Origin of the sequence: Streptomyces poriferorum (assembly GCF_019399235.1) — a bacterium.
Taxonomy (GTDB): domain Bacteria; phylum Actinomycetota; class Actinomycetes; order Streptomycetales; family Streptomycetaceae; genus Streptomyces; species Streptomyces poriferorum.
The window spans coordinates 1-46,134 of the sequence record NZ_JAELVH010000024.1 but is presented as its reverse complement, the minus strand read 5'-3'; the positions used below and the strand labels follow the sequence as shown (position 1 = coordinate 46,134).

45 protein-coding genes and 2 pseudogenes are annotated in these 46,134 nt (G+C 71.1%); 26 read left to right on the top strand and 21 right to left on the bottom strand.

What is annotated here, in order from left to right; all coding sequences use genetic code 11:
• The 3 genes from JGS39_RS07190 to JGS39_RS07180 form a co-directional block, all read left to right on the top strand.
• The coding region (locus tag JGS39_RS07190) for a solute carrier family 23 protein (protein ID WP_308120228.1) at positions 1–654 on the top strand (654 nt) is incomplete at its 5' end.
• Between the two features lie 42 nt (positions 655–696).
• Positions 697–2,091 carry an 8-oxoguanine deaminase gene (locus tag JGS39_RS07185; RefSeq protein WP_219567904.1) on the top strand — a complete coding sequence of 465 codons (1,395 nt, stop codon included), beginning with the start codon at positions 697–699 and terminating at the stop codon, positions 2,089–2,091.
• Between the two features lie 300 nt (positions 2,092–2,391).
• Positions 2,392–3,828, top strand: a complete 1,437-nt coding sequence (locus tag JGS39_RS07180; protein WP_219567903.1) for a nucleobase:cation symporter-2 family protein — start codon at positions 2,392–2,394, stop codon at positions 3,826–3,828.
• 81 nt (positions 3,829–3,909) lie between these two features.
• Here the strand turns inward: JGS39_RS07180 and JGS39_RS07175 are convergent, their stop codons facing one another.
• From JGS39_RS07175 to JGS39_RS07165, 3 genes are all read right to left on the bottom strand, one after another.
• Positions 3,910–4,773 carry a chitosanase gene (locus JGS39_RS07175; RefSeq protein ID WP_308120227.1) on the bottom strand — a complete coding sequence of 288 codons (864 nt, stop codon included), beginning with the start codon at positions 4,771–4,773 and terminating at the stop codon, positions 3,910–3,912.
• A 170-nt stretch (positions 4,774–4,943) separates the two neighbouring features.
• Positions 4,944–5,252 carry an SH3 domain-containing protein gene (locus tag JGS39_RS07170; protein WP_219567902.1) on the bottom strand — a complete coding sequence of 103 codons (309 nt, stop codon included), beginning with the start codon at positions 5,250–5,252 and terminating at the stop codon, positions 4,944–4,946.
• Between the two features lie 188 nt (positions 5,253–5,440).
• Positions 5,441–6,289: a chitosanase gene (locus tag JGS39_RS07165; protein WP_308120226.1), complete on the bottom strand. Its 849-nt coding sequence runs from the start codon at positions 6,287–6,289 to the stop codon at positions 5,441–5,443.
• Between the two features lie 239 nt (positions 6,290–6,528).
• Here JGS39_RS07165 and JGS39_RS07160 point away from each other — a divergent pair.
• Positions 6,529–8,155: pseudogene (locus JGS39_RS07160) on the top strand (IS200/IS605 family accessory protein TnpB-related protein).
• Between the two features lie 7 nt (positions 8,156–8,162).
• Complete coding sequence (locus JGS39_RS07155) at positions 8,163–8,846, top strand: alpha/beta fold hydrolase (protein WP_219567901.1); 684 nt, start codon at positions 8,163–8,165, stop codon at positions 8,844–8,846.
• Between the two features lie 11 nt (positions 8,847–8,857).
• Here the strand turns inward: JGS39_RS07155 and JGS39_RS07150 are convergent, their stop codons facing one another.
• Positions 8,858–9,463: a TIGR03086 family metal-binding protein gene (locus JGS39_RS07150; protein ID WP_219567900.1), complete on the bottom strand. Its 606-nt coding sequence runs from the start codon at positions 9,461–9,463 to the stop codon at positions 8,858–8,860.
• Between the two features lie 167 nt (positions 9,464–9,630).
• Here JGS39_RS07150 and JGS39_RS07145 point away from each other — a divergent pair, with 167 nt between their 5' ends.
• Both JGS39_RS07145 and JGS39_RS07140 read left to right on the top strand, forming a co-directional pair.
• A complete protein-coding gene (locus JGS39_RS07145; RefSeq protein WP_219567899.1) occupies positions 9,631–10,623 on the top strand; it encodes a fibronectin type III domain-containing protein in 993 nt (330 codons plus the stop codon).
• 161 nt (positions 10,624–10,784) lie between these two features.
• Positions 10,785–13,073: a glycosyl hydrolase family 18 protein gene (locus JGS39_RS07140; protein ID WP_219567898.1), complete on the top strand. Its 2,289-nt coding sequence runs from the start codon at positions 10,785–10,787 to the stop codon at positions 13,071–13,073.
• Between the two features lie 54 nt (positions 13,074–13,127).
• Here the strand turns inward: JGS39_RS07140 and JGS39_RS07135 are convergent, their stop codons facing one another.
• The 3 genes from JGS39_RS07135 to JGS39_RS07125 form a co-directional block, all read right to left on the bottom strand.
• Positions 13,128–13,553 carry a hypothetical protein gene (locus JGS39_RS07135; RefSeq protein ID WP_219567897.1) on the bottom strand — a complete coding sequence of 142 codons (426 nt, stop codon included), beginning with the start codon at positions 13,551–13,553 and terminating at the stop codon, positions 13,128–13,130.
• Between the two features lie 93 nt (positions 13,554–13,646).
• Positions 13,647–15,266, bottom strand: coding sequence for a malate synthase A (aceB, locus tag JGS39_RS07130; protein ID WP_219567896.1), 1,620 nt, complete (start codon positions 15,264–15,266; stop codon positions 13,647–13,649).
• Between the two features lie 234 nt (positions 15,267–15,500).
• The gene (locus JGS39_RS07125; RefSeq protein ID WP_219567895.1) at positions 15,501–16,133 is read right to left on the bottom strand and encodes a nucleotidyltransferase family protein; all 633 of its coding nucleotides are present in this window, start codon (positions 16,131–16,133) and stop codon (positions 15,501–15,503) included.
• A gap of 218 nt (positions 16,134–16,351) precedes the next feature.
• Between JGS39_RS07125 and JGS39_RS07120 the strand changes: the two genes are divergently transcribed.
• Entirely contained in the window at positions 16,352–16,654 is a 303-nt protein-coding gene (locus JGS39_RS07120) for a DUF5955 family protein (protein WP_219567907.1), read from the top strand.
• A 26-nt stretch (positions 16,655–16,680) separates the two neighbouring features.
• Here the strand turns inward: JGS39_RS07120 and JGS39_RS07115 are convergent, their stop codons facing one another.
• Positions 16,681–17,319, bottom strand: a complete 639-nt coding sequence (locus tag JGS39_RS07115; protein WP_219567894.1) for a response regulator — start codon at positions 17,317–17,319, stop codon at positions 16,681–16,683.
• Positions 17,316–18,524: a sensor histidine kinase gene (locus JGS39_RS07110; protein ID WP_219567893.1), complete on the bottom strand. Its 1,209-nt coding sequence runs from the start codon at positions 18,522–18,524 to the stop codon at positions 17,316–17,318. Before JGS39_RS07110 ends, JGS39_RS07115 begins: the two co-directional genes overlap by 4 nt.
• A 110-nt stretch (positions 18,525–18,634) precedes the next feature.
• On the opposite strand from JGS39_RS07110, the gene JGS39_RS07105 reads away from it, so the two are divergent.
• Both JGS39_RS07105 and JGS39_RS07100 read left to right on the top strand, forming a co-directional pair.
• Positions 18,635–19,726, top strand: coding sequence for an ABC transporter permease (locus JGS39_RS07105; RefSeq protein ID WP_219567892.1), 1,092 nt, complete (start codon positions 18,635–18,637; stop codon positions 19,724–19,726).
• Between the two features lie 37 nt (positions 19,727–19,763).
• A complete protein-coding gene (locus JGS39_RS07100) occupies positions 19,764–20,444 on the top strand; it encodes an ABC transporter ATP-binding protein (RefSeq protein WP_219567891.1) in 681 nt (226 codons plus the stop codon).
• A gap of 71 nt (positions 20,445–20,515) precedes the next feature.
• Here the strand turns inward: JGS39_RS07100 and JGS39_RS07095 are convergent, their stop codons facing one another.
• A complete protein-coding gene (locus JGS39_RS07095) occupies positions 20,516–21,316 on the bottom strand; it encodes an IclR family transcriptional regulator (protein ID WP_219567889.1) in 801 nt (266 codons plus the stop codon).
• 326 nt (positions 21,317–21,642) lie between these two features.
• Here JGS39_RS07095 and allB point away from each other — a divergent pair, with 326 nt between their 5' ends.
• The 3 genes from allB (at position 21,643) to JGS39_RS07080 (ending at position 24,522) form a co-directional block, all read left to right on the top strand.
• Positions 21,643–22,986: an allantoinase AllB gene (gene allB / locus JGS39_RS07090; RefSeq protein ID WP_219567906.1), complete on the top strand. Its 1,344-nt coding sequence runs from the start codon at positions 21,643–21,645 to the stop codon at positions 22,984–22,986.
• Between the two features lie 2 nt (positions 22,987–22,988).
• Positions 22,989–24,104 carry an allantoicase gene (gene alc / locus JGS39_RS07085; RefSeq protein ID WP_219567887.1) on the top strand — a complete coding sequence of 372 codons (1,116 nt, stop codon included), beginning with the start codon at positions 22,989–22,991 and terminating at the stop codon, positions 24,102–24,104.
• 91 nt (positions 24,105–24,195) lie between these two features.
• Positions 24,196–24,522: a putative quinol monooxygenase gene (locus JGS39_RS07080; protein ID WP_219567885.1), complete on the top strand. Its 327-nt coding sequence runs from the start codon at positions 24,196–24,198 to the stop codon at positions 24,520–24,522.
• Positions 24,523–24,549: 27 nt separating this feature from the next.
• On the opposite strand, the gene JGS39_RS07075 is transcribed toward JGS39_RS07080, so the two are convergent.
• The 3 genes from JGS39_RS07075 to JGS39_RS07065 are packed head-to-tail and all read right to left on the bottom strand — an operon-like array spanning position 24,550 to position 26,448.
• Positions 24,550–25,380 (bottom strand): aldo/keto reductase, encoded by an 831-nt coding sequence (locus tag JGS39_RS07075; protein WP_219567883.1) that lies wholly within the window; start codon positions 25,378–25,380, stop codon positions 24,550–24,552.
• 40 nt (positions 25,381–25,420) lie between these two features.
• Entirely contained in the window at positions 25,421–25,657 is a 237-nt protein-coding gene (locus tag JGS39_RS07070) for a hypothetical protein (RefSeq protein WP_219567881.1), read from the bottom strand.
• Positions 25,658–25,701: 44 nt separating this feature from the next.
• Complete coding sequence (locus tag JGS39_RS07065) at positions 25,702–26,448, bottom strand: SDR family NAD(P)-dependent oxidoreductase (RefSeq protein WP_219567879.1); 747 nt, start codon at positions 26,446–26,448, stop codon at positions 25,702–25,704.
• Between the two features lie 186 nt (positions 26,449–26,634).
• Between JGS39_RS07065 and JGS39_RS07060 the strand changes: the two genes are divergently transcribed.
• Both JGS39_RS07060 and JGS39_RS07055 read left to right on the top strand, forming a co-directional pair.
• The gene (locus tag JGS39_RS07060; RefSeq protein WP_219567878.1) at positions 26,635–27,258 is read left to right on the top strand and encodes a dihydrofolate reductase family protein; all 624 of its coding nucleotides are present in this window, start codon (positions 26,635–26,637) and stop codon (positions 27,256–27,258) included.
• Positions 27,259–27,374: 116 nt separating this feature from the next.
• Complete coding sequence (locus tag JGS39_RS07055) at positions 27,375–28,298, top strand: DMT family transporter (RefSeq protein ID WP_219567876.1); 924 nt, start codon at positions 27,375–27,377, stop codon at positions 28,296–28,298.
• Here JGS39_RS07055 and JGS39_RS07050 read toward each other — a convergent pair.
• Entirely contained in the window at positions 28,288–28,491 is a 204-nt protein-coding gene (locus JGS39_RS07050) for a hypothetical protein (RefSeq protein ID WP_219567874.1), read from the bottom strand. The genes JGS39_RS07055 and JGS39_RS07050 overlap by 11 nt on opposite strands.
• A gap of 146 nt (positions 28,492–28,637) precedes the next feature.
• Between JGS39_RS07050 and JGS39_RS07045 the strand changes: the two genes are divergently transcribed.
• From JGS39_RS07045 to JGS39_RS07030, 4 genes are read left to right on the top strand one after another with little or no spacing between them, the layout of a single operon-like run.
• Positions 28,638–29,855, top strand: coding sequence for a sensor histidine kinase (locus tag JGS39_RS07045; protein WP_219567873.1), 1,218 nt, complete (start codon positions 28,638–28,640; stop codon positions 29,853–29,855).
• Positions 29,852–30,571: a response regulator gene (locus JGS39_RS07040; protein ID WP_219567872.1), complete on the top strand. Its 720-nt coding sequence runs from the start codon at positions 29,852–29,854 to the stop codon at positions 30,569–30,571. Before JGS39_RS07045 ends, JGS39_RS07040 begins: the two co-directional genes overlap by 4 nt.
• 56 nt (positions 30,572–30,627) lie before the next feature.
• Positions 30,628–31,047, top strand: a complete 420-nt coding sequence (locus tag JGS39_RS07035; protein WP_219567905.1) for a PaaI family thioesterase — start codon at positions 30,628–30,630, stop codon at positions 31,045–31,047.
• Between the two features lie 10 nt (positions 31,048–31,057).
• Positions 31,058–32,254, top strand: a complete 1,197-nt coding sequence (locus tag JGS39_RS07030) for a cytochrome P450 family protein (RefSeq protein WP_219567870.1) — start codon at positions 31,058–31,060, stop codon at positions 32,252–32,254.
• A gap of 22 nt (positions 32,255–32,276) precedes the next feature.
• Here JGS39_RS07030 and JGS39_RS07025 read toward each other — a convergent pair whose 3' ends face one another.
• Positions 32,277–33,281, bottom strand: a complete 1,005-nt coding sequence (locus JGS39_RS07025) for a Gfo/Idh/MocA family protein (RefSeq protein ID WP_219567869.1) — start codon at positions 33,279–33,281, stop codon at positions 32,277–32,279.
• Between the two features lie 172 nt (positions 33,282–33,453).
• Here JGS39_RS07025 and JGS39_RS07020 point away from each other — a divergent pair, with 172 nt between their 5' ends.
• The 6 genes from JGS39_RS07020 to JGS39_RS06995 all read left to right on the top strand — a co-directional run bounded on the left by JGS39_RS07020 (position 33,454) and on the right by JGS39_RS06995 (position 39,309).
• The gene (locus tag JGS39_RS07020; protein WP_219567867.1) at positions 33,454–34,212 is read left to right on the top strand and encodes a GntR family transcriptional regulator; all 759 of its coding nucleotides are present in this window, start codon (positions 33,454–33,456) and stop codon (positions 34,210–34,212) included.
• A gap of 230 nt (positions 34,213–34,442) precedes the next feature.
• Complete coding sequence (locus JGS39_RS07015; protein WP_443052885.1) at positions 34,443–35,456, top strand: substrate-binding domain-containing protein; 1,014 nt, start codon at positions 34,443–34,445, stop codon at positions 35,454–35,456.
• Complete coding sequence (locus JGS39_RS07010) at positions 35,453–36,502, top strand: ABC transporter permease (RefSeq protein ID WP_219567864.1); 1,050 nt, start codon at positions 35,453–35,455, stop codon at positions 36,500–36,502. Before JGS39_RS07015 ends, JGS39_RS07010 begins: the two co-directional genes overlap by 4 nt.
• On the top strand, positions 36,499–37,365 hold the full coding sequence (locus JGS39_RS07005) for an ATP-binding cassette domain-containing protein (protein ID WP_219567862.1): 867 nt from the start codon (positions 36,499–36,501) through the stop codon (positions 37,363–37,365). Before JGS39_RS07010 ends, JGS39_RS07005 begins: the two co-directional genes overlap by 4 nt.
• A 175-nt stretch (positions 37,366–37,540) precedes the next feature.
• Complete coding sequence (locus tag JGS39_RS07000) at positions 37,541–38,704, top strand: ROK family glucokinase (RefSeq protein ID WP_123463723.1); 1,164 nt, start codon at positions 37,541–37,543, stop codon at positions 38,702–38,704.
• A gap of 14 nt (positions 38,705–38,718) precedes the next feature.
• Positions 38,719–39,309 (top strand): hypothetical protein, encoded by a 591-nt coding sequence (locus tag JGS39_RS06995; RefSeq protein ID WP_219567860.1) that lies wholly within the window; start codon positions 38,719–38,721, stop codon positions 39,307–39,309.
• Positions 39,310–39,419: 110 nt separating this feature from the next.
• Here JGS39_RS06995 and JGS39_RS06990 read toward each other — a convergent pair whose 3' ends face one another.
• The 3 genes from JGS39_RS06990 to JGS39_RS06980 all read right to left on the bottom strand — a co-directional run bounded on the left by JGS39_RS06990 (position 39,420) and on the right by JGS39_RS06980 (position 42,833).
• A complete protein-coding gene (locus JGS39_RS06990; RefSeq protein ID WP_219567858.1) occupies positions 39,420–40,679 on the bottom strand; it encodes an arginine deiminase in 1,260 nt (419 codons plus the stop codon).
• Between the two features lie 44 nt (positions 40,680–40,723).
• On the bottom strand, positions 40,724–42,184 hold the full coding sequence (locus JGS39_RS06985; protein WP_219567856.1) for a basic amino acid/polyamine antiporter: 1,461 nt from the start codon (positions 42,182–42,184) through the stop codon (positions 40,724–40,726).
• A gap of 250 nt (positions 42,185–42,434) precedes the next feature.
• Positions 42,435–42,833, bottom strand: coding sequence for a hypothetical protein (locus JGS39_RS06980; RefSeq protein WP_219567854.1), 399 nt, complete (start codon positions 42,831–42,833; stop codon positions 42,435–42,437).
• A 362-nt stretch (positions 42,834–43,195) separates the two neighbouring features.
• Between JGS39_RS06980 and JGS39_RS06975 the strand changes: the two genes are divergently transcribed.
• Positions 43,196–44,029, top strand: a complete 834-nt coding sequence (locus tag JGS39_RS06975) for a PIG-L family deacetylase (protein ID WP_219567853.1) — start codon at positions 43,196–43,198, stop codon at positions 44,027–44,029.
• A gap of 299 nt (positions 44,030–44,328) precedes the next feature.
• Here the strand turns inward: JGS39_RS06975 and JGS39_RS41835 are convergent.
• The 3 genes and pseudogenes from JGS39_RS41835 to JGS39_RS06960 all read right to left on the bottom strand — a co-directional run.
• Positions 44,329–44,406, bottom strand: a pseudogene (locus JGS39_RS41835) (flavodoxin); the annotation flags it as partial.
• 130 nt (positions 44,407–44,536) lie between these two features.
• Positions 44,537–45,388 (bottom strand): aldo/keto reductase, encoded by an 852-nt coding sequence (locus tag JGS39_RS06965; protein ID WP_219567851.1) that lies wholly within the window; start codon positions 45,386–45,388, stop codon positions 44,537–44,539.
• A gap of 52 nt (positions 45,389–45,440) precedes the next feature.
• Positions 45,441–46,134: zinc-binding dehydrogenase (locus tag JGS39_RS06960; protein ID WP_219567849.1), on the bottom strand; the 694-nt coding region annotated here is incomplete at its 5' end.

The window sequence follows — 46,134 nt, the reverse complement described above, 5'->3', positions numbered from 1 at the left end:
CTCCCCACCCCCTTCGCCTTCGGCGCCCCCGAGTTCCGGCCCGCCGCGATCCTCTCCCTCTGCATCGTGATGCTCGTCCTGATGACCGAGTCCTGTGCCGGCATGCTCGCGCTCGGCGAGATCTGCGACCGGCGCACCGACGGCAGGACCATCACCCGCGGACTGCGTACCGACGGCATCGCCACCTTCCTCGGACCGGTCTTCGGCGGATTCCCGACCAGTGCCTTCGCGCAGAACGTCGGCGTGGTGTCGCTGACGAAGGTGCGCAGCCGGTACGTGGTCGCCGCCGCGGGCGGCGCCCTGCTGGTCCTCGGCGTCTTCCCGGTCCTCGGCGCGGTCGTCTCGCTCGTCCCGATGCCCGTGCTCGGCGGCGCCGGCATCGTCCTGTTCGGATCGATCGCCGTCAGCGGCATCCGTACGCTCTCCGAGGCCGGACTCGACGACAGCTCCAACATCGTCCTGGTCGCCGTGGCGCTCGGCGCGGGCATCATCCCGCTCGCCGCGCCCGGCTTCTACACGGGATTCCCGTCCTGGGCGCAGACCGTCCTGGGTTCCGGCATCAGTGCCGGGGCGCTGGTCGCGGTCCTGCTCAACCTGTTCTTCCACCATCTCGGCACCCACGGCCGCACGGCTGTGGCACTCAAATCCTCCTAGGGTCCTGCCGTGCCCACATCGCTGATGAGAGAAGGAAGCACCATGGCAGCACCGGGAGCCGACCGAGTGGAACGCATCGTCATCGAGAACTGTTCGATCGCGACCGTCGACGCCGACGACACCGAGTACGCCTCGGGCCATGTCGTCGTCGCGGGCAACCGCATCGAGTCCGTCGGCGCCGGCCGGGCTCCGGAGGGCCTGGACAACGTCGTACGCCGGATCGACGGCACCGGGCACCTCGTCACGCCCGGTCTGATCAACACGCACCACCACTTCTACCAGTGGATCACCCGCGGCCTGGCCACCGACCACAACCTCTTCGAGTGGCTGGTCGCGCTGTACCCGACCTGGGCGCGCATCGACGAGCCGATGGCCGCCGCCGCCGCGCAGGGCTCGCTCGCCATGATGGCCCGCGGCGGTGTCACCACCGCGATGGACCACCACTACGTGCACCCGAAGGGCTCCGGCGACCTGTCCGGCGCGATCATCGGCGCCGCCCGCGACATGGGCGTACGGTTCACCCTCGCCCGCGGGTCCATGGACCGCAGCGAGAAGGACGGCGGGCTGCCGCCGGACTTCGCCGTGGAGACCCTCGAAGGCGCGCTGGCCGCCACCGAGGCGACCATCGACGCGCACCACGACACCTCCTTCGACGCGATGACCCAGATCGCCGTCGCACCCTGCTCCCCGTTCTCCGTGTCCACCGAACTCATGCGTGAGGGCGCCGAGTTGGCGCGTCGGCGCGGGGTCAGGCTGCACACGCACGGTTCGGAGACCGTGGAGGAGGAGAAGTTCTGCCACGAGCTGTTCGGGATGGGCCCGACCGACTACTTCGAGTCGACCGGCTGGCTCGGCGCCGACGTGTGGATGGCGCACTGCGTCCACATGAACGACTCCGACATCGCCGCGTTCGCCCGCACCGGCACCGGTGTCGCCCACTGCCCGTCCTCCAACGCCCGCCTCGCCGCGGGCATCGCCCGGGTCCCGGACATGCTCGCCGCGGGCGTCCCGGTCGGCCTCGGCGTCGACGGCACCGCCTCCAACGAGTCCGGCGAACTCCACACCGAACTGCGCAACGCCCTCCTCATCAACCGCCTCGGCCCGCACCGCGAACGTGCCCTGAACGCCCGTCAGGCCCTGCGCCTGGGTACGTACGGCGGCGCCCAGGTCCTCGGCCGTGCCGACCAGATCGGCTCCCTGGAGCCCGGCAAGCTCGCCGACCTCGTGCTCTGGAAGCTGGACACCCTCGCCCACGCCTCCATCGCGGACCCGGTGACCGCCCTGGTCTTCGGCGCCGCCGCCCCGGTCACGCTGTCGCTCGTCAACGGCAAGCCGGTCGTGGAGTCCAACCGCCTGACCACCGTGGACGAGGACGCCATCGCCCGCGCCACCCGCGACGAGGCCCGCCGCCTCGCGCAGATCGCCGCCGGAGCCTGACGGCTTCCCCGGCGCCCCGATACCGGCCGGCCGAGGGGGACGGCCCTCGGCCGGCCGCCGTGGACCCGAGCGGGGTCCACGGCAACCGGTGGGGGAGGCGCGTACCTCAGACGTACGCGCCTCCCGTACCGGCGATCCAAGCTGCCCGCACCAGCTGCACGACCTGCCCCACCTGCATCAACGCACCACACGGGGCCCGGTCCGGTGGACACTTCTGGCACATGTCCCGGTGACCGGCCCCGGCACCACCTCCCTGACACCCACGTCGCCGCAGATGTGTACCCGACCGGAGGAACCGCCGTGGCAGCTACGCCCAGGTTTCGCAACGACGCAAGTGCAGCACCCGACCCGGAATCGTCCCCGTCCGACCGGAAGCATCCGGTCGACGAGACGCTCCCCCCACTGAAGATGTTCACCAGCGGTCTCCAGCACGTGGCCGCGATGTACGCGGGCGTGGTGGCCCCGCCCATGATCGTGGGGCCCGCCGTGGGCCTCACCGCCAAGGAGACCGCCTTCCTCATGGGGGCGAGCCTGTTCACCGCGGGCATAGCCACCCTGCTCCAGACGCTCGGCTTCTGGCGAATAGGCGCCCGGCTGCCGTTCGTCAACGGCGTCTCGTTCGCCGGAGTGACGCCGATGGTGGCCATCGGCAAGGACCGCGGACACGACGGCATCGCCGTGATCTTCGGTGCGATCATCGTCGCCAGCCTCCTCGGCTTCGTCCTCGCCCCCTACTTCTGCAAACTGGTCCGCTTCTTCCCACCCGTCGTCACCGGCACGGTCATCACCCTGATCGGCGTCTCCCTGCTTCCGGTCGCCTTCAACTGGTCCCAGGGCGGCAACGCCACCGCCGACGACTACGGCTCCACCACCAACATCACGATGGCGGCCGTCACCCTGGTGATCGTCCTGGCCCTGCGGAAACTGCTGCGCGGCTTCCTCCAGCAGATCGCGATCCTGCTCGGACTCGTCATCGGCACACTCGTCGCGATCCCCGTCGGTATCACCGACTTCGGTGCCATCAAGGACGCCGACGTCATCGGTTTCCCCACCCCGTTCCACTTCGGGGCGCCGCAGTTCGAGATCGCCGCGATCGTCTCGATGTGCATCGTGATGCTGGTCTGCATGACGGAGTCGACCGCGGACATGCTGGCCCTCGGCAAGATCGTCGACCGGCCCGCGGACGAGCGCACCATCGAGGGCGGTCTGCGTGCCGACACCCTGGGCAGCGCCATCAGCCCGCTGTTCAACGGCTTCATGTGCAGTGCCTTCGCCCAGAACATCGGGCTGGTCGCGATGACGAAGGTCCGCAGCCGGTTCGTCGTCGCAGCCGGCGGCGGCATCCTCATCCTGCTCGGCCTGTGCCCGGTGGCGGCCTCCGTCATCGCGCTGGTGCCGCTGCCGGTGCTGGGCGGCGCGGGCATCGTGCTGTTCGGCTCCGTCGCCGCGAGCGGCATCCAGACGCTGGCCTCCGCCGCGCTGGAGAAGGGCGAGAACGCGCTGATCGTCGCCGCCGCCGTGGGCGTCGGGCTGATACCGATCGCCGCGCCGGAGTTCTACCACGCGTTCCCGGAGGACCTGCTCGTCGTCCTCGACTCGGGCATCTCGACCGGGTGCGTCGTGGCGATCGTCCTCAACCTGGCCTTCAACCACCTGGGCCGGAAACCGGACGCCGGGCCGGATGCGGAACAGGAGGACCACGAGAAGGCCAACCCCGCTCCCGTGGCCGTGCACTGACGGTCGGTCACAGCACTGTGGCGCGTACGGTTCCGCCGTGAGGGCGGTCGTACGCGCCACAGCCGATCGCGGCCCGGTGCGTCAGCCGATGTGGAAGCTGTCGCCGTACACCTTCCAGTCGAGCGGCGGATCCAGGTTCAGATTGCCGTTCTCCAGGAAGACCCGCTGGGCGGTGTCCACCCGGCTCGTGTCCGAGTGGGCCTCCTCCTGCTTCATGGCCCAGACCCGCGCGTCCAGGAAGGCGTTGAGGTAGGTGGCCTCGTCGCCGCCCTGGGACGGCGGCTTCGCCCGGGCGACAGCGCGCTCGCGGATCGAACCGAAGCTCGTGCTGTCGCCGCCGTCGCCGTGCATCACGATGGCGTCGTAGTACGCGAACTGGCCCAGTGTGCCCAGCCCGTCGCTCTTGCCCCGGCCGACCGACGGGTCGAAGTAGACCCGGTCGCGTTCGTCGTTCTGCGCCTGCTGGAACGCCGGATCGCCGGCCGCGGTCTCCCAGGCCTCGCTGAACCCGGGATCGAGGCCGTCGTGCGAATCGGTGCCGTCCACGGCGCGCAGGGCCGGCAGGTACTCGGCGAGCGGGTTGCCCGGCTCCCGCTGGGTGTACAGCTCCACCAGGTCGAGCATGTCGCCGGTGCCGGAGCAGAATCCGATGATGCCCGCCGTGTAGCCACGGCCGTCACCGATGTCCTCGATGTAGCCGTACTGCGCCTTCCAGTCCAGCGAGGAGTTCTCCGCGCTGGAGACCAGTTGCATGGCGATGTCCTTCTTCGCCGGATCGTCGAGCCCGGTCGCGGCTGCCTCCTGGTGGTGAACCGCCGTGGGGGCGGGTGCGGTGCCTGCGAAGGCGGTGGCGGGAATCGCCGTGAGGGTCAGACCGAGCGCGACGAGTGCGACGCGCACGGATCGGTTGTTGCGACGTGCGGTGCGCTTGTGGGGAGCGTGCACCAGTCCTCCAAGGGAGTTCGTCGTTCCGATTGTTCTGTTAGGAAGCTTTACTATCAGAGTCGAACGGTGGTCGTACACCCCTGCGACGCGGGCGAGTTCGTGCGGTCCGGGCGTGCGAAAGCCCCGCACCGGGCGCGAGGGCGGCCGGTGCGGGGCTGTGAAGTGCCGGGTCAGCAGTCCAGGTAGGCCACGTGGATCCAGACGCCGGTGGGACCGCCCCACAGGTCGCCCATCACCCAGTTGCCCTGCTGGCCGCGGTAGTCGAGGTTCTGGCCCCGGTTCACCTGACCCAGCACCGGGTAGTCCGTCCCCGGACCGCCACGGAAGTTCACCCCGTTGTCGTTGACCGTGCAGACCTGGGCCGGTGCCGCCTTGCTGTGCGCGGCGGTCGTGCTCGGGGTGGCCTGGGCGGCGGGCGAGACGGCCAGTCCCAGACCGGCGGTCAGCATGGCCGCGCCCAGCAGAATCTTCTTCATCATGTCGCGAACTCCTCAGTGATCCGGCCCACGGCGCGTGGACCGTCCGCCCGCCTCAACGGGCCGGCCGGCCACCGGGACACGGGCGGATGAAGCCTTCCCTGATGGAGTGAAAGTGCAGGTCACATGCCATGCGCACCGGCGCACACGGGTCGCTCGGCCAACGCTTCGCGCGCCTGTCGATCTTGGGTTTACGAAGCGTCCGGCCTCTTGATCAGATAGCTGTCGCCGTACACCGTCCACCGCAGCGGTGTCTCCAGGCCGAAATTCCCCTCGCGCACGAAGACGCGCTGTGCCGTCTCGACCCGGCTGGTGTCGCTGTGCGAGGGCTCCTTGCCGATCGCCTCGACGCGCGCGTCGAGGAAGGCGTCGAGGTACGTGCCCTCGTCGCCGCCCCGTGCCGGGGGCCGGTCCTCGGCGAGTGCCTGGCGGCGCATCGTACGGAAGCCGACCGTGCCCTCCGCGTCGCCCGCCCCGTGCATCACATAGGCGTCGTAGTAGATGAACTGCCCGAGCGTGCCCAGCCCGTCCTTCTTCGCCTGTGCGACCGCGGGCTCGAAGTACCCCCGGTCCCGCTCGGTGTCCTGGGCCGCACGGAACGCCGCGTCATCCGCGGCCTTCGACCACGCCTCGGTGAACGGACGGCCGAGTCCCGTGTGCGCGTCGCTCCCCACCACCCCGCGCAGGGCGGGCAGGAACCGCTCCAGCGGATTTCCGGGCCGCGCCTTCGCGTACCGCTCGACCACCCGGAGCATGTCGCCGGTGCCGGAGCAGAATCCGATGATGCCGGCCGTGTACCCGCGGCCGTCACCGATGTCCTGGATGTAGCCGTACTGCGCTTTCCAGTCGAGGGTCGAGTTCTCCGCGCTGGAGACCAGTTGCATGGCGATGTCCTTCTTCGCCGGATCGTCCAGTCCGGGACCCGTGCCCCCCTTGCCCGAGGCGCTGCCGGTACCCGCCCCCGTACACCCGGACAGCAGGGCGGCGGCCAGGGCGAGAGCGACGGAGGTGACGACGGGGGAACGCGCGGTGAGCTTCACCTTTCCAGCCTGCCAGGCCGTGGGGATGATCTTTACTTACTCGGCTGTAGCGTCAGGGGCTGTGAGCTGGTGTCGGTTGAGTGTGCACAAGTGCGTTGGCGTATGGGGTGAGTCCGATGGTGCGGTGAGTGAGGGCGGGAACGAGAGTTCTAGCGCCGAATGGGTGACCTTGGTCGTGGTGGCTCGTTGTGCCGGGCGACGGGTTGCTCGGCGGTTGCGGGTTGGGGGTGTGGTCATCATTGGCTGGTGTACGGGAGTTGGCGGTGCCGTTCGTGGCCCCGGGCCCTTCGGGGGTGGCGGTGCGGGACCGTCTCAAGCACCTCAGCCTGCGGGACGAGCACGTGCTGAGGGTTGTGGGGCCCATCAGGGTGCGCTGGCCTCCCAGGACCTGAAGGCCCGGTGCGCGGACGGCCCGAACCATGGTGCTGACACCTGGGCCACGCGGAAGCGGGAGCTGACGAAGGAGTCGTCGTCCAGAATCGCCGGGGCGATCACGAAGGCGACGCATGATCAGTGGGCACTCGCCCGACGCTGCCAGGCCGCACACATCCGCAGCCTTGAAGCCGGCATCAAGGTGCTACGGCACCGCCTGTCGCTCCCCATCGGAGCGAGGGGCACCGAACGCAGCCCCGGTGGTTACCGGTCCCGGGGTGAGTGGTTCCACAAGTCCCGCCGCCTCAAAGCCCTGGAAGCCCGCCACGCCGCCGCGGTGGCGGACTGGCAGGCGGAGCGGGTGCGGGTGGTGCGGGGCGGGAAACGGATGCTCAACACCCGCCACCACCTCGCCGAGGCCGGGCTCACCGAAGGCCGGTGGCGTGAGTGGTGGGAGGCGGAGCGCTGGTTCCTGGCAGCGGACGGTGAGTCGGGCAAGCGGTACGGGAACGAGACGATCCGCGTCACCCCAGACGGCCAGGTCAGCATCAAGCTGCCCGCTCCGCTCGCCTACCTGGCCAACGCCAAGCACGGCCGCTACACCCTCACCTCCACCGTGGCGTTCGCGCACCGGGGTGTGGAGTGGGCTGACCGTATCGAGGCGAACTGGGCCGTTGCCTACCGCATCAACCACGACACCACGCGTGGGCGCTGGTACCTGACCGCCTCCTGGAAACGCCCCACCGTGCCCGCCATCCCCCTGGAAACGGCCCTGGCCCAAGGTGTGATCGGTGTCGACACCAACGCCGACCACTTCGCCGCCTATCGCCTCGACCCCCACGGCAACCCCGTCGGCGAACCTCACCGCTTCGTCTACGACCTCACGGGCACCGCCCACCGCCGTGACGCGCAACTCCGCCACGCCCTCACCCGCCTCCTGCACTGGGCCAAACAGACCCGTGTCGCGGCGATCGCCATCGAGGACCTCGACTTCGGTGCGGAGAAGACCAGGGAGAAGCACGGCCGCAGGAAACGCTTCCGGCAGCTGATCTCCGGCATCCCCACCGGGAAGTTCAAGGCCCGCCTCGTCTCCATGGCCGCCGAACACGGCCTGGCCATCATCGCGGTCGACCCCGCCTATACCTCAATGTGGGGCGGTCAGCACTGGCAAAAGCCACTGACCACACCCCGCCGCAGAATGTCCCGTCACGATGCCGCCGGTATCGCGATCGGGCGACGCGCCCTCGGACACCCGATCCGGCGACGGACGGCACCGCCCCGCGCACACCAGAGCGATGTACACGGGCATCGGACCCTCCAGACCGACCGGCGTGCCCCTGGGCGTGAGGAACCCCGCCCCCGCATCCCCGGACCACGGACACGATCCGTGCCACCGGACACGGCGAGAACGCGGGCGACCAGGACACCCAAACCGTTCGGGATGTCCGCGGCGAGCAAGAATGGGTCCAAGATTCACTCCTGCTCACTGAATAGGAACGGTATGGATGATCAGTCTGTTGTGGATGTCGGCGATGTACGAATGGCGTACCGGACCTGGGGCGACCCGTTCGGCTCGCCCGTCGTGCTGCTGCACGGCCTCGGCGATTCCGCCGCGAGCTGGGAGGCGGCCGGGAGTCTGCTCGGTCAGGAATGGCGGGTGTACGCCCTCGACCTGCGGGGCCACGGCGAAAGCGACTGGCCCGACGAGTACGACTTCGAGCTCATGCTCGACGACCTCTTCGGCTTTCTCGACGCCTGCGAGCTCGACCGCGTCGGCCTCGTCGGCCACGGCATGGGAGGCGTCGTCGCCCATCTCTTCGCCCAGACGCATGCGGACCGGGTGGAGCGGCTGGTGCTGGTGGAGACCCCGCCGCCGTTCCCCGGAGCGGCGGGCCCCGACGTGCCGCCCGCAGGGCCGGTCGACTACGACGAGGCCGTGCTCGGAGCCGTACGCACCCAGCTGGCCGACCCCGACCCGGCCTGGGCCGAGGGGCTCGGTGAGATCGTGGCCCCGACGCTGATGCTCGCCGGCGGCCCGGCCAGCACCATGCCGCAGGCCCGGCTCCAGGACATGGCCTCGCTGATTCCCGACTGCCACCTCCTCACGATCGGCGGCGGCCACCGGCTCCACGAGGTCCACGCCGACCAGGTCGCCCAGCAGATCACGGAGTTCTTCACCAGCTGACGCGGTGGCCCTCAGCTCTCCGGCAGCCAGTCCGGGCGCCGGCCGCTGCGGGCGACCGCCCGGTCCAGCAGCGGCGCGTCGTCCGGGACGGGGACCGGCGGCCCGAACGGGGAGTCGGCCGGCGGGTTGTCGCCCACGTCGGCAAGCAGCGCCAGCGTGTTGCGCAGATGCGCCTCCTCGGCCCCGTACGACTGCCCGGTCGACCTAGCCAGGTCCCAGCCGTGCAGCACCAGCTCGTTGAGCGCGACCATGCCGGCCACCTCGCCCGGCAGGTCCACGCTGCCCGCCCGGGTCATGCCCTGCCAGGCGTCGGGTGCGCGCCAGGCCGCCACCATGTCGTCGAGCGCTGCGGGCAGGGTGGAACGCCAGCCGCCGTCGAGGACCCCCGACTCCACCGAGGGCGCCGTGTCGGTGGTGGCCCCCAGCTCCTTGCGCGCGGCATCCCGGAACGCCACGGCCAGCCCCTCCACGTGGGCCAGCATCGCGCCGACGGTGACATCGGGGCAGGGGGTCGGGCCGGACAGCCGGGCGTCGTCGATGGCGGTGAGCATTCCGGTGATCTGCCGGGCCGCCGGTCCGAGGTCGAGGAGGGGTGCGGAGTTCGTCTGCGTATCCATACCTGTGCAGACTGCCCGAGCGCCACGGAATCATCGCTCGGCGCGCCACGAGGGCCAGGTGGTGCCACACCGGTGCGGCGCACACCGGCACATTGCGGAACGTTCCGCTCCGTCCTCTTGTCGGCGACCCCCACACCATGCGATACAGGTCTGGACCATTGCTTCGGATGGAAGGCACCACCGTGCAACGCCCCCACGCAACTGCCGCGTTGGCCTGTTCTGCCGCCCTGCTCCTCGCCACGCTCACCGCCTGCGACTCGGAGGCCGAGGCGGACTCCCGGAAACCGACCGCGCCCCACGGGGTGACCGTCCAGGCGAGCAGTGCCACGTCCGCCCATGTGATGTGGGAACCCGCCACCGACGACAGGGCCGTCACCGGCTACGAGGTCTACCGTCAGGGCAGGAAGGTCAAGTCCGTCCCGGCGGCGAAGGTGATGATCGACGTGGACGGGCTGACCGCCTCCACCGCCTACACCTTCACCGTCCGTGCCCGTGACGCCGCCGGAAACCTCTCCGCGCCGAGCGCCGCCGCGGCCGTCACCACCCCCGCGCCCACTCCCGCCGACCACGAGGCCCCCACCAGGCCGGTGAAACTGCGCGGCAAGGTCGACGGCAGCAGGGCCGCGACCCTGTCCTGGGGCGGCTCCACGGACGATGTCGGCGTCACCTCGTACGACATCTACCAGGAGGGCTCCCGGATCCACAGCGTCCCCGGCGCGCAGACCACGGCCCGCCTGACCGGGCTGCGCCCCGGCACCGTCTACACCTTCACGGTCCGCGCCCGCGACGCGGCCGACACCTCGTCGCCCGACAGCAACACCTTCGACCTCACTACGGCGACAGCCCCCGGCGCACCCGCCAGTACCGCCCCCACGGATTTGCGGATCACGAGCAGCGCCCAGGGCAAGGAGTACGCCGTCGACCTGGACTGGAAGCAGCCGGAGACGGGCGGGAAGATACCCGCCTACCAGCTGTATCTGGACGGTCGGCTGACCACCACGATCGTCTGGGGCGGCGAGCCGCCCGCGGGCCGGGCGAGCTACCGGCTCACCGTCACCGACCCGCGCGGCACCCGCTACTCGATGAAGATCCGCGCGAAGCTCCCCGACGGGAAGTGGGGCGACTTCTCGGCGGCGCGCACCGTCGTGCTCGGCGGCTGAGCAGTTTTCCGCCGGAGGCGGAGAGGGTGGCGAGAGGCTAATTGGTCTGTACCTATTGACGAGTTGGTCCAGACCAATTACTTTCCCCTGTGCTCCATGGAACGACATGTATCCGCTCCCCCCGAGGACCGCCTCACCGGTCCCAGCCGCAAGGGAGAACCATGTTCGAGCACATGCCCCTCAGACGGAGGACGGCGACCGCACTGCTCGCCGTCCTCGCCCTCCTTCTCACCCTGCTGTCCCTCCAGGCCGCTCCCGCACACGCGGCGGGCAAGCTCACGGCGACCTTCACCTCGGCCGACAACGGCCCGTGGTGGAAGGGCACCTACGTCCTGCGCAACGACACCGACGCGGCCGTCACCGGCTGGAGCCTGGAATTCGACCTGCCCGCCGGGGTCGCGATGAGCTCCTCGTACAACGGCACCGTCACCACCCGGGGCAGCCACATCACCGCGGTCAACGCCCACTACAACGGCACGGTCGCCGCGCACAGCACCACCGAGCCGTACAGCTTCTGGTTCGTCGCCACCGGCCCGATCACCGCGCCGGCCGGCTGCCGGATCAACGGAGACAAGTGCGACGGGTCCGCCGACGCGCCGCCCGGCGCACCCGGCGGTCTCAAGCGGACCGACGTGACCGCCCGCACCGCCTCACTGTCCTGGACCGCCGCCACCGCGGGGGACTTCCCCGTGGCCTCGTACGACATCCTGGCCGGCGGCAAGGTGATGGGATCGGCCACGGCGACGACCTCCGCCACGGTCAGCGGTCTCACCCCCGCCACCGCCTACTCCTTCACCGTCCGGGCCAAGGACACCCGGGGGAACGTCTCCGCCGAGAGCGCTCCGCTGGCCGTCACCACCGTCGACCCGGCCACCGACACCTCCCCGCCGACGGCCCCGGCCGCCCTGCGCGCCACCGCGACCGACTCCTCGTCCGTCACGCTGGCCTGGACCGCCGCGACGGACAACCAGCGGGTCGCCGCGTACGACATCTACCGCGGCTCCGCCCTGGCCACCACGGTCTCCGGCAGCACGGCCACCGCCACCATCGGCGGCCTGTCTCCCTCGACCTCGTACACCTTCACGGTCAAGGCCCGTGACGCGGCCGACAACGCCTCGCCCGCGAGCAACACCCTCACCGTGAAGACCGACGACATCGTGGGCGCCGGCAACTACGCGAAGGTCGGCTACTTCGTCCAGTGGGGGATCTACGGCCGCCAGTACTTCGTGAAGAACCTCCACGACTCCGGCGCCGCCGGGAAGCTCGACATCGTCAACTACGCCTTCGCCAACATCGACCCGAACAACCTCACCTGCCTCAACGGAGTCACGAAGGGAACCACCGCCGACCCCCAGGACCCCGAACAGGGCACCGGAGCCGGTGACGCGGACGCCGACTACGCCCGCCCGTTCGGGGCCGCCCAGTCCGTGGACGGGGTCGCGGACGACGGCTGGGGCAAACTGCGGGGCAACTTCAATCAGTTGAAGAAGCTGAAGAAGCTCCACCCGGACCTCAAGATCGTGGTCTCGCTCGGCGGCTGGACCTACTCGAAGTACTTCTCCGACGTCGCCGCCACCGACGCGGCGCGCAAGAAGTTCGTCTCCTCCTGCATCGACATGTACATCAAGGGCAACCTGCCCGAGTACAACGGTGCGGGCGGCCCCGGCACCGCGGCCGGCATCTTCGACGGCTTCGACATCGACTGGGAGTGGCCCGGCACCGGCACCGGACACCCCGGCAACCACTACGCGCCGCAGGACAAGGGCAACCTCACCCTGCTGCTCGCCGAGTTCCGCAAGCAACTGGACGCCCTGGGCGGCGGTCACCGGCTCCTGACCGCGTTCACCCCCGCCGACCCGCAGAAGATCGACGAGGGCTGGGACCTGTCCAAGGTGTTCGACTCCCTCGACGTGGCCAACGTCCAGGGCTACGACTTCCACGGCTCGGGCAGCGACAACTCCTGGGAGCCGAACCGCGCGGGCCACCAGGCCAACCTCTACACCGACGACCAGGACCCGTACGACTTCCACTTCAGCGCGGACGCCGCCATCAAGGCGTACACCGACGCGGGCGTCGAACCCCGCAAACTGACCCTCGGCATCCCGTTCTACGGCCGCGGCTGGCAGAACGTCACCGACGGCGGAGCGGCCGGCGAATGGCAGCCCGCGGGCGGCGCGGCCCCCGGCCAGTTCGCCGAGGAGGCCGGCACCCGGGGCTACTCCAACCTGATCGGCGCGTACCCCACGATGACCGTGCGCCACGACGAACAGTCCGTATCGACCTACGGATACAACGGCAACCACTGGTGGTCGTTCGATGACACCTGGTCCATCGGCAGGAAGACGGCCTATGTGAAGGAAAAGGGCCTGCTGGGCGTCATGGTCTGGGAGATGTCGGGGGACACCCCGCAGGGCACGCTGATGAGCGCGCTGGACACCGGGCTGCGTTAAAGGCTCTCCGGCCCGCGGAGTTCCGGCGGACTCCGCGGGCCGGACGGCGCGGTCTCACAGGATGATGCGGTCCCGCACCCATCGCAGGCAGTCCTCGTCACCGACGGGCAGCTCCTCGCCCGCCGGCCAGGGATGCACCGTCAGGACCAGATGCGTCAGATAGCCGTAGGGACCGCCGTCCTCGCGCGGGGCGAGCACCACACCGTGTTCGCCCATCCGCCAGATCCGGCAGCGCAGGTGCGGCCCCAGGCAGAGCCGGCCGTCGGAGCGCAGCGTGCGCAGCGGCGGCCCGAGCTCGGCGGCGACGACGTCCGCCGCCCGGTGGAGTACGGCCTCGCACTCCGCTTCGTCCGGCTGCTGAAGCAGGCCCCAGCCCGGCAGCGCGACCCATTCCCCGATGGACGGGCATGCGGCGCGGCGCTCCCTCGGTCGATGCGTGCCGGAGTCGGGCTCCGAAGGCCGACGCGGGGATGATTCCACAACGGTCCGACGCACCACGGGCCCGCCAGGGTGCCCCGCACGTGACTCCGCCCCGGCGCCGTTCGGCACCGGGGCGGAGGCGTACGTGCGGGATCAGCGCAGCTGCTCGTACGCCGGCAGCGTCAGGAAGTCCGCGTAGTCCTGGTCCAGGGAGACCTGGAGCAGGAGGTCGTGGGCCTGCTGCCACTTTCCGGCGGCGAAGGCCTCGTCGCCGATCTCGGTGCGGATCGCGGTCAGTTCCTCGGCCGCGACCTTGCGGGCCAGTTCCGCCGTGGCGTGCTCGCCGTTCTCGAAGACCACGTCCGCGTTGATCCACTGCCAGATCTGCGAGCGCGAGATCTCGGCGGTGGCCGCGTCCTCCATCAGGTTGAAGATGGCGACCGCGCCCATGCCGCGCAGCCACGCCTCGATGTAGCGGATGCCGACCGCGACGGCGTTGCGCAGACCGTCGTACGTGGGCTTGGCGTGCAGGGTGTCGATGGCGATCAGGTCGCCCGCGGCCACCGAGACGTCCTCGCGCAGACGCTCCTTCTGGTTCGGCTTCTCCCCGAGGACCGCGTCGAAGGAGGCCATGGCGATCGGGACCAGGTCGGGGTGGGCGACCCAGGAGCCGTCGAAGCCGTCGCCGGCCTCGCGGTCCTTGTCGGCCTTGACCTTCTCGAAGGCGACCTTGTTGACCTCGGCGTCCCGGCGCGACGGGATGAAGGCGGCCATGCCGCCGATCGCGTGGGCGCCGCGCTTGTGGCAGGTGCGGACGAGGAGTTCGGTGTACGCCCGCATGAACGGGGCGGTCATCGTCACCGCGTTGCGGTCCGGCAGGACGAACTTCGAGCCGCCGTCACGGAAGTTCTTGACGATGGAGAAGAGGTAGTCCCAACGGCCCGCGTTCAGCCCGGAGGCGTGGTCGCGGAGCTCGTAGAGGATCTCCTCCATCTCGTACGCGGCGGTGATCGTCTCGATCAGGACCGTCGCGCGGACCGTGCCCTGCGGGATGCCCACGGAGTCCTGCGCGAAGACGAAGATGTCGTTCCAGAGGCGGGCCTCCAGGTGCGACTCCGTCTTGGGGAGGTAGAAGTAGGGGCCCTTGCCGAGGTCGATCAGGCGCTGCGCGTTGTGGAAGAAGTAGAGGCCGAAGTCGACCAGCGCGCCGGGCACCGGGGTGCCGTCGAGCTGGAGGTGGCGCTCGTCCAGATGCCAGCCGCGGGGGCGGGTGACGACCGTCGCGAGCTCGTCGGCGGGCTTCAGCGCGTACGACTTGCCGGACTTCGGGTCGGTGAAGTCGATGGCGCGGTTGTACGCGTCCATCAGGTTGAGCTGGCCGGTGACGACGTTCTCCCACGTCGGGGCGGAGGCGTCCTCGAAGTCGGCGAGCCAGACCTTCGCGCCCGAGTTCAGGGCGTTGATGGTCATCTTGCGGTCGGTCGGACCGGTGATCTCCACCCGGCGGTCGTTCAGCGCCGCCGGCGCCGGTGCGACCTTCCAGGAGTCGTCCGCACGGATCGCGGCGGTCTCCGGCAGGAAGTCCAGCGTGGAGGTGCGGGCGATCTCCGTGCGGCGCTCACCGCGCCGGGCAAGCAGCTCGTTCCGCCGCGGCGTGAACCTGCGGTGCAGTTCGGCCACGAACGCGAGGGCTGCGGGGGTGAGGACCTCGTCCTGCCGGGGCAGGGGCTCGGCATCGACGATGGCCAGCGAGGACGGCGCTGGTGCGGACATGAGCTGTCACTCCTTCAGCGGGCGGTGCGGGCGACGTCTCACGGCCGCCGGGTCGCCTGAAATGGCACGGCGTGCCAGGGCTCCGGGATACGGCCGTGGTCGCCGTCTGAGGTGCAGAGGGCTTCTGACCAGTGGATAGTAGTTTCCTCATGGTGGAAGTTCAATGGTTTGTTGATGTCGAGATTCTCCGGGTCGACAGAAGTGGGGCCCTGATGGCGCAGCGTGCCAGTGCGTTCACTCAAGGTGCGCCAGGTCCTCCGCCGTGTCGATGTCGTACGCCTGAGCCACATCGGAACACTCGACGAGCGTGATCGCATCGCGGTGCGCCCGCAGATACGACCGGGCTCCTTGGTCGCCCACCGCCCCCGCTGCGATGTCCGTCCAGAGCGCGGCCCCGAAGAGCACCGGATGGCCCCGCTCACCGCCGTACGAGGCCGCCGCCAGGCTCGTCCGTGAGCGGTACGCCGCACGCACCCGGGCCACCGCTTCGGCGTTGATGCCCGGCTGGTCGACCAGCAGGACGACCACCGCGTCCGCGTCCGTGCCGGCGAGGGCGGTGAGTCCCGCCCGCAGTGAGGAGCCCATGCCATCGGTCCACTCCGGGTTGACGCTCACCGTGCAGCCGGACAGTGCGGCGCGGGCCCGCACCTCGTCGGCGGCCGCGCCGAGCACCACATGCACCGGGCCGCAGCCGCCCTCCCGGAGCGTGGCCACCGCGTGGTCGGCCAGCAGGCGGCCACGGTGCTCCAGCAGCGCCTTCGGGCGCCCGCCGAGCCGCCGTCCGCCACCAGCCGCGAGCAGAAGGCCGGCGATGACGGGCGAGGTGGCCGGGGCGGGTGAGGAGGGGGTGTGCGGTGTGCTTGTCATGCCGCCTGGATACACCGGACCGGCCGTTCGCGCACGGACCGGGCCGGTCTCCCGGCCCGCGTCAATGCGGGGGACACTCCGAGTTCCGTCCGCGGAGTGGCGCCCGGCACCTGTCATGGCGTTAACTTGCCCGCATCCCCGGACACTTGACCACCGTTCGGGGTTCGGTCGAAACACCGGCACAAAGATGTGCGAGGGGGAGTGCTTTGTTGAAGAGCGTGGGGCAGGCGCGGGTGACCAGCAGTGGCGAGGACCCGAGGGTGGCGGAGTTGCGTACGGCCGTCTCCCGGCTCCGACGGGAGCTGGCCGGACATCCCGCGGAGTTCCCGGACCGGGCGATCGCCGAGGACGAGCTGGCGGCGCTGGACGCGATGGCGGCCGGCGGCGCGCCCGAGATTCCCCGGCTCCGCCGGTCGCTGCTGCTGATCGCGGGGGCGGTCGGCTCGGTCAGCGCGCTGGCGTCGGCACTCAGGGACGTACGGATCGCGGTCGATCTGTTCGGCGAGCCGCCGCGTCGCTGAAGCGGGCGGGGCACGCCTCGGCGGTCTCAGCGGCGGATGAGCCTGCGGGCCGTCGCCGCCGCCACGGCCGCGGTGCGCGAGTCCACGCCCAGCTTGGCGTAGATGTGCACGAGATGAGACTTCACCGTCGCCTGGCTGAGGAACAGCTTCTTGCTGATCTGCAGGTTCGACAGTCCCTCGCCGACCAGCTGCAGAACCTCCAGCTCGCGCTTGGTGAGCGCCTGGGCCGGCGTCCGCATGCGGTCCATCAGCCGGTGCGCGACGGCCGGCGCCAGGGCCGAGCGGCCGGCCGCCGCGGTACGGACCGCGGCGGCCAGCTCCTCCGGCGGGGCGTCCTTGAGCAGATATCCGGCCGCTCCCGCCTCCACCGCCGCCAGGATGTCTGCGTCGCTGTCGTACGTCGTCAGGATCAGGACCCGGGGCGCGCCGGGCACCGCGGTGATCGCGGCGGTCGCCTCCGAACCGTGCATACCCGCGCCGAACTGCAGGTCCATGAGGACGACGTCGAACTCGCCCGTCGCGGCCAGGGCCACCGCCCGTTCCGCGGTGTCGGCCTCGGCGACGACGCGGAAGTCCGGCTCGGTGTCCAGGACGGCCCGCAGGCCCGCCCGTACGACCGGGTGGTCATCGGCGAGCAGCAGCCGGATCGCGGGGGTCACGGTCATGCGGCATCCTGTCCGGTCCGGCCGTCGGGGAGGGGCAGTGGCAGAGTCAGGGCGACTGCCGTGCCCTGGCCCTGCGCCGATTCGACGCTCAGGGTGCCGCCCAGCGAACGGGCCCGGGACCGCATGGCCGGCAGGCCGAAGCCGCCCGTCCCGGTACCCGCGCTCGCGGCGGAGTCGTCGGTGAAGCCGCGGCCGTCGTCGACCACGTCCAGCGCCACCGAGGTGTCCATGAAGCTCAGCGTGATCTCGGCCCGCCGCGCGTCGGAGTGCTGCACCGTGTTGGCCAGCGCCGACTGTGCTGTGCGCAGCAGCGCCACCTCGTAGGGGGTCGGCAGCTCCACCGGGGTGCCGCTCACGGCGAACTGGACCGTCAGCCCGGGCGTGGTGGTGCGGGCCGAGAGCCGCTCCAGGGCGGCGGCCAGGGAGCCGTTCTCCAGATCGGGCGGGGTCAGGGCGCGTACGAAGCGACGGGCCTCGGCGAGATTGTCCTGCGCGGCCGTGCGAGCCCGGCGGACATGGGCCGCTGCGGGGGCGTCCGCGGGCAGGGTGCGTTCGGCGGCGCGGAGCAGCAGCTGGATGCTGGACAGGCCCTGCGCGAGGGTGTCGTGGATCTCGCGGGCCAGCCGTTCGCGTTCGGCGAGCGTCCCGGCGGCGCGCTCCGCCTCGGCCAGCTCCGCGCGGGTCGAGACGAGCTCCTCGATGAGCTCGCGGCGCCGCTCGCTCTCGCGGAACAGCGCGTCGTATCCGAGGACCGTGGCGACCGCGACCGCCGCCCCGAGCAGCGGGCCGATGAACGTGCCGGGGGTGACCTCCTCGCCGTGCAGCAGGAAGCCGGCGATGGCGGCCCCCGCCGTCACCACCACGGCGGGCAGGCTCCAGCGCATCGCCAGCAGGTGCAGCTGGAGAAAGTAGAGCGGGAACGCGAGCCACGTCGCGTCCGGCGACAGCGCCAGCAGCGCCAGCCAGAGTGCCCACAGCACCGTGAGCCAGAGCGCCCCCGCCGGGGTCCGCGGCTGCACGACGGGAGCGAGGGCGCCCGCCGCGTACACCGCGGCCAGCACCGCCGCGAGTACGACGACGGCCCCCGAGTGCGGGGCGCCACCGCCCAGGGCCTTCACGGCGGCGAGCGCCAGCAGCCCCAGCATCAGCGCGTGCAGACACAGCCGCAGCGCGGCGGCGACCGGGGGATGGACACGTTTTTCCATGATTCGTCCAGCGTAGACGCGGGGCGCGCGGGGCCGGTCAATCGAAAGGTTGATGTCTCGACCGGCCCGCGGGCGATGTTTCCGCGGCAGGGAGATCCCAGGCTGGAGTCATGTTCGTCGCATGGAGAGATCTTCGCTTCGCCAAGGGCCGGTTCGCGCTCATGGGCACGGTCGTGGTGCTGATCACGCTGCTCGTGGGCCTGCTGTCCGGCCTCACCGCCGGGCTGGCCCGGGAGAACACCTCGGCCGTCACGGGGCTGGACGCCGATCACATCGCGTTCGCCGCCCCGCCCGACGGCCAGTCGGTGTCCTTCACCAATTCGGCCGTCCGGGAGAGCGCCTGGCGGAGCTGGGAGAAGCGGCCCGGGATCACCGCGGCTCAGCCGCTCGGCATCCGTACGCTGAACGCCGCCGCGGCGGCGGGGGAGCGGACGGCGGCCGTGTCGGCGTTCGGTGTCGAGCCGGGGAGCGGTCTGGCGCCCCGGGGCGCCCCGGTCGGACCGGGCGAGGTCGTGCTCTCCGAGCAGGCTGCCGAGGACCTGGCGGCCGGCGCCGGTGACCGGCTGAGGATCGGCGGCGACGAGGTCACCGTCGCGGCGGTCGCCGGCGACGCCTCGTACAGCCATACGCCGGTCGTGTGGACGTCGCTCGCCGACTGGCAGCGGTTCGGGGCGGACGGCGCCGGCGGTACGGAGCACGCCACCGTGATCGCGCTGACCACCACCGGCGGGGCCGATCTGGCGGCCGGCGACCGGGCGGCGGGCACCAGCACGCTCACGCTCGACGGTTCCCTCACCGCGATCGGCTCCTACCAGGCCGAGAACGGCTCGCTCCAGCTGATGCGCGGCTTCCTCTTCGCCATCTCCGCCCTGGTCATCGGTGCCTTCTTCACCGTCTGGACGATCCAGCGCAGCGGCGATGTCGCCGTTCTCAAGGCACTGGGTGCCTCCACGCCGTATCTGCTGAGGGACGCACTCGGGCAGGCCGTGGTGATGCTCGCGATCGGTACGGGAGTGGGCACCGCGCTCGCCTCCGGCATCGGTGCGCTGGTCAGCGGCGGGGCCGTGCCCTTCGTCCTGGAGGCGTCCACCGTCCTGTTCCCGGCCGCCGTCATGATCGCCCTCGGCGCGGTCGGCGCGGCCCTGTCCATCCGGCGGATCACCGCCGTCGACCCGCTCACCGCACTGGGGAGTGCCCGATGACCCACGTGCTGCCGTTCAGCCACCCCCGGAGTGCCCGATGACCCTCACGCTCACCGACGTCACGCTCACCTACCCGGACGGGGACGGCCGGCTCACCGCCCTGGACCGTGTCGCGCTCGACGTGCCCGCGGGCACCCTCACCGCCGTCGTCGGCCCCTCGGGCTCCGGGAAGTCGAGTCTGCTCGCCGTGGCGGCGACCCTGGTCACGCCGGACGAGGGCGCCGTCGTCGTCGCCGGTACGGACACGGCCGGGCTCGGCCGCGCGGACAAGGCGGCGCTGCGTCGCGAACGGATCGGCATCGTCTTCCAGCAGCCCAATCTGCTGCCGTCGCTGACCGCCGCCGAACAGCTCCAGGTCATGACACACCTGTCGGGCGGCGCGGCGCGGACCGCCCGGGCCCGCGCCCTGGAGCTCCTGGACGCGGTCGGGCTCGCCGACAAGGCGGACCGAAGGCCCCACCAGCTCTCGGGCGGTCAGCGCCAGCGGATCAACATCGCACGGGCTCTGATGAACGACCCGGCGGTCCTGCTCGTCGACGAACCGACCAGCGCGCTGGACCACGAACGGGGAGCGGCGGTGCTCGATCTCCTCGTCTCGCTGACCCGGCAGCGGTCCACGGCGACCGTCATGGTCACGCACGACCGGACCCATCTGGACCGCATGGACCTCACCGTCACCATGCAGGACGGCAGGGTGACCGCCCCGGCCCTGGCCTGAGTGCGCTGGGGGCGGATACGACGAAGGGGTGGCCGGAGCCCGAGGGCTCCGGCCACCCCTTCGCTCGCGTCTCAGCCGGCCGACCCGCTGCTGGCCAGCGCCTCGGACAGCTCCTTGGCGGCCTGCTGGAGGATCGGCACGATGCGCTCGGTCGCCGCCTCGGTCACCCGGCCCGCCGGCCCGGAGATCGAGATCGCCGCGGAGGTGGGGGAGTTGGGGACCGGGACCGCAAGGCAGCGGACCCCTATCTCCTGCTCGTTGTCGTCCACCGCGTAGCCCACCCGGCGGACCTGCTCCAGGGCGTCCAGGAAGCCGTCCGGGGTGGTGATCGTCTTCTCGGTGGCGGCCGGCATCCCGGTCCGCGCGAGCAGGGCCCGCACCTCGTCCGGCGGGGTGTGCGCCAGCAGCGCCTTGCCCACTCCGGTGGAGTGCGGCAGCACCCGGCGGCCCACCTCGGTGAACATGCGCATCGAGTGTTTGGACGGCACCTGCGCCACGTACACGATCTCGTCGCCGTCGAGCAGTGCCATGTTGGCCGTCTCGCCGGTCTCCTCGACCAGCCGGGCCAGATACGGACGGGCCCAGGTGCCGAGCAGCCGCGCGGCGGACTCGCCGAGCCGGATCAGCCGCGGGCCGAGCGCATAGCGCCGGTTGGGCTGCTGGCGTACGTAGCCGCACACCACGAGCGTGCGCATCAGCCGGTGAATGGTGGGCAGCGGAAGTCCGCTGCTCGCGGACAGTTCGCTCAGGCCGACCTCGCCCCCCGCGTCGGCCATCCGCTCCAGCAGATCGAAGGCGCGCTCAAGGGACTGCACACCACCGCTGGAACCGGCGGACTTGGAGTCGGAAGTGCTGGCGTGGGACGGCGGCACGTCAACGGTCCTTTCGAAGCGGAAGAGCAAGGCAGCAGCCTACCGGGCGCTTCCCGATCGGCCCACTGTCGCAGGGGCACCGTCCTGGCCGGTCAGGGCTCGTTTGTCCCGGTGTCCGGGGCCGGTCCGACGGTCCGCGCGGTGCCACGTATGGCCCATTCTACATTCCGCACTACGAAATATTACTTTTACTTTGTGGAAATCTCCAGTCGGCGCCGCGCGTGGTCCGCTGGGCGGTCCGAGGGGAGGATGGGGTCTTGACGGGTCGCATTCCCGAGTGAAGACTCCTTCAACAGTTCGTTGAATTCATGAAGTGGGGAGCACGGGTGTCCGGTACGGACGTGAAGCTGGTTCTGCGCTCGACGCGCGTCGTCACCCCCGGGGGCACCCGGCCCGCCGCGGTCCATGTCGCGGGCGGGACGATCGACGCCGTCCTGCCGTACGACACCGAGGTGCCGGAGGGGGCCCGGGTGGAGGACTTCGGCGACGACGTCCTGCTGCCCGGACTCGTGGACACGCACGTCCACGTGAACGACCCCGGCCGCACCGAGTGGGAAGGGTTCTACACCGCCACCCGAGCCGCCGCGGCCGGCGGGATCACGACGCTGCTCGACATGCCGCTCAACTCCCTCCCGCCGACCACCACCGTCGAGCACCTGCGCGTCAAGCAGCAGGTGGCGGCCCCCAAGGTGCACGTCGACACCGGATTCTGGGGCGGCGCCATCCCCTCCAACGTCAAGGACCTGCGCCCGCTGTACGAGGCCGGGGTCTTCGGCTTCAAGTGCTTCCTCTCGCCCTCCGGCGTCGAGGAGTTCCCCGAACTGGACCAGGAGCAGCTGGCCCGGTCGATGGCCGAGATCGCGGGCTTCGGCGGCCTCCTGATCGTGCACGCCGAGGACCCGCACCACCTGGCGTCCGCGCCGCAGCAGGGCGGCCCCGCCTACGCCGACTTCCTCGCCTCCCGGCCCCGCGACGCCGAGAACACCGCGATCGAAGGGCTCATCGCCCACGCGAAACGGCTGAACGCACGCGTCCACGTCCTGCACCTGTCCTCCAGCGACGCCCTGCCGCTGATCGCCGCCGCCAAGCGCGAGGGCGTCCGCGTCACCGTCGAGTCCTGCCCGCACTTCCTCACCCTCACCGCCGAGGAAGTCCCGGACGGCGCAACCGAGTTCAAGTGCTGCCCGCCCATCCGCGAGGCCGCCAACCAGGACGCGCTGTGGCAGGGACTCGCCGACGGCACCATCGACTGCATCGTCTCCGACCACTCGCCCTGCACCACGGACCTCAAGACGCCGGACTTCGCCTCCGCCTGGGGCGGCATCTCCTCCCTCCAGCTCGGCCTGCCCGCCATCTGGACCGAGGCCCGCAGGCGCGGCCACTCCCTTGACGACGTCGCCCGCTGGATGTCGGCCGCCCCCGCCGAACTGGCCGGACTGACCGCCAAGGGCGCGATCGAGGCCGGCCGCGACGCCGACTTCGCGGTCCTCGCGCCCGACGCCACCTTCACCGTCGACCCGGCCGAGCTTTTCCACCGCAACCAGGTCACCGCCTACGCCGGCCGGACCCTGCACGGCGTCGTGCGCTCGACCTGGCTGCGCGGCGTACGCATCGCCACCGAAGGCACCCTCGCAGATCCCACCGGCCGCCTCCAGACAAGGAACCACTGACCATGACGGCGACCACGCACTTCACCGGCGACGCGAACCCCTACGGCGGCGGCGACCCGTACGCCGACTACCGCACCGCGGACCTCCCCTTCACCCACCTCGTCGACCTCGCCGACCGGCGGCTCGGCGCGGGCGTGATCGCCGCCAACGACGAGTTCTTCGCGGAACGCGAGAACCTGCTGAAGCCGGAGCCCGCCCACTTCGATCCCGAGCACTTCGGGCACAAGGGCAAGATCATGGACGGCTGGGAGACCCGCCGCCGCCGTGGCGTGAGCGCCGCACAGCCGCACCCCGCGGCCGAGGACCACGACTGGGCACTGGTCCGCCTCGGCGCGCCCGGCGTCGTGCGCGGCATCGTCGTCGACACCGCCCACTTCCGCGGCAACTACCCGCAGGCGGTCTCCGTCGAAGGCGTCTCGCTGCCGGGCTCGCCGTCCCCCGAGGACCTCCTCGCCCCGGACGTGAAGTGGACGACGCTCGTCCCCCGTACGGCAGTCGGCGGCCACGCGGCCAACGGCTTCGCCGTCGACGCGGCGCAGCGTTTCACCCACCTGCGGGTCGGCCAGCACCCCGACGGGGGCATAGCCAGGCTCCGGGTGTACGGCGAAGTCGCCCCGGACCCGGCCTGGCTGACGGCGCTCGGCACCTTCGACCTCGTCGCGCTGGAGAACGGCGGCCGGGTCGAGGACGCGTCCGACCGTTTCTACTCCCCGGCGACGAACACCATCCAGCCCGGCCGCTCCCGCAAGATGGACGACGGCTGGGAGACCCGGCGCCGGCGCGACCGGGGCAACGACTGGATCCACTACCACCTCGTCGAGGAGGCGGAGATCCGTGTCGTCGAGATCGACACCGCGTACCTGAAGGGCAACTCGGCCGGCTGGGCGAGCCTCTCGGCCCGGGACACGGGCAGTGACGACTGGACCGAGGTGCTGCCCAGGACCCGGCTGCAGCCCGACACCAACCACCGCTTCGTCCTGCCGGAGGCCGTACGGGCCGCCGAGGTCCGCATCGACATCTACCCCGACGGCGGCATCTCGCGGCTGCGCCTCTTCGGCTCGCTGACCGGACCGGGCGCCGCACGGCTGACGGCCCGCCACGTCGAACTGGGCGGCTGAACCGGCCCAGCCGAGGGCTGTCCGTATTGGGGCGATACCGTAGGGATGCGGGACCCTGCCCTGGTTCCCGCACATCCCCACAGGAGTCGCCATGATCTTCATCGCCGTCAGGTTCACCGTGCGCACCGCCGAACGCGACAACTGGCTGCCGGCCGTCGAGGACTTCACCCTCGCCACCCGGCAGGAGCCCGGCAACGTGTTCTTCGACTGGTCCTACAGCGTCGAGAACCCGGACCAGTTCGTGCTGCTGGAGGCGTTCGCGTCCCCGGAAGCCGGTGCGGCCCACGTGCGGTCGGCGCACTTCGCCGCGGCGATGGACACGATGGCGGACCTGGTGGCGGAGGTGCCCGAGATCATCAACGTCGAGGTGCCGGGCGAGGGCTGGTCCCGCATGGCCGAGGTGCAGCCGCGGTCGTAGGGCGAACGGACGGCGCGCCGCAGCGGCTCAGAACTCCTCGTGCACCTCGGGGTCCCCGCCGAACCGTTCCTGCGGGCCGGCCGCGATACGCGCCAGCTCATCCGGCGTCAGTTCGAACCCGAACAGATCGAGGTTTTCCCGCTGCCGGCCCGGATCGGCCGACTTCGGGATCGGGACGGCGCCCAGCTGGGTGTGCCAGCGCAGCACGACCTGGCCGGGCGTCACACCGTGCGCCCCGGCAGCGGCGACGACCGCCGGGTCGGCCGTCAGATCGCGGCCGCGCCCCAGCGGGCTCCAGCTCTCCGTGACGATGCCCTTGGCGGCGTGCACCGCCCGCAGCTCCTCCTGCGGCAGCCGCGGATGCATCTCGACCTGGTTGACGGCGGGCAGCACGCCCGTCTCCTCCTCCAGCCGCGCCAGCTGGTCGGCGGTGAAGTTGGAGACCCCGATCGACCGCACGAGCCCGTCCTCGCGCAGCCGGATCAGCGCCCGCCACGTGTCGACGTACAGATCGACACGGGGCAGCGGCCAGTGGATGAGATACAGGTCCACATGGTCCAGGCCGAGGTTGCGGCGCGACTCCTCGAACGAGGCGAGCGTCTTCTCGTACCCGTGGTGCCGGCCCGGCACCTTGGTGGTGACGAAGACATCCTCGCGCGGTACGCCGCTACGGGCGATGCCGCGCCCCGTACCGGTCTCGTTGCCGTAGTTCAGCGCGGTGTCGACGAGCCGGTAGCCACGCTCCAGCGCTCCGGCGACCGCCTTCTCGGCGTCGTCGTCGTCCAGGGGCCAGGTGCCGAGTCCGACCGCGGGGATCGAGCGGCCGTCGTTGAGGGTGTGCGCCGGGGTCGCGGGCATGGTCGTCCCTTCCGTCCGTACGGATCACTGCCCGGCCAGCCTAGGACCGTCCGCCCGGCCCCGCCTCGCGGTGCAGCCTGGCGATGACCTCGTCGACCCGGCCGCGCTCGTAGCCGCGCCGTACCAGTTCGAACCCCGCAGCCCCGGCCGGCGGGGCGCCGGCGAGGAGGCGCGTGATGTAGGCCTCGACCTGGGCGCGGTCGTAACCGCGCCGGGCGATACGGAATCCGAACCGCTCGTACAGCGGACGGTCGTCCTTCTCACCCGGCACGGTCACAAGGGCCTCCTCGGGGCGGGGTCGCTGACCTCAGCCTGCCACGCTCAGGCCGCGTGGCCACCGTCCACGACCATTTCCGCACCGGTGATGTACGCCGCCTCGTCACTGGCCAAGTAGGCGATCATCGCGGCCACTTCACCGGTCGTCCCGAACCGGTCCAGTGCGTTGGCGGCCCGCTGCCCGGCGGCGAACGGTCCGTCGGCGGGGTTCATGTCGGTGTCGACCGCGCCGGCCTGGACCAGGTTGACCGTGATGCCGCGCGGACCGAGCTCGCGGGCGAGCGGCTTGGTGAGCCCGGACAGTGCCGACTTGCTCATCGCGTAAAGCGTGCCGCCGGGGCCGCCCGCGTACCGGCTCAGGGCCGTGCCGACCGAGATGATGCGGCCGCCCTGCTCCAGGACACCGGCCGCCGCCCGGCAGGCCAGGAAGACCGCCCGGACGTTGACCGCGAGAACCCGGTCGACATCGGCGTCGGTGATGGTGCCGATCGGGCCGAGGACGCCGATGCCCGCGTTGTTGACGAGGACATCGAGCCGCCCGAAGGTCTCCGCAGCCCGGTGCACCGCCCCGGGGACGGCCTCCGGGTCCGCCGAGTCCGCACGCAGGGCGACGGCGCGACGGCCTACCGCCTCGATCTTCCGTACGACCTCGTGGGCGGCCTCTTCGTCCTGTACGTAGGTCAGTGCCACATCGGCGCCGTCCTGGGCGAGCCGCAGGGCGGTCGCGGCGCCGATGCCGCGGCTGCCACCGGTGACGAGCGCGGTGCGGTTCGTGCTGACGTTGCTGTTCATGAGGGTTCCTGTTCCTCGCCGGTCGTGCTGACAGGAACCAGCAAAGTCTTTTCGCGCTCCGGACACCGGCGGGAAACGGACGCCCACTCCGGTACGGCGGCGGCCCGCCGCCGATGAGTTCCGGCCGCCGGCGGGGTCGGAACAGGTGGAAGCGCGATCGGCGGACGTTCCCGAAGGAGCAGGACCATGGCACAGCTGACGTTGACCACCTTCGTGACCCTCGACGGCGTCATGCAGGCGCCCGGCGGCCCCGAGGAGGACACGAGCGACGGATTCGAGTACGGCGGCTGGGTCGCGCCGTTCCTGGACGAGGGCATGGGACGGTTCATGACCGAGGTGTTCGACCGTGCGGCGGCGTTCGTGCTGGGCCGGCACACGTACGACATCTTCGCGGCGTACTGGCCGGGCGTCACCGACCCCGGCGACCCGATCGCCTCCCGCCTCAACGCCCTGCCCAAGTACGTCGTCTCGACCACGCTGGAGAAGGCGGACTGGGAGAACAGCACGGTGATCTCCTCGGGTGTCGCCGAGGAGGTCGCCCGGATCAAGGACCGCACGCAAGGCGGCGAACTGCAGATCCACGGCAGCGGCCTGCTCGCCCGGTCCCTGATGGCGCACGACCTGATCGACGCGTACAACCTGCTGGTGTTCCCGGTCGTGCTCGGCCGTGGGCGGCGGCTGTTCCCGGACGGCGGGCTGCCGACGGCCTTCGGGCTGACCGGCTCCCGGACGACGCCCAACGGCATCACGATCCAGACCTACCGGCCCGCGGGGCGGGCCGGTTTCGGCTCGGTCCCGGACGGCACCTGAGCGACCGGACCGGTCACAGGGCTCGCCATCGCGGGAGGGCGCCGGGTAGCGTGATCGTTCCGCGTGCGAGCCAGTGAGGTCTCCACATCTGCCCTGTGGAGAACCAGGAGATCCGGGTGTCCTCCGTCGCCGTGCCCGTCCTCGCCCCGCCGCGCCGTGCGTGGCTGACCGATCTGCCCGTCCTGCTCGTCGCCGTGGTGTGGGGCTCCAGCTATCTGGCAGCCAAGGGCATCACCACGACGCAGACCGTCATCGCCGTCCTCGTGCTGCGGTTCGCCGTCGTGCTGCCCGTCCTGGTGATCGCCGGATGGTCCCGGCTGCGGGCGCTGACCGCCGCCCAGTGGCGGGGCGCGGGGCTGCTGGGCCTCGTGCTCAGCGGGATCTTCCTGGTGGAGACGTACGGCATCGTGCACACCTCGGCGACCAACGCCGGGCTCATCATCAGCCTCACCATGATCTTCACCCCGCTCGCCGAGGCCGCCGTGACACGGACCCGGCCGACCGGGGCCTTTCTCTCGGCCGCCGGGCTCTCCGTCGCCGGAGTGGTCCTCCTGACCCAGGGCGGCGGCTTCACCAGCCCCTCGGCGGGCGACCTGCTGATGCTCGTCGCCGCGCTCGCCCGTAGCCTCCACGTGCTCCTGATGGCGCGCATCAGGTCCGTCCGGTCGGCGGACTCGCTGTCCCTCACGACGGTCCAGCTCGGCAGCGCGGTCGCCGTCTTCGCCCTGCTGGCCGCGGCCCCCGGCACGGGGGAGTCGCCGTGGTCGGTCGCGGCCGGGTTCGGCGCCCGGGAATGGGGCGGGCTGCTGTTCCTGTCGGTCTTCTGCACGCTCTTCGCGTTCTTCGTGCAGATGTGGTCCGTACGCCGCACCTCGCCGTCCCGGGTCAGCCTGCTGCTCGGTACGGAACCGCTCTGGGCCGCCGCCGTCGGCATCGCGATCGGCGGCGAACGCCTCGGCGTCCCCGGGATCGCCGGCGCGGTGCTCGTGCTGGCCGGAACGGCGTGGGGGCGCCGCAGTGCGGACCCGGTCACTCCTTGACCGAGTCCGACGCGATCATGATGGCGACCCCCGTCACCACCAGCACGATGCAGACGAACAACGAGTGGTCACCGATGAACGGCACCCGCCGCACCACGCTGAAGAACCTGAACCAGTCGAACCATTCGTGGAGCAGCCCGGCCGCACCCTGGACGAAGACCAGGAAGCCGACCGTCTCGCAGAGCTTCTTCATGGGAACGAGCCTGGCGGGCCGCGCACGGGCGCCGCGTCGGCCGGTGGTCTGCGCCGCCGGTCCGAAAGTCTCGCCTTCCACGACTTTGGTCGCTTCGTGGCCCGGAACGCCCGATAGCCCCGCCCCGGCTGCGTAGCTTTGCCGATATGACGCGCACCGAATACCCCTGGCTGCTGCCCTCTGCGATGGCCGACCCCGAACTGCCCGGGGACCGGGGCAGCCGGACACGCCGCACCGTACGGGACTGGGCCGTAGACATCACTGCCTTCCTGTGCGCGGCGGGCATCGGGCTGGCGGCCGTCGTCGCGATCGAGGCCGACAAGACCACCCCCGACGTCTTCGTCCTCATCGACTCGCTCGTCGGCGCCGCCGCCTGCTGCGCGCTGTGGGTCCGCCGCCGCTGGCCCGTCGGCCTCGCGGTCGCCCTGACACTCCTGTCCGCCGTCGAACCGGTCGCGGCGGGGGCCTGGCTGGTGGCGCTGTTCAGCGTGGCCGTCCACCGGCCGTTCCGCCCCGTGGCCTTCATCGGTGCGGGAGCCCTGCTGGTCGCCCCCGTACAGCCGTATCTGCGCCCGGACCCGTCCACCTCGTTCGTCGCGTCCACCATCATCGGGGTGCTGCTGGTTCTGCTCGTGCTCAGCTGGGGCATGGTCGTACGGTCCCGGCGCCAGCTCGTCGTCACACTGCGCGAGCGGGCCAGGCGGGCCGAGGCCGAGGCCGGACTGCGGGCCGAGCGGGCGCAGCGGCTGGCCCGCGAGGACATTGCCCGCGAGATGCACGACGTCCTCGCCCACCGGCTGACCCTGCTCAGCGTCCACGCGGGCGCCCTCGAGTTCCGCCCCGACGCACCCCCGGCCGAGGTCGCCCGCGCCGCCGGAGTCATCCGGGACAGCGCCCACGAGGCGCTCCAGGACCTCCGCGAGATCATCGGCGTCCTGCGCGGCCCCCGCGACGGGGACGGCGACCGGCCGCAGCCCACCCTCGCCACCCTGGACGCGCTCGTCGCCGAGTCCCGGCTGGCCGGCACGAAGGTCACCCTCGACAACCGCATCGCCGTCCCGGCCGCCGCCCCCGCCGCCACCGGCCGGACCGTCTACCGCATCGCCCAGGAGGGCCTGACCAACGCGCGCAAGCACGCGCCCGGAGCCGAGGTCACCGTCACCGTGACCGGCGGACCCGGCCGCGGGATCACCGTCGAAGTGAGCAACCCGGCCCCCGTCGAACCCTTCGAGCAGGTACCGGGATCCGGCCAGGGCCTCATCGGTCTGACCGAGCGCGCCACCCTCGCCGGGGGCCGTCTCGACCACGGACCGGAACCGGACGGTGGGTTCGGGGTGCGGGCCTGGCTACCGTGGTCCTCATGACCACCCCGGCTCCCGCCTCCGCGCCCCGTCCCGTCCGGCTGCTGATCGTCGACGACGACCCGCTCGTCCGGGCGGGACTCACCCTCATGCTGGGCGGCGCCGAGGACATCGACATCGTGGGGGAGGGGGCCGACGGCAGCGAGGCGGCCGAACTCGTCGACCGGCTCCGGCCGGACGTGGTCCTGATGGACATCCGGATGCCCGTCATGGACGGGCTGACCGCGACGGAGGCGCTGCGCGGCCGCCCCGACGCACCCGAGGTCGTCGTCCTGACGACGTTCCACGCCGACGAACAGGTGCTCCGCGCCATTCGTGCCGGAGCCGCCGGATTCGTGCTCAAGGACACCCCGCCCGCACAGATCGTCGACTCCGTACGGCGAGTCGCGGCCGGCGACCCCGTTCTCTCGCCCGCGGTCACCCGGCAGCTGATGGCCCGTGCCACGGGCGCGGGCCAGGAGGAGCGGGCCGGCCGGGCCGAACGGGCGCGGCAGCGCATCGCGTTGCTGGCCGGCCGTGAGCGCGAGGTGGCGGTCGCCGTCGGGCACGGCCGCTCCAACGCCGAGATCGCCGCCGCCCTCTATCTGAGTGTGGCCACCGTGAAGACCCAGGTGTCCCGCATTCTCGCCAAGTTCGACTTCAACAACCGTGTCCAGATCGCGCTGCTCGTCCATGACGCCGGCCTCCTCGACGACGAGGGCGACAGCGGCCCGTCCTGACAGGGATCGGCCTTCGAGACGGATTCACTCAGCTGGTGAGACAGAAGGGACCCGCCATGACCGGCCTCGACCTGCAGATGGCACAGAAGGTACTCGACAGTCAGCCGTTCAGCGCGCTCGTCGGGGCGCGGATCACCGCGTTCGGCGACGGCGTGGCCACGCTGGAGATCGACAGCCGTGAGGAGTTGCGGCAGCAGAACGGATTCCTGCACGGCGGAGTGCTCGCCTACGCCGCAGACAACGCCCTCACCTTCGCCGCCGGCACGACGCTCGGCCCGGCGGTGCTGACCGGCGGCTTCTCCATCCAGTACCTCCGCCCCGCCACCGGCGCCTCGCTCGTCGCGCGCGCCGAGGTCGTCCACACCGGGCGACGGCAGGCCGTGGCACGTTGCGATCTGTCCGTCGTGGGGCAGGACGGTACCGAGACACTCTGCGCCGTCGCCCAGGGCACCGTGCTGAGCGCCGCCTCGTCCTAAGGAGCCCCACGTGACCACCGAAGCCATAGTCGACCTCGGGGCGCTCGGCGAGCGGTTCACCCGCGATCCGTTCCCCGTGTACGCGGACTTACGGGCCCGCGGCCCCGTGCACCGGGTCCGGATCCCGGAGGGCTCCCTGGCCTGGCTCGTCGTCGGGTACGAGGAGGGCCGGGGCGCGCTCGCGGACCAGCGGTTCTCCAAGGAGTGGCGCAACGCCTCGCCCGCCCTCGGTGTCGGCCAGGTCGCCTCGGGGACCTCCATGCTCAGCTCGGACGCGCCCGCCCACACCCGGCTGCGCAAACTGGTGGCCCGCGAGTTCACCTCCCGCCGGATGCAGCAACTCGTCCCACGCGTCCAGCAGATGACGGACGAGCTGCTCGACACCATGCTGGCGCGCCCGGACCGCAGGACCGATCTGGTCGAGTCCCTGTCCTTCCCACTGCCCATGTCCGTCATCTGCGAACTGCTCGGCGTGCCGTTCCTGGACCGCCAGGCCTTCCGCGAGTGGTCCAACACCGTGGTGTCCTCCCTCGACGCCGAGGTGCGCCGCGACGCGACCGTCCAGATGTCCGGCTTCCTCGCCGGACTGCTGGACGACAAGCGGGAACAGCCCGGCGACGACCTGATGAGCGCACTGATCCACACGGCCGACGAGGAGGGCGACCGGCTCTCGGCCGGCGAACTCATGGGCATGGCCTGGCTGCTGCTCGTCGCCGGCCACGAGACCACGGTGAACCTGATCTCGAACGGGGTGCTGGCCCTGCTCTCGCACCCGGATCAACTAGCTGCGCTCCGGGCCGACTTCGGCCTGATCGACAACGCGGTGGAGGAGATGCTCCGCTGGGCGGGCCCGGTCGAGACACCCACGTACCGCTTCACCACCGAAGCGATCGACATCGGCGGCACGGTGATCCCGGGCGGCGGTGAGCTCGTCCTGGTCGCGATGTCCGACGCCAACCGCGACCCGGACCGCTACCCGGACGCCGACCGTTTCGACATCACCCGGGATGCCCGCGGGCACCTGGCCTTCGGCCACGGCATCCACTTCTGCCTGGGTGCGCCGCTGGCCCGCATCGAGGCGGCGGTGGCCGTCAGGTCGCTGCTGGAGCGCTGCCCGGAGCTGGCGCTGGACGGGGACCCGGCGGAGCTGACCTGGCGTACGGGCATGCTCATCCGGGGGCCGGAGGGGCTGCCGGTCAGGTGGTGAGCGGCAGGCGGCGCGCCCGGGGTCAGGCGGACGGGATCTCCGTCAGCTCCACCGCGCGCCGCTCCCGCCGGGAGACCTCGCACGCCTCCGCGATCCGCAGGGCGCTCAGCGCCTCCCGGCCGTCGCACGGGTTGGCCGCCTCGCCGCGCACCAGGCGTACGAAGGCGTCGAGTTCGGCCTCGTACGCGGCGCCGAAGCGCTCCAGGAAGCCGGGCCAGGGATCGGCAGGGGCGCCGGGGCCGTCCGGTTCGGCGGAGGTGAGCGGGGTGCGGCCGTCGAGGCCCACCGTGATCTGGTCGGCCTCGCCCGCGAGCTCCATCCGGACGTCGTATCCCGCGCCGTTGCAGCGGGTCGACGTCGCGGTGACGAGGGTGCCGTCGTCGAGCGTCAGCAGCGCCGCCGCCGTGTCCACGTCGCCGGCGGCGCGGAACATCGGGGGCCCGGCGTCCGACCCGGTGGCGTACACCCGCGTCACCTCGCGGCCCGTCACCCAGCGGACCATGTCGAAGTCATGGATCAGACAGTCCCGGAACAGCCCGCCGGAGAGCGGCAGATACGCGGCGGGCGGCGGCGCGGGATCGGAGGTGGCCGTCCGTACGGTGTGCAGCCGCCCGAGCACCCCGCCGCGCACCGCGGCGCGTGCCGCCGTGTATCCGGCGTCGAACCGGCGCATGAAGCCGAGCTGGAGGACGCTGTGCGTACGCTCCGCCTCGCGCAGCGCCCCGAGGGTGCCCGCCAGGTCCAGCGCGACGGGCTTCTCGCAGAAGGCGGGCAGCCCCGCGCGGGCGGCCCGGCCGATCAGCTCGGCATGGGCGGAGGTGGCGGAGGCGATCACCACGGCGTCCACACCGGCTTCGAACACCTCCGTCGCCGTGGCCACGGCGCGCGCTCCGGTGCGGCGGGCGACGGCGACCGCGCGGGCCGGCTCGGCGTCCGCCACCACCAGGGCCTCGACCGCGGGATGGCGGGCGAGGACGCCCGCGTGGAAGGAGCCGATCCGACCGGTGCCGAGGAGTCCGATGCGCATGGTTCCAACGTGCCGTCCACCCGTATCGATGTCAATCGAATGTCCTGACAAATCGCGGGCGCTTTCGGCGGGTTGGCCGGGGGTTGCCCTGTCCGGTCACCGAGCGTGATGCTGTCCGGACAACAGGACGACCGGACTACCGGAGTTGCGGACGTGGGGTTACGCTCCCGGCGTGCCGAAATCCACCGCCGACGCGACCGCCCTCGGCCTGGGCGTGGACCGATCGAGTCCCGTCCCGCTCTACTACCAGCTCGCCCAGCAGTTGGAGGCGGCGATCGCGGACGGCAGGCTCGCCGCCGGCGGACTCCTCGGCAACGAGGTCGAGCTCGCCGCGCGGCTCGGGCTGTCCCGGCCCACCGTCCGCCAGGCCATCCAGTCGCTCGTCGACAAGGGCCTGCTGGTCCGCCGCCGGGGCGTCGGCACCCAGGTGCTGCACAGCAAGGTCAGCCGCCCACTCGAACTCAGCAGCCTCTACGACGACCTGGAAGCCGCCGGCCGGCACCCCTCGACCACCGTCCTGACCAACGTCCCGCGGCCGGCGACGGCTGCCGTCGCCGCCGCACTGGGCGTCACGGAGGGCACCGAGGTGCGGTACATCGAGCGCCTCCGCGAGGCGGACGGCGAACCCCTCGCCCTCCTGCGCAACCACCTGCCCGCCGGACTCCTCGACCTCTCCGGCGAACGGCCGGCCGCCACCGGCCTCTACCGGATGATGCGCGGCGCCGGCATCACCCTGCACAGCGCCCGCCAGACCGTCGGCGCCCGCCTGGCCACCGCGGACGAGGCCGGTCCGCTCGGGGAGAGCGAGGGCGCCGCCCTGCTCACGATGGAGCGCACCACCTTCGACGACACCGGCAGAGCGGTCGAATTCGCCTCCCACCTCTACCGCGCCTCGCGCTACGCCTTCGATTTCCAGCTCCTCGTACGGTGACACGGGGCCCCGGCTCTCGTACGGTGTCACAGGCTTCCCGGCTACCCGTACGGTGACGACGGCCGCACCCGGCCGCCCCCGCCCCCGTACACGCCCCGTCCGACACACGCGCCGCGCCCCTGCCGGGCGGGCGCGGGCCGGGCTCGGGGATACTTGCCCAGCCGGGCCGGGACCGTATGGCCCCGGCTCCACCAGCAGCACAGCGAGCAGCACAAGAAGGGCACGGCGTCGTGGCAAGGGTTCGGACAGGGGTACGCGCGATGGGCGCCGTGCTTGCGGCGGTGCTCGGGGCCTCCCTCATGGGATGCAGCAGCACCGGCGGCAAGCGGGCGGAGGAGCGGGCGGCGCAGGCCGCGGCCGAGGGCCGGTCCGCGGTGAACACGCCCCGCTGGACCTTCGCCATGGTCACCCACTCGGGCGACGGCGACACCTTCTGGGACATCGTCCAGAAGGGCGCCGACATGGCGGCCAAGAAGGACAACATCAACTTCCTGTACTCGCACAACGACGAGGCGCAGCAGCAGGCGCAGCTCGTGCAGGCCGCCATCGACAAGAAGGTCGACGGGCTGATCGTCACGCTCGCCAAGCCGGACGCCATGAAGGCCGTGGTCGCCAAGGCCGTCAAGGCCGGCATCCCGGTGATCACGGTGAACTCGGGCTCCGCCGAGTCCAAGAGCTACGGCGCGCTCACGCACATCGGCCAGGACGAGTCGATCGCGGGCGAGGCCGTCGGCGACGAGCTCAACGCGCGCGGCCGCAAGAAGGCCCTGTGCATCCTCCACGAGCAGGGCAACGTCGGCCACGAGCAGCGCTGCGCCGGGGCGAAGAAGACCTTCGACGGCCAGATGCAGAACCTGTACGTCGAGGGCACCAACATGCCCGACGTCCAGGCCTCCATCGAGGCGAAGCTCCAGGCCGACAAGGACATCGACGCCGTCGTCACCCTGGGCGCTCCCTTCGCGGACGCTGCCGTCCAGGCGAAGAAGACCGCCGGCAGCAAGGCCGAGATCGACACCTTCGACCTGAACGCCAAGGTCGCGGCCGAGCTCCAGGCCAAGACGCTCGGCTTCGCCGTCGACCAGCAGCCCTACCTCCAGGGGTACGAGGCCGTCGACCTGCTCTGGCTCTACCGCTACAACCGCAACGTGCTCGGCGGCGGCCTCCCGGTCCTGACCGGCCCGCAGGTCATCACCTCGGACGACGCCGCCCAGCTCGCCGAGTACGCGGACCGGGGAACCCGATGACCGCGGGGCCCGGTACGTCCTCCGCCGTGGCGGACGAGCGGCTGGTGCGCGTCTCGCCGCTGCGCAAGCTGCTCGGCCGCCCCGAGCTCGGCTCGGTCGTCGGCGCGCTGGCCGTCTTCCTCTTCTTCGCGGTCGTCGCCGACAGCTTCCTGCGCGCCACCAGCTTCGGCACGGTGCTCTACGCGGCCTCCACCATCGGCATCATGGCGGCGCCGGTGGCGCTGCTGATGATCGGCGGGGAGTTCGACCTCTCCGCGGGTGTGATGGTCACGAGCTCCGCACTGATCTCGTCGATGTTCAGCTACCAGATGACGGCCAACGTCTGGGTCGGCGTCTTCGTGTCCCTGCTGGTCACGCTCGCCATCGGCGCGTTCAACGGCTTCATGCTGACGCGGACGAAACTTCCGAGCTTCATCATCACGCTCGGTACGTTCCTGATGCTGACCGGTCTCAACCTGGGATTCACCAAGCTGATCAGCGGGACCGTCTCGACGAAGACCATCGGCAACATGGAGGGCTTCGACTCGGCCCGCGCGGTCTTCGCGTCGAACTGGACGGTCGGCGGCGTCGAGCTGAAGGTGACCATCCTGTGGTGGGCCGTCCTCGTCGCCATCGCAACCTGGATCCTCATCCGCACCCGCTTCGGCAACTGGATCTTCGCCGTCGGCGGCGAGGCCGACGCGGCCCGCGCGGTCGGCGTCCCCGTGATCCGGACCAAGATCGGCCTCTACCTCGGGGTCGCCTTCGCGGCCTGGGTCTCCGGCCAGCACCTGCTGTTCAGCTACGACGTGGTGCAGTCCGGCGAGGGCGTCGGCAACGAGCTGATCTACATCATCGCGGCCGTCATCGGCGGCTGTCTGATCACCGGCGGATACGGCTCCGCGATCGGCTCGGCGGTCGGTGCCTTCATCTTCGGCATGACCAGCAAGGGCATCGTGTACGCGGAGTGGAACCCGGACTGGTTCAAGTTCTTCCTCGGAGCCATGCTGCTCCTGGCCACCCTGCTCAACGCATGGGTACGCAAGCGCGCGGAGGCGACGAAATGACGGCCCCCAAGGAATCGAGCGGGCCCGCGGACACCGGCCGGCGGGCGCTGGTCGAGCTTGATCACGTCAGCAAGTTCTACGGCAACATCAAGGCGCTCCAGGATGTCTCGCTGGAGGTCCGCGCAGGAGAGATCTCCTGTGTCCTCGGCGACAACGGCGCCGGCAAGTCCACCCTGATCAAGATCATCGCAGGGCTGCACCGGCATGACGCGGGGACCTTCCTGATCGACGGCGAGGAGACCACGCTCGCCAACCCGCGCGACGCCCTGGACCGGGGCATCGCCACGGTCTACCAGGACCTCGCCGTCGTCCCCCTGATGCCGGTCTGGCGCAACTTCTTCCTCGGGTCCGAGCCCACGAAGGGCACCGGACCCTTCAAGAGCCTCGACGTCCGGCTGATGCGGCAGACGACCCGCTCCGCGCTGCTGCGGATGGGCATCGACCTGCGCGACGTCGACCAGCCCATCGGCACGCTGTCCGGCGGCGAGCGCCAGTGCGTCGCCATCGCCCGGGCCGTCCACTTCGGTGCCAAGGTCCTCGTCCTGGACGAGCCGACCGCGGCCCTCGGCGTCAAGCAGTCCGGGGTGGTGCTCAAGTACGTCGCCGCCGCCCGGGACGCGGGACTCGGCGTGGTCCTCATCACGCACAACCCGCACCACGCCTACCTCGTCGGTGACCGCTTCGTGCTGCTCAAGCGGGGCGCCATGGCGGGCAGCCACACGAAGGCCGGCGTGACGCTGGACGAGCTGACACGCCAGATGGCGGGCGGCAGCGAGCTGGAGGAGCTCAGCCACGAGCTCGAGCGGGCCCCCGGCCCCGGCCCGCTGGGCGGCCTCCGGGACGAGGACGGCACCTCCGGGTGACCACGTCCACAGCCCTTGCCCGCCGCCCGACGGGACCGGTCTCCGGCCCCGTCGGGTTCCGGGCGGCAGGCCGGTTGACGTACGGACCGGGGTCGGCAGTGGCAGAATCGACACCGGCGGGCACCGTCCGCCGCCGGAAGCACGACGAACCGGCCCCCCAGACCCCGCAGGGACGATGAGCACGTACCGCGACTTCACACACCGCGGCTCCGCCCGCGCCACCGTCCTGCGGACCGTCGGCACCAGGGAGCGGCGCTCGCACCTCACCGCGCCGCGGGTGCCCACGGTCGGCATCGACATCGGGGGGACGAAGGTGATGGCCGGCGTCGTCGACGCCGACGGCAACATCCTGGAGACCCTGCGCACCGAGACGCCCGACAAGTCCAAGAGCCCCAAGGTCGTCGAGGACACCATCGTCGAGCTGGTGCTGGACCTCTCGGACCGCCACGACGTCCACGCGGTGGGCATCGGCGCGGCCGGCTGGGTCGACGCGGACCGCTCCAAGGTCCTGTTCGCCCCGCACCTGGCCTGGCGTGACGAACCGCTGCGCGACGCCATCGCCTCCCGGCTCGTCGTCCCCGTCATGGTCGACAACGACGCCAACACCGCCGCCTGGGCCGAATGGCGCTTCGGCGCCGGCCGCGGCGAGGACCACCTCGTCATGATCACGCTCGGCACCGGCATCGGCGGCGCGATCCTGGAGGACGGTCAGGTCAAGCGCGGCAAGTACGGCGTCGCCGGTGAGTTCGGCCACATGCAGGTCGTGCCCGGAGGCCACCGCTGCCCCTGCGGCAACCGCGGCTGCTGGGAGCAGTACAGCTCCGGGAACGCACTCGTCCGGGAGGCCAGGGAACTGGCCGCGGCGGACTCCCCGGTGGCCCACGGACTCATCGAGCGGGTCAAGGGCAACATCCCCGACATCACCGGACCGCTCATCACCGAACTGGCCCGCGAGGGCGATGCGATGTGCATCGAGCTCCTCCAGGACATCGGCCAGTGGCTCGGCGTCGGCATCGCCAATCTGGCCGCCGCGCTCGACCCCTCCTGCTTCGTCATCGGAGGCGGTGTCAGCGCCGCCGACGACCTCCTGATCGGACCGGCCAGGGACGCCTTCAAACGCCACCTCACCGGCCGCGGCTACCGGCCCGAGGCCCGGATCGCGAAGGCGCAGCTCGGCCCCGAGGCGGGTATGGTCGGCGCGGCCGACCTCGCCAGACTGGTGGCCCGTCGCTTCCGGCGAACCAACCGCCGGCGCGTAGAGCGGTACGAGCGGTACGCCCAGATCTACGACCAGGCCGCCAGCACCATCCGTAACACGCGTAACACCCGCACTTCCTAGGGATCCCCGCACCCATGACCGCAGCCGAGCACCCCGTCGTGCCGCGCCAGTCCCCGCCGCCCGGCGAGGGACCGACGCCCGAGGACCGGCGCCGGACCATCCGCCGACGCCTGATCACGGCGACCATCATCGTGCTGCTCATCGGCATCCCGGCCGGCTATCTGCTGATCTCCGCAGGCCAGAGCCGCCGCTCCGGCCAGGACAAGGCCGCCGAGGCGGCGGCGCAGGGCCTCCGCGAGGGCTGGCCGTCACGGATGCTCCGCCGCATCTTCGAGGTGCCGGTCCCCAAGGATGCCGTGGAGGTCCAGTACTACGAGACCAACAACTGGAAGGCCAGCCGGATGTACGTGCAGTTCCGCACGACGTCCAACGGCCTGGACCGGTTCCTGACCCGGGTCGGCACGGGCCGGGCCGCCCTGGAGAACGGCAAGCTCAGCATCGGTGAGCGCGACATGAAGGTCGCGGGCTGGTACTTCAACGGCGGCCTGTCGTGGGCGGGCACCACGCACACCAACAAGGACCCGCGCCCCACGCAGGACATCACCGTCAACATGACCGACCCGGCGGCACCGGTCGTGTACGTCGTCTCCGCGGCGACCCCCTGACCGCTCGCTCGTACGGGGCCGGCACGGCATTCGTCGGCCGTGGGCGCCGGGCCGTGAACGTCGGCCCCGGACGCCGGGCCGTGAACGTCGGCCCTGGACGCCGGCCGTGATCAGAAGTCGACGGGCTCGCGGATCAGCGGGCAGGTCATGCAGTGGCCGCCACCACGCCCACGACCGAGTTCGGCGCCGACGATCGTGATGACCTCCACCCCCGCCTTGCGCAGCAGCGCGTTCGTCTGGGTGTTGCGGTCGTAGGTGAAGACGACGCCGGGCCGCAGCGCGACGGCGTTGTTGCCGCTGTCCCACTGCTGCCGCTCGGAGGCGTACACATCGCCGCCCGTCTCGACCACCCGCATTCCGGGCAAACCGAGCCCCTTGGCGACGACGTCGACGAACGGCGTCGATCCCTCATCGGTGATCTCCACCCCGGGGCCCTTGTCGCCCGGGCGCAGCGTGAAGGTGTGCACCGCGTCCATGATCTTGGGGTAGAGGGTGACGATGTCACGGTCGGCGAAGGTGAAGACCGTGTCGAGATGCATGGCGGAGCGGAGCCTGGGCATTCCGGCGACGATGACCTGCTCGGCCGCGCCTTTCCTGAACAGGGAGGCGGCGACCTGGGTGATGGCCTGGCGGGAGGTGCGTTCGCTCATGCCCATGAGGACGACCCCGTTGCCGACGGGCATGATGTCGCCCCCTTCGAACGTGGCCTGGCCCCAGTCCTGCTCGGGATCGCCCCGCCACACCACGCTGTCCCTGAAGTCGGGGTGGAAGGTGTAGACCGCCTTCATCAGCAGGGTCTCACCGTGCCGGGCGGGCCAGTAGAGCGGGTTCAGCGTCACACCGCCGTAGAGCCAGCACGTGGTGTCACGGGTGTAGAGGGTGTTGGGGAGCGGGGGCATGAGGTACTCCCGGGCCCCGGTCGCCTCGCGGGCGAGCGCCACGTAGCCGGAGCGGAACCCGGCCGGCAGGTCGGCGGTCGACAGCCCGCCGATGAGGTACTCCGCAAGCTGCCGGGAGCCGAGCGAGTCGAGGAAGGCACGCGTGTCGTCGATGAGCCCGAGGCCGACCTCGTTGGCCACGATCTTGCGGTCCAGGAGCCAGCTCCTGGCCTCGGGGATGTCCATGGTCCGGGCGAGCAGCTCGTGCAGCTCGACGACCTCGACTCCGTGCCCGGTCAGCCGGTCGACGAAGTCCGCGTGATCGCGCTGGGCGTTCTCCACCCACATGACGTCGTCGAAGAGCAGGTCGTCGGAGTTGGTGGGGGTGAGCCGGCGGTGGGCGAGACCGGGCGCGCACACCAGCACCTTGCGGAGCCTGCCGACCTCGGAGTGGACGCCGAGGGCCGGTCCGGGAGTGGTGTCTGAACTCATCGCAGTGCGCCTTTCGATCGGGTACGGCTCGGGTCGGGTACGGGTCACAGTTCGATCCAGCCCACAGCCAGGGCGATCACGCCCATTACGGCACCGGCGACCGAGACGGCGCAGATGAGGGCCTCGCGGGGTGAGAACAGCCGCCGGTTCTGCTCGCGCCTGGCCTTGGCGAACAGGAACGTCGCGGGGGCGTAGAGGATGAAGGAGACCAGGACGAACTTCAGCCCGGCGGCGTACAGCAGGAAGGCCGTGTACACCGTGGCGACGACGGCGACCACGAGCTCGGGGCGGGTGCTCCTGCCGGAGGTCTCCGCACGGTCGCGTCCGAAACAGATCTTCACGGCGAACCCGGCGGCGAGCAGGAACGGGATCAGGCTCAGGGCGCTGGTCAGGTCGAGCGCGAAGTTGAACGCGTCGTCGGAGAACATCGTGACGACCAGGACGATCTGGCTCAGCATGGTCGTCATGAGCAGGGCGGGGACCGGCACGTCCTCGGAGGTGGCGCGGCCCAGGAACCGGGGCATGTCCTTGTCCTTGGCGGCGACGAAGAGCACTTCCGCGGCCATCAGCGTCCAGGCGAGGTACGCGCCGAGCACGGAGATGATGAGGCCGACGCTGACGAAGACCTTGCCCCAGGTGCCGACGGCGTGTTCCAGCACGCCGGCCATGGACGGCTGGCGCAGCTCGGCGATCTCGGCCATCGGCATGATGCCGTACGAGACGATGGTGACGGAGGCGAAGACGGCGAAGACGCTGAGGAAGCCGAGGATCGTGGCCCGGCCGACGTCCTCCCGCCGTTTGGCGTGCCGGGAGTAGACGCTGGCACCCTCGACGCCGAGGAAGACGAAGACCGTGGCCAGCATCGTCCCGCGGACCTGGTTGAACAGCGAGCCCGCGTAGTCGGCCCCGCCCCAGTTGTCCACGAACACATCCGTGTCGAGGTAGAACAGCGCGAGGACGACGAACACCAGGATCGGTACGACCTTGGCCACGGTGACGATCCGGTTGATCGCCGCCGCCTCCTTGACGCCGCGCCGGATCAGCAGGAAGAACGCCCACAGCCCGACCGAGGAGAGGACGACGGCGAGGAACGTGTCGCCGTCACCGAGCGCGGGCCAGATCGCGCCGATCGTCGACATGATCAGCACCCAGTACGTGACGTTGCCGACGCAGGCACTCGCCCAGTAGCCGAACGCGGAGAAGAACCCGAGGTACTCGCCGAACCCGGCCTTGGCGTACGCGTACACACCGGCGTCCAGGTCGGGCCGCCGTACGGCGAGCGTCTGGAAGACGAAGGCGAGCATCAACATGCCCGTCCCCGCGATCGCCCAGGCGATCAACGCCCCGGCCACTCCGGTCTCCTGCGCGAAGCGGCGCGGCAGCGAGAAGACCCCGGCCCCGACCATCGAGCCGACCACCATCGCGGTCAGAGTCACCAGGGTCAGCTTGGCCGCGGGCCGGTCACCCGAGGTGGCGGCCGGCGTACTGGTCTCTGCGTGGCTCATGACTTCCCTCGTCTGTACGCCGGAGGAGTGGGAGGTCGCGCAGGGGCCCGTGCCCGCTGGTCGTTCGGCGGCCCCCGTTCGGAGCCGGGTGAACTCCAGTGCCCCATACTTGCGTCGAAACGAAAATATAGTGCAATTCGGTACATATTGCGTCGAATGGTGGTCGTGAATGGCCGCCATGATGGGTCGCTGGGAACGACCGGATTGCATGACCGGTGTGAATCACCGGACTTCGAGCCGGCCGAGGCGGTCACCGGACCGGCCGGCCCGCCACCGGTTCGAGCCGCAGCCGCCGCGCCGGCCAGGGCGGTGGCTCCGCGGGGCCGAACCAGACCCGGACGTCCTCCCCGGTACGGACGGACAGGAGGGGGGTAGTCGTTCGCCGCGTGCTCATGCGGTGCACCGCATGAGCCGGGCTCAGATGCCGGGCGGCGTACGCGTCGAAGGGGGCCGCACCGGACGGGTGGCAGACGGTCGCGACCACTTCACGGGCGCGCGGATCCGCAGGAGAACCGGGGCCGCGCAGCAGCAGGACGTCGTCGCTGTCGACCATGGTGGCGCTGGCCGCGTCGCGGTGCTCCCGCCGGACCGGGCCGGTGCTGGGCGTGACACCCACGGGTGACCGGTGGACGGACGCCCGGGTGCCCATCGAGTCGATCGACCACGCCCACGGGGAGTTCCTGCGGCTGGGCGCCGACAGAGGTACTGGCCCCGGCCGAACTCCGCGACCGCATCGCCGCCACCGTACGGACCCTGGCAACCCGCTACGGCTCACTGCCGGACTGCTGAGCACCTCCGGATGCCGGTCGGCAGCGGCCGATGCGGCTGAGAGGCCCAGCCGGGAACAGCGGGCCCGTCCGGAACGGTTGCAACGACCGGGGGACCGGCGCCGCACGGGTGGGGGGAGCAGGGACCGCAAGGTCGTCTCCGCCCCGCCAGGACTCGCTCCTCCGGATCGCGGTATCCGCCGTGCACCGGACCAAGACGAATTTTCTGCAGAAGGACTTCTTCATGACTGACCGGCCGTTGACGCTCATGGCAGTGCACGCCCACCCCGACGACGAGGCCACCGGAACGGGAGGAGTCCTCGCGCGGTACGCGGCGGAAGGCATCCGCACCGTCCTTGTGACCTGTACCGACGGCGGTTGCGGCGACGGGAAAGGAGGTGCCAAGCCGGGCGACCCCGGGCACGACCCGGCGGCCGTCGCCCTGATGCGCCGCCAGGAACTCGAGGCCAGCTGTGAGGTGCTGAAGATCAGCGATCTGGAGATGCTGGACTACGCCGACTCCGGAATGATGGGCTGGCCGAGCAACGACGCCCCCGGTTCCTTCTGGCGGACCCCCGTGGAGGAAGGCGCCGCCCGGCTTGCGGAGCTCATGCGCCACTACCGTCCCGATGTGGTCGTCACCTACGACGAGAACGGCTTCTACGGCCACCCCGACCACATCCAGGCCAACCGCATCACGACGGCGGCGCTGGAGATGACCGGGCTGACACCGAAGGTGTACTGGACGACGATGCCCCGCTCGGGGATGCAGCGATTCGGCGAGATCATGCGCGAGTTCCACCCGGACATGCCGGAGCCGGATCCCGCCGAGGCCGCCGCGATGGCCGAGATCGGCCTTCCCGACGACGAGATCACCACGTGGGTGGACACCACCGCGTTCAGCGGTCAGAAGTTCGACGCGCTGGCCGCGCACGCCAGCCAGGGCGAGAACATCTTCTTCCTCAAGATGGGCAAGGAGAGGTTCGGCGAGTTCATGGGCGTGGAGACCTTCGTACGCGTCAAGGACACCACGGACGCTCCCGTACCCGAGAACGATCTCTTCGCCGGACTGCGCTGACCCGACCGCCGGCCCGCCCGTCCGTTCGGCCGCCCGGGGCCGAGGTGCCGTGACGCAGGATCCGTTACGGCCCTTGCCCCGGCGGACGCGGCTCGGTGCCGGCGGTCGCCCCGGTGGTCGCGGGCCCGGTGGTCGCGGGCCTGTCGGAACCCCTCGCCAGGTGCCTCAGCCCTGAGGCAGCGCGACGCGCCGGATCCAGGGGCCGATGTCTGTCGGCACCGGCCTCGCGGACCCTCGCCGCGCCCTTCGCCGATGACCGCGCCGGGACAGGAGGCCGCGTAGTCGCGCTCGGTGGTGCCGGGACCGCTCATCGCGTAGGTCGTGACCGGGTGGACGGTCCTGCCGCGGAAGTCGAACGCGTCCGTGAACGTCGACATGATCATGGGAGCGCGTACGTTCCAGAGGGACGGCCCTTGTTCCTCGGACCTCGGCATGGGTGGGTGGTGCCGGGCGGTGCGCGGATGCGGTCGACGGCACCCGCGCACCGTCCGGGAGCCGTGGTGCGGCTCAGTCGGTCAGCCGCCGCTTGCCGAGCTGTCCGGCGACCGCCGGGTCCCGGTGGTCGAAGAAGAGGGAGGCGCCGGTGTCCAGGGTGGCGATGGAGGCCATCTGGTCGTCGGTGAGCGCGAAGTCGAAGACGTCGAAGTTCTCCGCCATGCGCTCGGCGCGCACGGACTTGGGGATGGTGACGATGCCGCGCTGGACGAGCCAGCGGAGCACGACCTGGGCGACGGACTTGCCGTGCGCCTTGCCGATGCCGCTCAGGACCGGGTTCGTGAAGAGGCCGTTCTTCCCCTCGGCGAACCCGCCCCAGGACTGGATCTGCACGCCGTGCTCGCGCATGACGTCCTGGTCGGCGGTGCGCTGGAAGAACGGGTGCGTCTCGATCTGGTTCACCGCGGGCGTCACGTCGTTGTTGCTGATCAGGTCGACGAGCCGGTCCGGGTAGAAGTTGGCGACGCCGATCGCCTTGACGCGGCCCTCGTGGTGAAGTGCCTCCATGGCACGCCACTGCCCGTACACGTCCCCGAACGGCTGGTGCATCAGGTACAGGTCGAGGTAGTCGAGGCCGAGCTTGCGCAATGACGTCTCGAAGGCGGCCCTGGCGTTCTCCTCGGCCGGCGCGTCCTGGATCCACAGCTTGGTGGTGACGAACAGTTCGCCGCGCGGGATGCCACTGCTCCTGATGGCGCGGCCCACGGCTTCCTCGTTCCCGTAGGCGGCGGCGGTGTCGAGCAGCCGGTATCCGGCGGCGAGCGCGTCGCTGACGGTCCGCTCGGTGTCCTCCGGCGGGATCTGGAAGACGCCGAAGCCGAGGATCGGCATCGTGACGCCGTTGTTCAGGGTGACGGTCTCCATGGATGTCTCCTGTGCGTGGTGCGTGCGTGGTGGGGTGCGGAAGGTCAGAAGGTCAGAAGGTGATGAGGGCCTTGAGGACGCGCCGGTCGGCCATGTCCCGGTAGGCGCCGGGGGTCTCGTCCAGGGAGATGGTCCGGTCGAAGACGCGGCCCGGCCGGATGGTGCCGTCGAGGACGTCGGGCATCAGTTCCTCGATGTAGGCGCGGGCCGGGGAGACACCGCCGGTGAGGGTGATGTTCCGCATGATCATCGCGGCGCCGATGGGGCCTTCCTCGTACTGCGGCATGCCCAGCCGGCTGATGGTGCCGCCGTCGGTGACGGCGGCGAACGCGGTGTCGAGCCCCTGGCGGGCACCCACGGCCTCGACGACCCTGTCGACGCCGACCCCGGCGGTCAGGTCACGCACACGGGCGATGCCCTCGTCCCCGCGTTCGGCGATCACGTCGGTGGCTCCGAACTCGCGGCCCAGGCCGGTGCGGTCGGTGTGCCGGCCCATGAGGATGATCCGCTCCGCGCCGAGACGCCTCGCGGCGATCACCGCGCACAGGCCGACCGCGCCGTCCCCGATGACCAGGACGGAGTCGCCGCGGGAGACCCCGGCGGTGGTGGCGCCGTGATGGCCGGTGCCCATCACGTCGGACAGGGCGAGCAGGGAGGGCAGCAGCGGCGAGTCCTCGCGGACCGGGAGCCTGACCAGGGTGCCGTCGGCCTGCGGGACGCGGACCGCCTCGCCCTGGCCGCCGTCG

Bases quoted from the DNA above. Each gene is read 5' to 3' on its own strand.
- JGS39_RS07140 (WP_219567898.1), top strand. From the start codon at position 10,785: ATGTTCGAGCACATGCCCCTCAGACGGAGGACGGCGACCGCACTGCTC.
- JGS39_RS07110 (WP_219567893.1), bottom strand. From the start codon at position 18,524: ATGGAAAAACGTGTCCATCCCCCGGTCGCCGCCGCGCTGCGGCTGTGT.
- JGS39_RS07065 (WP_219567879.1), bottom strand. From the start codon at position 26,448: ATGAACAGCAACGTCAGCACGAACCGCACCGCGCTCGTCACCGGTGGC.
- JGS39_RS07080 (WP_219567885.1), top strand. From the start codon at position 24,196: ATGATCTTCATCGCCGTCAGGTTCACCGTGCGCACCGCCGAACGCGAC.
- JGS39_RS06985 (WP_219567856.1), bottom strand. From the start codon at position 42,184: ATGAGCCACGCAGAGACCAGTACGCCGGCCGCCACCTCGGGTGACCGG.
- JGS39_RS07100 (WP_219567891.1), top strand. From the start codon at position 19,764: ATGACCCTCACGCTCACCGACGTCACGCTCACCTACCCGGACGGGGAC.
- JGS39_RS07045 (WP_219567873.1), top strand. From the start codon at position 28,638: ATGACGCGCACCGAATACCCCTGGCTGCTGCCCTCTGCGATGGCCGAC.
- JGS39_RS07000 (WP_123463723.1), top strand. From the start codon at position 37,541: ATGAGCACGTACCGCGACTTCACACACCGCGGCTCCGCCCGCGCCACC.
- JGS39_RS07105 (WP_219567892.1), top strand. From the start codon at position 18,635: ATGTTCGTCGCATGGAGAGATCTTCGCTTCGCCAAGGGCCGGTTCGCG.
- JGS39_RS07050 (WP_219567874.1), bottom strand. From the start codon at position 28,491: ATGAAGAAGCTCTGCGAGACGGTCGGCTTCCTGGTCTTCGTCCAGGGT.
- JGS39_RS07150 (WP_219567900.1), bottom strand. From the start codon at position 9,463: ATGGATACGCAGACGAACTCCGCACCCCTCCTCGACCTCGGACCGGCG.
- JGS39_RS07115 (WP_219567894.1), bottom strand. From the start codon at position 17,319: ATGACCGTGACCCCCGCGATCCGGCTGCTGCTCGCCGATGACCACCCG.
- JGS39_RS07040 (WP_219567872.1), top strand. From the start codon at position 29,852: ATGACCACCCCGGCTCCCGCCTCCGCGCCCCGTCCCGTCCGGCTGCTG.
- JGS39_RS06990 (WP_219567858.1), bottom strand. From the start codon at position 40,679: ATGAGTTCAGACACCACTCCCGGACCGGCCCTCGGCGTCCACTCCGAG.
- JGS39_RS06995 (WP_219567860.1), top strand. From the start codon at position 38,719: ATGACCGCAGCCGAGCACCCCGTCGTGCCGCGCCAGTCCCCGCCGCCC.
- alc (WP_219567887.1), top strand. From the start codon at position 22,989: ATGACGGCGACCACGCACTTCACCGGCGACGCGAACCCCTACGGCGGC.
- aceB (WP_219567896.1), bottom strand. From the start codon at position 15,266: ATGTCCGCACCAGCGCCGTCCTCGCTGGCCATCGTCGATGCCGAGCCC.
- JGS39_RS07155 (WP_219567901.1), top strand. From the start codon at position 8,163: ATGGATGATCAGTCTGTTGTGGATGTCGGCGATGTACGAATGGCGTAC.
- JGS39_RS07005 (WP_219567862.1), top strand. From the start codon at position 36,499: ATGACGGCCCCCAAGGAATCGAGCGGGCCCGCGGACACCGGCCGGCGG.
- JGS39_RS06975 (WP_219567853.1), top strand. From the start codon at position 43,196: ATGACTGACCGGCCGTTGACGCTCATGGCAGTGCACGCCCACCCCGAC.
- JGS39_RS06980 (WP_219567854.1), bottom strand. From the start codon at position 42,833: ATGGGCACCCGGGCGTCCGTCCACCGGTCACCCGTGGGTGTCACGCCC.
- JGS39_RS07010 (WP_219567864.1), top strand. From the start codon at position 35,453: ATGACCGCGGGGCCCGGTACGTCCTCCGCCGTGGCGGACGAGCGGCTG.
- JGS39_RS07035 (WP_219567905.1), top strand. From the start codon at position 30,628: ATGACCGGCCTCGACCTGCAGATGGCACAGAAGGTACTCGACAGTCAG.
- JGS39_RS07075 (WP_219567883.1), bottom strand. From the start codon at position 25,380: ATGCCCGCGACCCCGGCGCACACCCTCAACGACGGCCGCTCGATCCCC.
- JGS39_RS07060 (WP_219567878.1), top strand. From the start codon at position 26,635: ATGGCACAGCTGACGTTGACCACCTTCGTGACCCTCGACGGCGTCATG.
- JGS39_RS07025 (WP_219567869.1), bottom strand. From the start codon at position 33,281: ATGCGCATCGGACTCCTCGGCACCGGTCGGATCGGCTCCTTCCACGCG.
- JGS39_RS07125 (WP_219567895.1), bottom strand. From the start codon at position 16,133: ATGACAAGCACACCGCACACCCCCTCCTCACCCGCCCCGGCCACCTCG.
- JGS39_RS07185 (WP_219567904.1), top strand. From the start codon at position 697: ATGGCAGCACCGGGAGCCGACCGAGTGGAACGCATCGTCATCGAGAAC.
- JGS39_RS06965 (WP_219567851.1), bottom strand. From the start codon at position 45,388: ATGGAGACCGTCACCCTGAACAACGGCGTCACGATGCCGATCCTCGGC.
- JGS39_RS07145 (WP_219567899.1), top strand. From the start codon at position 9,631: ATGGAAGGCACCACCGTGCAACGCCCCCACGCAACTGCCGCGTTGGCC.
- JGS39_RS07170 (WP_219567902.1), bottom strand. From the start codon at position 5,252: ATGATGAAGAAGATTCTGCTGGGCGCGGCCATGCTGACCGCCGGTCTG.